Source organism: Campylobacter sp. RM12654 (genome assembly GCF_020137585.1).
In the GTDB taxonomy this organism is placed as follows: domain Bacteria; phylum Campylobacterota; class Campylobacteria; order Campylobacterales; family Campylobacteraceae; genus Campylobacter_E.
This window is the reverse complement of sequence record NZ_JACGAR010000003.1, coordinates 57,672-115,342: the sequence shown is the minus strand read 5'-3', so window position 1 is coordinate 115,342 and position 57,671 is coordinate 57,672. Positions and strand designations below refer to the sequence as shown.

Here is a 57,671-nt window from a genome sequence, read left to right as displayed (position 1 = left end):
AGTAAAGACAAAAATTGATGAAGTGGGTAAGGCTCAAACAAGACCATTAGAAACAAGTTTATTAAATCTAGTATATGAAGAATTACTAAAAGAATTTTCTCATAAAAATATAGTTATAAAAGATAGTTCTTTAGGAAGATACATTGCAATTTATGGAGAATTTAAAAAACAATGAATAGCACAATAGTAGCGCTTGCTAGTGCTAGTGGAAATGGTGCTATTAGTATTATTAGATTAAGCGGGGAAAAAGCTTTAGAAATAGCATCAAAATTATTAAGTCAAAAAAACGCAGAAAAATTAAAAAATAATCCCCGCTATGCTCACTTTTTTAAACTATTTTACGAAAATGAATTTGTTGATGAAGGCATTATAATTTATTTTAAAGCCCCTTTTTCTTTTACTGGTGAAGATTGCGTAGAGTTTCAAATTCACGGCGGTTTTACAAACGCACAAAATATACTTATGATTTTAAATAAATTAGGTGCTAGATTTGCAAGAGCAGGGGAATTTAGCAAAAGAGCTTGCTTAAACAATAAAATGAGTTTAGAAAAAGCACTTTTAATAAATGAATTAATTGCTGCAAAGAGTGAAAATGCAAGAAAAATAATATCTAAGAATATAGATGGAGCTTTTAAAGAATTAATCACTAACACTCAAGATGAGTTAATTAAAACTTTAGCTTATTTAGAAACCGCAATTGATTATGCTGATGATGATTTGCCTGAAGATATTTTAGAAAATGCTAAAGCAAAACTACTTAATAACGCTAAAGAATTAGAAACAATTGCAATTAGAAGTGAGAAAAAAAGAGGCTTAATAGAAGGATTTAACCTAGCAATTATTGGAAAACCAAATGTAGGTAAAAGCTCTTTATTAAATGCTTTATTATCATTTAATAGAGCAATAGTTAGTGATATTGCAGGAACTACAAGAGATAGTATTGAAGAGTATTTAAACTATCACGGACATTTAATAAAATTAGTTGATACTGCAGGAATTAGACAAAGTGATGATTTGATAGAAGAATTAGGCATTAAAAGAAGCTATGAGGCTATTAATAAGGCTGATATAGTATTGTTTTTAATTGATTCATCAAAAGAATGCTTAGAAGATGAATTAAAACTTTTAGAATACATTAAAAATAGTGGTAAAAAATATTTTATAGTTCAAAATAAAAGCGACTTAGCACAAGTAAATACTTTAGAAGGTATTAAAATATCAGCATTAAATAATGATATAAAAGCTTTAGAATTTGAATTAAAAAATTATTTAAATTCTCAATTAGACAATGAATTGGTTTTAACAAATACAGATTTAATAAGTGCGTTTTATAGTGCTAGTGAGAATATTTATTTAGCTATAGATAATTTTAATGAGCTTGAAATTTGTGCTTATTATTTAAATGAAAGTTTAAATAAACTATCTCTTTTTGGTAAAAAAACAGGAAGCGATGAATTGTTTGATGCAATGTTTTCTGAGTTTTGCTTGGGTAAGTAAAAATTCATTAAGCTTTTTATGTAAAATTACACTACCCTAGACAACGCGGGTTTAATATATTCGGTCTAACAGATTTTTTTATGTGATTAAGTTTAAGCAACCGTGTTCTGTGATGCAAGTAATTGTGAATTGCAGCCTTTAATGCTTTTCTTCCACTATTTTTTAGGTTACAAGACCTTGAAATTTAACGCTTGTTTGGGGATTTATGTTTAGGGTTTTAAATGGATGATAAAATATTAGAAAAGCTTGAAAAAGAAGATAAACAACTAGCCGATATTGTTGCTAGGTTTATTGCTTTTGTGGCTGATTTTATAATTTGCTATATTCTTATCTTTATTTTAATGATATATTTTATAAACGATGAAGAAATAATTAAAATAAGAACCTTAATAAATAACGAAGATTATATCAATTTAAATATATTGTTATTTAGCTATGTAAAAGCATATTTTATTATTAAATTCTTTTATGTTCTTATATTTTTTTATATGTATGGTGCAACTTTTGGCAATATGATTACAAAGACAAAAATTGTAAATTGCGAACATTTTGATACTCCTAATTTTACAGAATCTTTAAATAGAGCTTTAGTGTTTGTATTTTGTGAATTTTTTATAAATGGGGTATTGTTTGTATCTATATTCTTTAATAAGACAAGAAGAAACTTTGCTGATATTGCCAGCAAATCTATGGTGATTAAAGTTGATTAAAAAAATATCTTATTTGATATTGCTTATTGGCTTACTTTATTCAAATCAAATTGAAATTCAATCAGATGAGTTTATAAAAAAAGATAATTATATAATCTCAAATAAAGATATATTGTTGTTTAAAGAAAATTATTTTGCAAGAGCAAATAGTGGTAAATATAATCAAGATACAAAAGAATTAGAATTATTTGGAGATGTATTTTTAATAAACAATAATCAAACTACTATATCAAATTATGCAAAAATTAATTTAGGTAATTCTTGTGCAAATTTTGATAATTTTTTTATAAGCGATTCTTTTATTGAAGTATGGTTAAAAAGTAAGAATAGTTCTTATATAAATGGTGATTTTATTGTAAAAAATGCAAGTGTTAGTTCTTGTGATGTTGCAAATCCTGAATGGAGTATTGATTTTAAGGAAGGTATTTATAATACTAAAACTCAAGATTTAGTATTAAAAGGTATGGTTTTAAGATTTAAAAATATACCAATTTTTTATATGCCATATTTTGCTATTAATACAGATGATAGTAGAAAAACTGGTTTTTTGGTTCCTAAATTATCAATAAAAAGCAAAGAAGCTATTCATTATGAGCAACCATTTTTTTGGGCGATTAATCATAGAATGGATTTAGAATTAAGACCACAAATTAGAACAAATAGGGGTTATGGAATTTATTCTAATTTTCGTTTTGTTGATAGCCCTTATTCTAAAGGAAATATAGGAGTTGGGTATTTTAAAGAATTTAATAGTTATTTTAATAAAGAAGAATTGAAATTTGGCGAGCATTATGGATTTAATATGCACTATGAAAGAGATAAAATCTTTAATACAAATAACAAAAATCAAGAAGGATTATATTTAGACTTTTTAAGAATTAGTGATATTGATTATTTGAATTTATCTAGTTTTTTAGATAATAATGATGAAGCCATAATAACTTCAAAATTTAATTATTTTTATACAGATAATAAAGATTATTTCGGTTTATATGCTAAATATTATCAAGACACTTCAAGTATTAATCAAGATTATACTTTACAAGAAATTCCAAATCTACATTATCATAGATTTTATGATACTTTATTTGATAATCATATTAACTATAAAGCAGATTTTTCATATAGCAATTTTTATAGAAGAGAAGGTAGCACATTAAATAGATTTCATTTTTATGTTCCAATTGAGTTTAATAAAAGCTTATTTAATGATTATATTAACTTTGTTTTAAATGAAGAATTTGAATTAGGACTTAACTTTTATAATAATTATAGTAGAAGAGATGATTATAATTTTAATTCTACTCATAGTGCTTTTATATATACTAATTTATTTAGAAAGTATGATTATATATTGCATAATATTAATTTTGGTTTTGGTGCTAGTCTTAGGACTGGTTCAAAAGAAATAGAAAATGAATTTTTCATACCAAATACTTATGATGATTTAACCTTTAATATTGAGTTATCTCAAATAATTTTTAGCGATAATGATAAAAAACTTAAGCATTCTTTAACGCTTAGGACAGAAGATTCTAAGTTTAATATTTTAAGCAATCAGTTTAAGTATTATTTTAATAATAATTTTAATATTAATAATACTACGGAGTATTCGTTTAAAAATTCTAATATTGATAGATTTTTTATAGAAGGCGTATATACAACCCAGCCATTTAAAATAAGTTCTGGATTTTATTATAATAAAATTGATGAGCTTCTTATGAAAAATAAGCCTTATGATAGATTTTTAACTAGTAAATTTCAATATGAATTTATGCCTTATAACATAATATATTCTCAAGCTTGGTTTAATTTAAATAGCAAGAAATTTGAAAACTATAGTATAGGTTTTACTCATAAAAAAAGATGTATAAATTATTCTTTAGAATTTAAAGAAAGCACAACAGCTAAACTTACTCAAATGGGTGTAAAATCTGTAAGAGATAGGGGAGTTTATTTGAAATTCAATCTTTATCCAATAGGCGGTGTAAGATATAATTTTGCTTTACGAGGTGATGATACTTATGATTTTTGACAATCCTTTACAAGCTGCTAATAAATTTAGTGAAAAATTATTGCAATATAAAGAATTAGAAGGACATATAATTATAGGAAATAGTATTAAAAATATTCCTTTTATTGAGACTATTGCAAGTGAACTTAATTTATATTATGATATGCTTTTTAACAAAGGCATATATGCCCCAAATAATGAATGTCAGATAGCAAAAATTAGTGAAACAAGAGATATAGTATGTATTCAAGAATTAATTGAAGCTTTTTCCATAACTCAAGAATATATTTTATCAATGAGTACTGTGCTTTATGATGAATCAATTATGGGTAAAATTGCAAAATATAGAAAGTCTTTACCACTTAGCAATCTTAAAGGTAAGGATATTTTATTGTTAGACCAAGGTTCAAACAGCGGTTTAACTATTAATGTATGTCATAAAAGTTTATTGGGTTTAGGCGTTAGAAGTATAAAATATGCAAGTGCTTTAGTAGCTGCTGATGCTTATAATTATTATAATGATTTATTTGATAAAGTTTATTATTTAGAAAAAATAGAACATTTTATAGATAAAGATTATTACTACAAGCAACCACTTGAAATATCAAGTGAATATGCGTGTGAGATTTTAGAAACGAGCAATTATTATTTGCCATATCAAAAGGAGATAAATGAAAAAAATAATTAAGATTAACGATAAAGAATTAGTATTTGAACTTGATTTAGTTGCCAAACAAGCAAATGCAAGTGTTTTAATGACTTGTGGTAAAACGGTTATGTTAGCAAGTGTTGCTAGAGAAGATGAGTGTGTTAGTGAAGATTTTTTACCATTAACCGTTAGTTATGTAGAAAAAACTTATGCAGCAGGTAAAATTCCAGGCGGTTTTGTGAAAAGAGAAACAAAACCAAGTGATTATGAGACTTTAACTTCAAGAATAATTGATAGAACATTACGCCCATTATTTCCTAAGGGTTATTTACACCCAACTCATATTGTAGTTATGCTTCTTTCGGTTGAAGAAAATGTTGATATTCAGCCACTTGCACTTTATGCAGCAAGTGCGGCTTTATTTTTAAGTGATATTGAAATTGTATATCCAGCAGTTGGGGTTAGGGTTGCTAAGGATGAAAATGGTTTTGTTCTAAATCCTGATTTAAATTCTTTAGAACTTTCAAGTCTTGATTTGTTTGTAAGTGGCCTTAAAGATGAATTATTAATGATAGAAATGAAAGCAAATGAGACTAATAATTCAATGAATGAGATGAGTGAGAGTGAGTTATTACAAGCTTTAGAATTTGCAAAAGGTAGTATTTTAAATATAAGTAATGATTTTTATAATACTTTTAAAGAATATAAAAAATCTTATGAGTTTAACTATAAAGCTGATAGCGAAAATCTAGCAGTATATGAATATTTAGAAAAAAACTATTTAGAAGATATAAAATTTGCAATTAATAAAATGGCTAAAAGCGAAAGGGCAAGTGAGCTTAAAGCTATTGCAAAAAAAGTTGTTTTAGATGAAGAATTTATAAATAATAATTGGAGTGAAGCTGAACTTGATTATGAATTAAATCGTATTAAAAAACATATAGTAAGAAAGCAAATCTTAAAAGAAAAAACAAGAGCTGATGGGAGAGCTTTAGATGAGGTTCGTCCTATTAGTATATTGACTAATATTTTACCAAATGCGCACGGCTCTTGTTTATTTACAAGGGGTCAAACTCAAGCATTAGTGGTTTGTACTTTAGGTAGCGACAATGACGCTCAAGCAATTGAATTATTAAATAATAAATCAACTACCTATGAAAGATTTATGTTTAATTATAATTTTCCTGGTTTTTGTGTAGGCGAAGCAAGTCCTTTAAAAGCACCTTCAAGAAGAGAATTAGGACACGGAAATCTAGCAAAAAGAGCTTTAAGTTCTTCAGTTAGTAAAGATTATGCTCACACTATTAGAATAGTTTCAGAAATATTAGAAAGCAATGGAAGTAGCTCAATGGCTAGTGTTTGTGGTGGCTCATTAGCTCTTCGTGCTGCAGCAGTTCCTAGTAAAAAACTAGTAGCTGGAGTTGCTATGGGGCTTATAATTGAAGATAATGAATATGCTGTATTAACTGATATTATGGGCTTAGAAGATCACGATGGGGATATGGATTTTAAAGTAGCAGGTAGTGTTGATGGAATAACTGCTATGCAAATGGATATAAAATTAGGTGGGGTTAGCACTGAAATATTAACCCAAGCTTTAGAAGCTGCTAGAAAAGGAAGAATTCATATTCTTAATTTAATGGAAGAAGCAAATTCTAAGATTGTTATTAATGAAGAAATTTTACCTAAATTAGAAATATTTAGCGTAAGTGCTAATGATATTCCAGAAATTATTGGTCAAGGTGGTAAAACTATTAAAGAAATCATAGATAAATTTGGCGTTAGCATAGATTTAGATAGAGATAAAAATGAAGTAAAAATTAGTGGAAAATTAGTAAAAGAAGCTAAAGAATATATATTAAATGAAGTGTTAAAACCAAAATCTAAAGGCAAAAAACAAGCTCCTAAAGTAGAATTTGAAATAGGAACTAGATTTAGTGGTGTTGTTAAAAAAGTAGCTAATTTTGGAGTATTTGTAACCTTGCAAGACGGCATTGATGGATTATTACATTCTAATAAAATTAAGGGTAAAAGCTTTAATGAGGGCGAAACGCTAGAAGTAATAGTTAGTGAAATTAAAGATGGAAAAGTAGGACTTAGTTTAGCAGATGAATGATTTATTTGATGGGATATTATTAGGACTTGGAGTTTGCGTTCCTTTTGGTCCTGTTAATATTCTAATTTTAAGTTATGCACTAAAATCTTTTAAGAATGCTTTTTCTTTAGGTTTTGGTGCTTTTGTTGCTGATTTACTTTATTTATCATTATTAAGCTTTAGCGTTTTAGAATTTATTAAAAATGATTTATTTTTAAATATTTTAAGTATTTTTGGCTTTATATTTTTAAGTTATTTAGCATTTTTAATGCTAAAGCCAGTAAAAGATATAAATCTTCATAAGAATTTAGAAAATACAAATATATTTAGTAATTTTATTAAAGGATTTTTACTAAATCTAGCAAATCCTTATGTAATCACATTTTGGCTTAGCGTTGCAACTATGCTAAGCACTAAACAAAATCCTATATATTTATTTTTAGGACTTAGCGTTAGCATACTTATTTGGATATTTTCGCTTTCGTTTTTTGTATATAAATATACAAATTTATTTAGTATAAAAGTGCTAAAGATTATTAATATAATTTCTGCTTTTATTTTAGAATATTTTGCGATTATGCTTGTTTTAAGGAGATTTTATGACTTTTAAGGAATGTTTGGATAATAGATTTTCTTGTAGAGATTTTATTGACTATGAATTAAGTAAAGATGAATTAATTAATATAGTAGAACTTGCAAAATTAAGCCCTAGTGCAACAAATATGCAACCAGCAAAACTAAGCTTTTTTAGTGGTAAAAGCCTTGCTAAATTAAGCGATGATTTATTAAATGCTGTAAAAAATAATTTAAAAAGCCAAGATATAAAATTATATCCTGATATTTGGTTTGAACCTTATAAGAGCAGAAGATTTCAGACAGGAATTAAGCTTTATGAAGCACTTAATATAAAGCGAGATGAGAAAGAAAAAAGGTTAGAGCAATGGCATAAGAATTTTAAATTCTTTAATGCTAAAAATCTAGCAATTTTACATATTGATAATGGTTTAAACGAAGGCTCTTTGTTAGATTGTGGTATTTTTCTAGCTAATTTTTTGAATGCGGCTACATATTTAGGATTTAGCACTTGTGTTTTAGGTAGTATTGCTGAATATTGCGATACTATTAGAGAAAATGGGGTTGAAGGCAAAATTATATGTGGCATTGCAATAGGTAAAAAAAGTAGCGATAATGTAAATGATTTTAAAACTACTAGAGCAAGTAACGAAGAAATAATTAAATTTATTTAAAGGAGAAAAAATGAGTGTTACAATGGATTTTTGTATTTTTTCTATGAGCGATGATAGTAAAAGTGAAGAAATAGCACCAATTATTGAGTATTTAAGAAAGAAAAATATAAAACACAAATTAGGTGCAATGGGAACTAGCGTAGAAACTGATGATTTAAAAAGTGCTTTAAAAATTTTAAATAAAGCAAATAAATTAATTAATAAAGATAGAGTTTATTTAGTAGCCAAATTTGACATTCACAAAAGTAGAAATGATAATCTAAAATATAAGGTAAAATCGGTTAAAAAGCGTCTAAAAGATAAAGAATAAAATCTTTATGCTATGTTATAATTGCTCTAAGCCTACATTTAAGATTTTTTGTAAAACTTGTGAAAAAGAATTTAAATTACTTGAATGTAAAAGAAGAATTTTAGATGATGGTTTAGAAGTAATTAGCTTTTATAAATATTCTAAAATTAAAAAATTATTAAATCACAAGCATTTTATTAGTGGATATTTTATATTAAATAAACTCGCATCTTATTCTTATAAAAGATTTCATTTTGATAATGAATTAGCTTATGCTATAGGCTTAGATGATGATTGCTCTAGCGGGTATTCTCATACAGCAATACTTATTAAAAATATGAAATCAAAAAATATTATTCCATTATATAACGCAATTAAAGCAAAAAATAAGATTATTTATAAAGGTAAAAGTCTTTCGTTTAGAAAGAAAAATAAAAGAAAATATGAATTGCAAAAGACCTTGGATTTACCTGTAATTTTAGTAGATGATATTATCACTTCAGGCGAGTCTTTAAAACAAGCGAATTCAGTGCTTAAAAAAGCTAAAATTAAGGTTCTTTTTGCAGTCGTATTAGCCGATGCGAAAGTTTAGTTTGCTAGTATAAAAAAATCTTTACTTAAAGGAAAACAATGAATTTATTTGATAATAGTGAAATTACTATTGTAGATATTGAAGATAGTATAAAAACAAGCTATCTTGATTATTCTATGTCAGTAATTATAGGCCGTGCCTTACCTGATGCAAGAGATGGATTAAAGCCGGTTCATAGAAGAATTCTTTATGCAATGAATGATTTAGGAGTAGGTTCAAAAAGTGCTTATAAAAAATCAGCTCGTATAGTGGGTGATGTAATCGGTAAATACCATCCGCACGGAGATACTGCTGTTTATGATGCTTTAGTAAGAATGGCACAAAGCTTTTCAATGAGATACCCAAGTATTGATGGTCAAGGAAACTTTGGTTCAGTTGATGGAGATGGTGCTGCAGCTATGCGTTATACTGAAGCTAGAATGACAATTTTGGCTGAAGAATTGTTAAAAGATTTAGATAAAGACACCGTTGATTTTGTTCCAAACTATGATGATAGTATGAGTGAGCCTGATGTTTTACCTTCAAGAGTGCCTAATTTATTATTAAACGGCTCAAGTGGTATTGCTGTTGGTATGGCAACTAATATTCCGCCACATAGTTTAGATGAATTAGTAGATGGACTTTTATATTTACTTGAGAATAAAAACGCTAGTTTAGAAGAAATAATGCAGTTTATAAAAGGTCCTGATTTTCCAACTGGTGGGATAATTTTTGGTAAAAAAGGCATTATAGAAGCTTATAAAACAGGTCGTGGTAGAATTAAAGTAAGAGCAAAAACTCATATAGAACAAAAAGGAAATAAAGAGCTAATAGTAATTGATGAGTTACCTTATCAAGTAAATAAAGCAAGACTTCACGAGCAAATTGCAGAGCTTGTAAAAGAAAAGCAAATAGAAGGTATAAGCGAGACAAGAGATGAGAGTGATAGAGATGGAATTCGCCTTGTAATTGAGCTTAAGCGTGATGCTATGAGTGAAATTGTGCTAAATAATTTATTTAAAAGCACCACAATGGAGACAACATTTGGTGTGATAATGTTAGCAATTCACAATAAAGAACCTAAGGTATTTTCTTTAATTGAGCTATTAGATTTATTCTTAAATCATAGAAAAACCGTAATTATTAGAAGAACTATTTTTGAACTTGAAAAAGCAAAAGCAAGAGCACATATCTTAGAAGGTCTTAAAATTGCACTAGATAATATAGATGAAGTAATTGCATTAATTAAATCAAGTGCAGATACTGCAAGTGCAAGAGATGCTTTAGTAGAAAAATTTAGCTTAACTGAATTACAAGCTAATGCTATTTTAGAAATGAGACTTAGCCGTCTTACAGGACTTGAAAGAGATAAATTAGAAGATGAGTTAAGAGAGCTTTTAGCAAAAATTGAAGAATTAAATGCAATCTTAAAAAGCGAAGAAAAAATAGAAGAAATAATTCACGATGAATTATTAGAAATTAAAAATAAATTTAAAGTTCCAAGAATTACTGAAATAGTAGATGATTATGATGAAATTGATGTAGAAGATTTAATACCAAATGAGCCAATGGTAATTACAATTACTCATCGTGGGTATATCAAAAGAGTTCCTACAAAATCATATGAAAAACAAAAGCGTGGTGGTAAAGGTAAAGTTGCAGTTACTACTTATGATGATGATTTTATAGAGAGTTTCTTTACTGCAAATTCTCACGATACGCTAATGTTTGTTACTAATAAAGGACAACTATATTGGTTGAAAGTTTATAAAATTCCTGAAGGTAGCAGAACTGCTAAAGGAAAAGCTGTTGTAAATCTAATCAATCTTTTACCAGATGAAAAAATTATGGCAATAATTCCAACAACTGATTTTGCTAAGACAAAATCACTTGCATTCTTTACTAAAAATGGTCTTATTAAACGCACGAATTTAAGTGAATATAGTAATATCCGTTCAGTTGGTGTAAGAGCTATTAATCTTGATGAAAACGATGAATTAGTAAGTGTTTTAATAGCACAAAATGATGATAGTGAAAATATTGATTTGGTTGATGAAAATAGTGAAAATATTGAAGATGATAATATTCAAATTGTTGAAGAAGAAAATTCTTTAGATGAAAACCAAGAAGAGCAAATTAGTGGAACTATGATTTTTGTAGCTACTAAAAAGGGTATGTGTATTAAATTCCCACTTACAAAAGTTCGTCAAATTGGTCGTGTAGCTCGTGGAGTAACTGCTATTCGCTTTAAAGAAGAGCAAGATTATGTAATAGGTGCAGTGGTTATTGAAAGTAATGAGCAAGAAATTTTAAGTGTTAGCCAAAAAGGTATCGCAAAAAGAACTGATGCAGGAGAATATCGCTTACAAAGTCGCGGTGGTAAGGGCGTAATTTGTATGAAACTTACTCAAAAGACAAAAGATTTAGTAGGCATTGTAATTGTTGATGATACTATGGATTTAATGGCGCTTACAAGTAGTGGCAAGATGATTAGAACTGATATGCAAAGCATTAGAAAAGCTGGTAGAAATACAAGTGGAGTAATTGTTGTAAATGTTGGTAGCGATGAGGTTGTAAGCATTGCAAAATGCCCTAAGGAAGAAGACGAAGAAGAAAATTTAGAAGAAGAGAATGGCTTATTTGATGATAATTGATATTGTTATTTTAGCTTTCTCTTTAGCAATTGACGCATTTTTTGTAGCATTAAGTATTTGCTTAGTGCTACAAAAACAATCTTTAAAAAAATTATTAGTTTTTAGTATATTATCTGCTTGTTTTCAGGTTTTAATGCCTATTTTAGGATATTATGTAACTTATTTACTAAATGTAAGATATATGAAGTTAATTCAAGCAATTGATCACTATTTGATTTTTGTAGTTTTTGCATTTTTAGCTTATAAATTATTTAAAGAATTTTTAGATAATGAAAATGAGAATATTGATATTAGTTATGGATCGTTGTTTTTGCTTAGTATAGTAACTAGTATTGATGCTTTAGGTGCAGGACTTATGATATTTTCTTTGGAATATAATTTATTTATTTCTTCTGTATTAATAGCTTTAGTTACATTTTTTATGTGTTTTTCTAGTTTGTTTATAAGCAAAATGAAAGTTAATAAAAAAATTTTACAACCAATAGGAAGCTTGCTACTTTTATTTTTGGCGTTTAAAATTGTAATAGTTCATATGTTAGAAAACATATAACTTGTAAATTCGTAACACTTTTTATAATTTTTTCAAAAAAATCTTTTGAAGTTTTTATTTTTTTTATATCATACTCCTTTATCACAAAAGGAGTATAAATGATTATAGGTTGTTTAAAAGAAATTAAAGACCAAGAATATAGAGTTGGCTTAACGCCTTTAGATGTTATTGAATATATAAATCATGGACATGAAGTTTTAGTAGAAAGTAAAGCCGGTGCTGGTATTGATATAAGTGATGAAGAATATATAAAAGCCGGAGCAAAGATTTTAACTAAAGAAGAAATTTTTGAAAAAGCTGGAATGATTATTAAAGTAAAAGAACCAATTGAAAGTGAGTATAAGTATTTTAAAAAAGGACAGATTTTATATACATATTTACATTTAGCAGCAGATGAAAAACTTACAAAAATGTTAATAGATAAAGAAATATCAGCATTTGCTTATGAGACGATTCAAGAAGGTAAAAATCTTCCTTGCTTAGCTCCTATGAGTGCTATTGCTGGTCGTTTAGCGGTAATTCAAGGTTGTAAGTATTTGGAAAAAACTTATGGTGGTAATGGAATGCTGCTTAGTGGTCTAACTGGTGTTAAAAAAGGAAAAGTTGTAATTTTAGGTAGTGGTATGGTAGGGCTTAATGCTGCTCAACTTGCTTTTGGTATGGGAGCTGAAGTTGTGATTTTAGGTCGTGATGCTAATAGACTAGATTATATTGACCATGTATTTAATGGTAAGATTACTACTTTATATAGTAATATTTCAAATATATTAGATAGTATAAAAGATGCTGATGTAGTAATTGGAGCTGCGTTAGTTCCAGGAGCAAAAACTCCTAAATTATTATCTAGAAAACATTTAAAGCATATGAAAAAAGGTGCTGTTATAGTTGATGTTGCGATTGATCAAGGCGGTTGTTTTGAGACAAGCCGTGCAACAACTCATACAAACCCTATTTATGAAGTTGATGGGATAATTCATTATGCAGTTGGTAATATGCCAGGAGCAGTTGCAAAAACAGCTACTTTAGCATTATTAAACGCTACAACTCCTTATGGAATTAAAATAGCAAACCTTGGAGTAATTGGTGCTATAACTTGTTTTGAAAGTTTAAGATATGGTTTAAATACACATAAAGGACACTGCACTCACGAAGGTGTGGCAAATGCCTTTAATCTTGAGTATTTTAATCCTAAGAATTTCATTGCTATGTAATATGATTAGGCATTTATATTTTTTATAAATGCCTATAGGTTTTTATGGGTTATTTTGTAATATTCAATAAAAGCCTATAAAAAAGATAAAAATTTTATTATTTAAGTATTTTTTAAGTTTTTAAATATATAATAACAGCTTTTAATCACGGAGGATTTATAGCTCAGTTGGTTAGAGCAACCGGCTCATAACCGGTTGGTCCCAGGTTCGAGTCCTGGTAAATCCACCACCTCCTTTAAATTTAATAGAATTAAATCTTTCTTAGGCTTCAAGATTTTCTTTAGGAGAAAACGATGTCAAAAAATAAGTTAAAACCACTATTACCAATATGTTACATAGAAGCCCTAGAAAGATTTGCCTTTTTAGGCTTTTTAGGTATTTTTGTATTTTATTTAATGGATACATTTTCTTTTTCTAAAGGTGAAGCTAGTGCAATAAGTGCAAGTTTGGGTGCTGCTATTTATGCTTTTGGTATATTTGGAGCATATTTAAGTGATTTTTGCTTAGGTGCAAAAAGATGTGTAATTTTAGGAATTATTTTTCTTACTTTAGGGTATTTGTGTTTAACTTTTGATTTATTAACAATATCTCTTTTTTGCATTATTTTTGGTAGCGTATTAATCAAGTCAAATATTACAAGTTTGTTATCTAAAAGTTATCCTAATGATAGCGAGTATGTATTTAGTATGTTTTATATTTTTGTAAATATAGGATGTTTTTTGGGGCAAATTAGTGCTGGTCTTTTAATACTACATTCTTATAATTTAGCATTTTTCATATCATTTTTTAGTGTATTTTGTGCTATTTTAGTATTTTTTTATAATTCAAAATATATATCTAGCGAACCTATAAAATATGATTTTTTTAAAAATAATATAACTATGCTTATTTTGATATTTTTATTTATTGCATTCTTAGCTACTCAAGAACTTTTGATTGTTAGTAAAATTATAAGTATTTTTTCAATTTTAATTTTAATAATTTTTTATATTTTTATTTATAGAAAAATACCAACAAAAAATAATTTTAAAAAATTAGCTTTTTATTTAATAGCTGCTGTGTTTTTTTATATGTTGATTTTTCAAAGCTTTAATACTTTAAATATTTTAATTAAAAGTAAGGTTTCTTTTAGTATTTTAAATTATCAAATTCCAGCTAGTTGGTATTTAGCTTTTATGTTTTTAGTCAGTATTTTTACAAGTATGCTTTTAAGTTTTATAAGTAAAAAAAGCTCAATTAATGAAGCATTAATTATACCAGCTGCTATGATTATTGCTGCTAGTTCATTTATTGTTTTAGGAATGCTTAGCAAAGATGATTTTATTAATCCAATATATATATTAATTACTTATTTTATGTTGGGTATTTCTCAAACAAGTATAGGGGTTTTAGGACTTAGCATAGTATCAAAATTAACTCCAAGTGGATTTAATTCAAGCACTATGGGAATTTGGTTTTTATGTTCTGGTGCTGCACAAGGAATTGAAGGAATTATTGCAAAATATATTGATAATATTAGTTATGAATTGTATTTTAGTATGCAAGGATTTTTTGTATTATTTTTAGCATTACTAATGTTATTTGCATATAAATACTTAAAAGTATAACTATAATTTAATTATTGATTAGTTCTAATGGATTTATGTGGTAGTTTTTTTGTGTAACTTCAAAAGTTAAATCCCTTTCAACTTTTCCAACAATGTTTCCTTTTTTTAATACTTCTCCAACCTTTGCAAGTTTGCTAAATTTTGATAAGTGAGCGTATATTGTGTGAATTCCGTTTGCGTGTTCAACAATTACAACCTTATCAAGGACTGCAGTATCATTTGCAAAAACTACTTTTCCATCAAATACTACTCTTACATTGGCATCAGGCGTATTTGAGCGTAGCACTACATTTTCATTAAATATTTTTAATTTATATATAGGGTCTATGTAATCTCCAAATTTTTGTTTTACACTAAAATCAACCAAAGGTGCTATAGTTTTTGCTCCTGTATATTTTGCTACTTTTCCATCATAACTTAAGGTATCAGAATGTTTTACTTGTGTAGTTTGACTTGATTTTTTATTTGATTTTTCATTTTCTATGATTTTTAACTTAGCCAAAGTTGCTCTAATTTCATCTTGTTGTTTTTGTAAATTTGTTAGGCGTTGTTTATATATTTTTTCATCTTGTTTTTGTTTAGAAATTAAATTCTCTTGGCGTTTTTTAAGTTCGCTTAATTCTTTTGCTTGTTTTTTATAATTATCAATATTTACATTCATTTCACTAATTTTTTTTTGCTTATAATCAATTTGCTGTTGCGTTCTTGCATAATCTTTTGAAATTTTATAAAGCTCATTATTCAAAACTTCAGAAAGTGTGTTTAATACTTCAATAGAGACTATACTCATTGAGCTATCAATTAAATCTTTTGGTGCTATTAAATCATACGAAAAATCCTTAGCAATTATTTCAACTAATTTAGCACCTAATTTCTCTTTATCTTTCATTAGTTCTTTATTTTGTGTGATAAATGTATTTAATTCTCCATTTTGAGCATTTACAAGTTCTTGTAATTCTGCTGTTATATTTGAAGTTTTTTTAACTTTTTCATTTATTTCTTTTAATTTTTGTTCCCCTTCAATTATTTCACTTGCCAAATCTTCTAATTTTTTTGATATTTGTTCTTTTTCATTTTGAGTTTGCTCTAGTTTTTTTGTGTTGTTTTCTATTTGATTTGCAAACAAACTTAAGCTAAACAAAACTATTAGAAGTTTTTTCATTGTCTTTTTACCTTAAACATTACAATCATTATACATAGTAATGAAGCTAGTAAAGAATAAGAGCTTACTTCAATTAAGCTAGGTAAAAAATCAATTTGCGGTAAATCTATATCAAGTTTTGCTAAAAATTCTTTTATATAAGAGATATTATTAAAATTAATAAAAAACGCAAATAATAAAGCAAAACAAATTATATTATCTACAAATACAATCTTAAGCATTGGTGCAGCTCTTTGGAAGAAATTTGCCCCAAATAAATTAAGAATATAAATTCTATTTTCGTGCTCGTATTTAAAAATTTTTATTTGTTTTATAAATAAAGCAATAGATAATATGCTTATGCAAATTAAACATATATAAGAGATTAGTTTTATAATATTTAATAGTTTATATATTTTAATGTGTGTTTTTGAGAATGTTTCTACTTTTAAAACATTCGGTATTTTTAATAGTTGTTTTTTGATTTGATTTATTTCGTTTTCATTAATAAATTTAGTAAAGCTAATATTATAAAATTTTGGGAGTTTTGATTTTAAGGTATTTAAATTAGCATTTGTTATATCTTTTTTTAATTTATTAAGAATTTCACTAGGGTCTAATTCGTTAATACTTGAAAAATACTCAATATTAGCTAAATCAACTGCTTGAATTTCTAGCTCGCTTACTAATACTACGCTGTAATCTTTATTTAATTTGGTTTCATAATCTTTTATCAATTCATCAATAAAAAAGGCAAATTGAAAACAAAAACATATAATAAAAAGTGGAAAAATAAAACTAATATGTGTTTTAAATAAATTCATTCAAAACCCCATTTTCTATATTTAAATGCCTATAATTAAAATCAATTCTAGGTGGAATTTGATGAGTTACTGCGATAATGCAAGCATTGAATGTGTTTCTAGCAGCATTTAGTAATTGCCAAATAATATCGGCTGAATGAATATCAAGATTTCCTGTTGGCTCATCACAAATTATTATTTTAGGATTGTGTATGATTGCTCTTGCAAGGGCTATTCTTTGTTGCTCTCCGCCACTTAATTCTAAAGGCATTTTTTTAGCTTTATGCTGAAGTTTTGTATATTTTAATAACACATCTACATGCTTGCTGATTTGTTCATTTTTAACGCCAGCTATTTTTAAAGGTAATGCTATATTATCGCTTACATTTAGCTCGTTAATTAGCTTATAATCTTGAAAAATTATTCCTAATTTTCTTCTAAGTTTTAATAATTCAGCATTGCTAATATTTCCCATATTTTTAAACAAAACATGCAAATCCCCACTAAATTCGCTAAATTCTCCAAAAAAACTTTTAAGCAATGTTGTTTTCCCGCTACCACTTTTACCGGTGATAAATATAAAATCACCTTCATTAGCACTAAAATTTATATTATGCAATACTATTTCATTATTGTAGGCTAGAGTTAAATTATTGGCATTTATTAAAGTAGCATTGCTTTTCATTGTAAAAACTCTTTTAATTTAATAAATGCTTTTAAATTTAAAGTATTTGGGCAAAAGTCGTGAAACAAAAACTCAAATTCTTCATTTTCTTTACATAATAAATAAGAGCTACTTGGTGTGTCAAATCCACCATAAGCTATTTGAATGATTTTTGCATTATCACATTCATAAATTCTTGATATTTTTAAGAAAAAATCTTCATCAATATGTTTTATAAAATTAAGTTTATTAAAATCAATTTTGAAATTAATTTTTTGATTTATGATTTCTTGATTTAAATTCTTTTTATTTCTCACATAGCAAACAAAATCATATATATCTTTATTCATCTTAAGCCAACGGCTTTCGTATTTGCTTATTATCCTTGCGTCTTTATTTTTAAAATAATCATAGTCTAAATCAGAAAAAATATTTTTTGTATATTCTGCATACATTAAACTATCGCTTCTTAATTCAAAAAATCCATTTTCTTTTAATACTCTTTCGCACTCGTTTTTAAATTCATTTGATACAACTCTTCTATAAGGAGCGTCGTCCCAAGGCACAGGAAAATGCAAATATATTCCATTTAAACAACTATTATTTAATTCTTTTATAGCTATTCTTGCATCAAAATCTAATAAATATATATTCTTTAAATCTTTAGCTAATTTACTTACTTGAATAAGACTAGGTTTATGAATTTCTATTCCAATATAAGTATTTTGAGGATTATTTTTTGCTTGATATAGCAAATGTCTTCCTGAACCAAAACCTATCTCTAAATAAGCATTATCTAATGAATTAATTAATTCTTTAAAGTCCTTAGGAGATGATATGACATTACTTGCTAATTCTTTAAATTTATTATAATGATATGCTTTTGATATGATTTCATCACAAAATGTTTTTTCAAATGCTTCTAAGGCTTTTTGCATCAAGGCTAAGTCGGTAATTTTTGTTAATTTATCAATTTTTACTACAAATTCATTATTTTTTTCGTTAAGTTCTATAAAAAAACTAGAATTATTAATACTAGTATAAACTAAAGTTTTGCCTAATTGTGTTTTTGTTTTAAATTTAAATTCAACCTCCCCAACACTAATTGGCAAGGTTAAATTCTTTATATATTTTGCTTTAAAATTTGGCATTATTTAACACTCAATTTTGAACTAGGTTTTGATTCTATTCCAAATTCATCAACGCCAATTATTTGATAAACATCTCCAGGCACATATGTAGTATCTACATAATAATCATTTTGTATTCCGTTTGCAACTTCTGTTGAATTTTTAATAAGTTTATAGGTTCTTATGCGATTATCCGTGCTAATCCATTTTATTTTTAGTGTATTTTCATTTTGTAATTCAAATCCTGTAAGAGCAGGAGTTTTAGGTTTATCAAGGCTCATTCCAACTACATTTACGCCAGTTTTTGCACTCTCAAGTCCGTCTTTATCTATCATAGTTACATAATAATATCTGCTTACTCCATCATCTCCTATATTATCCTCATAGCTATTTTCTGTAGTTGTAGCTAGCTCAAAAAATGGTAATAAAGATGCTTTTGAATAATATATTTTATAATGAGAAAAGTCTTCATATTTAGGAGCGTCCCAAGTAAGAATTATTTTTTTAGGTAGGTTTGTAGTTACATTGATATTTACAATTTGTGGTGGTAAAACTTTACTAATTGCTTCAACTTCAGCACTAGCATCACTTTCAACTCCGTTATAAGTTAGTGCAGTTACTTTGTATTTAGCATATAGATTTGCTTTAACTTCGTCTAAATATTCAGCACTTAAGCGATTATTAATAGTTGCTACTTTATACCACTTATCAGAATTAGCGTCTTGTTTATAAATATTATATTTTACAACTCTTGAATCAGTATGCGGTCTCCAAATTATTTTGATTTTATTAGGAAGTCCTGCTATTGCTTGAATGAATGTAACTGGTTCAATTTTTCCTATAGTTTTTACATTTATAGTAGATAGTTTTGAATTACCTTCTTTATTAAAAGTTACGAAAGTATAAGCGTAGCTAGTATCAGGATTTAAATTATTATCAGAATAATGAGTTGCATATCTATCATTTATAGTAGCGATTAGTTTGTCTTTTGCATTTTCATCATTTAGCTCTTTTCTATAAATCTTATAACCATCTATATTTTGATCATATATAGGGTCCCACTCAAATCCTATTTCTCTCATACCTTGAAGAGTTCTTATATTATTTACCATAGTAAGATTATCAATCGGAGCAATTTCACTAAGACTTGTTGTGCTAGAGCACGCATTAAAACCTATAATAAAAGCTGTAAATAAACTTATTTTAATAATTTTCTTCATATTTTGCCTTTCGTGTAAAGATTTAATTATACTAAGTATGAATAATGATTTATAAGCATATCCTATTCCAAATTATTACTAAATTGATTTAATAAATTATGAGCTAGATTTAAGTCAAGTTTTATATCTTTAAAATCTTTAATAGCTTCATTAAAACTCAAACAATTACTTGAATAAAATTCCATAAAATTATTTGTTATTGGATGGGTGTAATTTATATAAAATGAATGTAGCATTAATCTATTTGCTTTATTTTTACTGTTCTCATCAGCATAAATACTATCTCCTAAAATATATCTATTTACACTTGCTAGATGGGTTCTTATTTGATGAGTTCTACCACTTTCTAATTTTGCTGAAATTAAAGCTTTATCATTTGTATTTGCAAGATTTATAAAATGAGTTCTAGCCCATTTGCCCCATCTATCTTCATTTAAGCCGTATTTTTTAATACATTCATCTTTGCTTAAAGATTGCATTTTTAATCTATTATTCTCATTTCTTTTTATATATTTTTCTATATGATTTTGATTTATTGCGTGGTTTGTAACTGCTAGATAAATTCTATTTACTTCTCTATTTTTAATCTGATTTGCTAAGCTAAAATATGCTTCATTGCTTTTAGCTACTAGCATAACTCCGCTAGTATCTTTATCAAGTCTATGCACTATTCCTGCTCTTATTTTGCCGTTGATATCAGCTAGTTTATAATTTCTCTCAAGTAGCCATTCTACTAATGATGCTTCTTTTAAAGAAGAGCAGCCGTGAGTTGCTACATTATTTGGCTTATTTACTACTAGCATATACTCATCTTCATACAGAATTTCTACATCAAAATTAGCTTCATATTTAATATTTATATCTTTTATATCAGGGTAATTAATCTCTATTTCATCATTTATATTTAGTTTATATGAGCTTTTAATTACTTTATTATTTACTAATACATTTTGATTTTTTATTAGATTAGAAATTTGTGAGCGACTTTGTCCTAAAACTTTAGCTAAATATATATCAATTCTTTCAATTTCACTTGCTACAATCTTACTCAATATTAACCTTTTTAAATCATATTCATAAACAAATTTAGCAAAAGGTTGTAAATTGATAAAACTAGATGGTAAAATTTTAACCCACTTTGATTTTATATTGCCATTGCTCGTATTTCCAATAATAATTTTTTCATTTTTATTAATGAATGAGGCGAATGAAGTTTTAGCGCATAAACAAATTATATATGTGATTGTAGGGTTTTTTGCTTTTTTTATATTTTTTTTATTACCAATTAAAAAAATTGAATGGCTTATTCCTTTTTTTTACTGGTTTTGTATAGGTTTATTATTATTAGTTGATGTTTTAGGGGCTACTAAATTAGGAGCTACTAGATGGCTTGAAATTCCTTTTACAAGATTTACGATTCAGCCTAGTGAGATTTTTAAACCTGCATTTTTATTAATGCTTGCTTATTTAATTAGACACAATCCTCCACCTGATGATGGATATAGATTTAAAGATTTTTGCAAAATTAGTTTTTATATAATTTTACCTTTTGTTCTTATTAAAAGTGAGCCTGATTTAGGTTCTGCTTTAATTATTTTAATAGTTGGCTATGTTACATTGTTTTTAGTGGGCATTCATCATAAAATTATTCTAACAGGGGCATTATTGCTTGGAATTTGTATGCCAATAGCTCCTATTGTCTATGATAATTTAAATGATTACCAAAAAAAAAGAATTACTGATTTTTTAAGTGAAAAACCAAGTTATCAAGTAAGACAAAGTATGATAGCAATAGGAAGTGGTGGAATAAATGGTAAAAGCAAAGATGATGCTACTCAAACTCATTTTAAATTCTTACCAATTAGCACGAGTGATTTTATTTTTGCATATACTATTGAAAGATACGGATTTTTAGGTGCTTGCTTGCTTTTAGGATTATATTTATTACTGATTTTACATTTGCTAAGCTTTAATAAAAAGCTTAAAAAAGATTATTTTGCTAAAACTTTTACATCAGCTCTATCCATATTAATATTTATTTATGTTGGGGTTAATGTATCTATGACTATAGGGTTTGCTCCTGTTGTTGGAGTGCCACTGCCGTTTTTTAGCTATGGTGGAAGCTCTTTTGTAACCTTTATGATACTTTTTGGAATATATGAAAATTTATTATCATTTAGGTTTGACCCTGATTATAAATTAGTAAGAATTGATTTGTAATTAAAGAATTTAAAATTAAATTCTTTAATTATTTATAGGCTTTAATAAGTGAATTAATCTCATTAATATGTGGAAATCTTTTGCTATCACAACCTATTAATTCATTTTTTGAATATATTTTCTCATTATCATAAATAACTATAAAATCGCCTTTACTTCCTATTTCAAATTCTACTTCTATTCCTTGAAATTCACCAATTAATTCATCTGCAACCCTTGCAGCTTGTGGTTCATATTTTCAAGCATTACAATAAATGATTTTCGCTTTCATTTTTTCTCCTTACAAAAATATTACAAATTTAAAATAACTTAATTAATGACTAGAAATATTAAGTTATTTATAGTATTCTTTCGCATTTAATAAAAAATATTATTTGGTAAAGGTAAATATGAAGTTTTTAGAGATTTTAAAGGATAGAAAGCTAAAAGCAACTCCACAAAGAATAAGCATTTTAAAAGTTTTATCAAAACACGAACACCCTAGTATTGATGAATTATACGAGCAAATAAAGGTTGAATATCCTGCAATTTCACTTGCTACTGTTTATAAAAATCTTAGCACTATGATTGATGAGGGTTTAGTAGTTGAGATTTCAATCCCTAATGATAAATCAAAATACGATATATATGAATACGAACATATTCATTTGGTTTGTAATAATTGTAAAAGTGTTTTTGATTTAGATAAAGTTAAGGCTGGACTTGATAAATATCAACAAACTTTACAAACTAAGTTAGATAATCCTATAGAAAGTATTAAAATTACAGCGTTTTTGGCTACTTGTTCAAATTGCAAATAATATAAGTTAAAATAAGATAAAAAAGGAGTTTAGGTGAGTATTTTAAAACACTTTCTCTTTTTTACCTTAGAGAGTAATTTAGAGTTTAAAAAGCTTAAAGATAGTTTTTGTTTATTTGAAAATAGTCTTTATAAACTTGATATAATTGATAGCAATTTACATTTTTTAAAAGCTAATTTATCAAGAGCTGACATAGAATATCATACGAGTGAGCTTAGCTTAAATGAAGTAAAAAGCAAAAGTTTAAAATACAAAAGAGCCATCACTCAAGGCAAGATGATAGAGCAATTTAATAATTTTTATATCTGCACTTTATTTGATGAAAATTCTCAAGATGGACTTAGTTTTAGTGAATATGAAAGATTAAAAATATTTTTAACTTATGGGCTTAAATCAAGGGATTTAAGCATTAGCATAGGACTTGCTTTAAGGATATATTTGTTTTATTTGAGTATTAATTCTAAGCAAGAGATAATAAAAGAAATTCTTAATTTATTCTCTTTTATTTACGAAGAAAATATAATAAAAACTATCAATAAAAATGATAATTTTTATGATAATTTATCTTGTATTATTTTAGATGAAAATAATTTTTATACCACAAATTGTGCTAAGGTCAATTTTGTAAAAATCTTTTCAAAAGTTTTAAGAAAAGAAGCTATAAAAGTATTAAGATTTAATGAAAGTTGCGAAAAATTAATAATATTGCTTGAATTTTTAAGCTTTTTTAAAACTCATAAAAAATTAGATTTTCAAGAAAAATTAGCAAAAAATAAAAGCGTTAAAAAAATAGCTAGAAAAATTAGTAAAATAGCTAGAACTTATTATTTAGGATAAATATGCAAAAACAAGAAAAAATAGTAGAAATGTTTAATGAAATAGCTCCAAGCTATGATAAAGCTAATAAGGTTTTAAGTTTTGGTATCGATGCAAAATGGAGATTTGATGCGATTAGTAAGGTTAAAGATTTTCTTAATTTAAATTCTAATTTAAATATAGCTGATATTGCTTGTGGGACAGGCGATATGTGTGTTTTGCTAAGTAAAATTCCAAATGCAAAGGTTGTAGGGATTGACCCAAGCAGTGGAATGCTAGAAGTGGCTAAAAAGCGTCATTTAGAAATTGACTTTAAATTAGGCTATGCAAATAATTTACCATTAGATAATGAAAGCGTAGATTTAATTACTATTAGTTATGGTTTTAGAAATGTGGTTGAAAAAGATGAAGCATTGGAAGAATTTAAAAGAGTGCTAAAGCCTAATGGAACGCTTTTAGTATTGGAGTTTTTCAAAAGAGAAAAGGGCGGTATAATAGGATTTTTCCGTGATTTTTATCTAAAAAAAATATTACCTATAATAGGTGGAATTTTAAGCAAAAACAAAGCAGCTTATGAATATTTACCTAATTCTATTGATGATTTTTACTCAAATGATGAATTTAAAGATAAATTAAAAGAACATAATTTTGATTTAAAACTTTTCAAAACTTATAGTTTTGGAGTTAGTTCATTGTTTATAGCGAGTAAAAATGTTAGCAAATAAACTAGAAAAAACATATTTTAGTGTAAGCGAAATTAATAATCTTGCTAAAAATAATTTAGAAAATACTTTTTTAAATATCGCAATTCAAGGAGAAGTTAGCAAGATTACAAATCATACTTCAGGGCATTGGTATTTTACTATTAAAGATGAGTTATCAAGCCTTGATTGCACTATGTTTTCAAGCTATAACAAAGGTAAGGCTAATTTAATAGTAGGCAATAAAATAATAGCCATTGGAAAACTTACCATATATCCTGCTAGTGGAAAGTATCAACTAAACTGCACTGATTATGAATTAGCCGATGGATTGGGTAAATTACAAGCAGCTTTTAATGAGCTTTATAAGAAATTAAAAGATGAAGGCTTGTTTTTAGATATTTATAAAAAACAAATTCCAAAAAATATTAAAAAAATTGCAGTAATTACAGCTATTAATTCAGCTGCTGCTAAAGATATTTTAAGAGTTTATGAAAACAACGAAGCTTATTTAATAAAATTAGTGTTTTTTGATAGTTTAATGCAAGGAGAAAATGCTAGTAAAAGAGTAATTGAGTGTATTAAAAAGGCTAATGAATTTGATTTTGATATTATATTAATAGCTCGTGGCGGTGGTAGTAAAGAAGATTTATTTTGCTTTAACGATGAAGCTTTAGTAAGACAAATCGTAGCATCTAAAATCCCAATAATTACAGGTTTAGGACACGAAATAGATACTCATTTAAGCGATTTAGCAGCTAGTAAGTATTATGCGACCCCAACTGCGGCTATGCAAAGCTTGGTTTATAATAAGTTTGATAGAATGCTAGATTTAGATAATTTACAAAATTATTTTAATTTAACTATTAAAAAACATTTGGATAAAAAAGAGCAAAATTATTTATATTTAGCAAGTAAATTTTCTAAAAAAGAAGTGAATTTTAAATTTAATTCATATAAAAATAATCTTTTAAATAAAAAGACTTTATTTCAAAATAAGCTAAAAAATATTTTAAAACAAAATGAGCTAATTTTAAATAATCAAAAAACTATTTTAAATAATAATTTTCATAAAGCCTTAGAAAATAAAGAAAGGCTTTATAATATTTATGAAAATAAGATAAATATCACAAAGCTTAAAAGCAATATTTCAAGTATGCAATTTAGTCTAAATCAATATGAAAAACTAGCAAAGCAATCATTTAATAAGGCTATTTTAAATAAAAATCAATCTTTAAATGATTTTATAAAGAGTAAAAATATCATTGATTTTAAAATAAAACTAGCAAAAGACAAACTAGAAAATCAAAAAATATTATTAAATAACAGCTTTAAACCTAAATTTAAAGAAAAATATGTAAAAATAAACAATTATCAAAAGATTTTAAGCACTCATCAAGCATTCTTAGAAAGCATTAAAGAGTATGCTAGAGTTATGAAAGATAATAAAGGCATAAAACTTAGTGCTTTAAAAGAAGGTGATGAAATCACGCTAAAATCAATTGATTGTGTAAAAATAGCAAAGATTATAAAGGAGTAAAAATGAGACAATACAATTTTAGTGCAGGACCATCTGAATTACCATTAGAGGTTTTAAAAGAAATTCAAGAAGAATTATTAAGTTATAAAAATAACGGCTTTTCTATTATGGAAATTAGTCATCGCTCAAGTTATTATGAGCAAATGCACAATGACGCTATTAAAGATGCAAAAGAGCTTTATGGAATAAATGATGATTATGAAGTAATTTTCGTTCAAGGTGGTGCTACTATGCAATTTAGCTTATTGGCTATGAATTTTAGCCTAGATAATAAGCCTTGTGAATACATTGATACTGATGTATGGACGCAAAAAGCTTGCGAAGAAGCTATCTTAGCTGGAGTAAATGCAAAAATCGTAGCTAGTTCAAAAGATAGTAAATATAATTATATTCCAAAAATTGCTTTAAATAATGATAGTTCTTATACTTATATTTGTTCAAATAACACGGTGCATGGAACTCAATATAAGCAACTTCCTATTTCAAATTCTCCTTTGATTGTTGATGCTAGTTCGGACTTTTTTTCTAAGAAATTAGACTTTTCAAATATAGGTGTTTTATATGGTGGAGTTCAAAAAAATGCTGGTATAGCAGGATTTGCATGTTTAATTATTAGAAAAGACTTATTAGAACGCAGTAAAAATAAAACTATGCCTAAAATGTTTAATTACAACACTTATGCAGATAATAATTCTTTATTTAATACTCCGCCTACATTTGCTATTTATGTATATGCAAAAATTATGAAATGGATTAAAGCTAAAGGCGGACTTGATGCAATTAATCAAGAAAATGAAATAAAAGCTAAATATCTTTATGATATTATTGATAATAGTAATTTTTACAAAGCTTATGTAAATAATGATGATAGATCAGTTATGAATGTTTGCTTTACTACAGGAAATGATGAATTAGACTTAGAATTTTGGAGTAAAGCTGCTAAAGAACACAATATGCTAGGTTTAAAAGGTCATAAAAAACTTGGCGGATTAAGAGCTAGTATTTACAATAGCGCTAATTTAGAAAAAGTTAAAATTTTAGGCGAATATATGAAAGAATACGAAAGGGTTCGTGGATGAAAAAAGGCTTTTCATTAATTGAGCTTATATTTTCTATGGTTGTAATTGGAATTAGCTTAGCAGCTATTCCAAAAATAGTTAATGCTAGTTTAGAAGGCGATGAGGTAGGTTATAAACAAGAATATTTTTATGTGGTAAAAGAGCTTTATGGACTTATTAGAAATCTACCTTATGATAATTCTAATATAGCTTATGATGAATACAAAACTAATAGCTTATTATCTCAATATATATTAACTCCTGCTTTACAAGGTAAGATAACTTATAAAGTTGATGAGCTAAATCAAATTAATATTAATTCAAGATATTATGCTACTCCATATGCTAATCCATTAGTAAAAGCAGTTGCAAATATCAATAATATTTCTATAAATAATCAAAAAAATCTAAGCTTTTCTAATGTTTTAGGTCAAAATATAAATTATGTATATGGTCAGTATTTAATAGACGTTCATACAAAAAAAGGCGAACATTTAAGAGTAGATTCATCTTATAAATTTGGTTTTAAAACCCCTATTGATTGTGCTATATCAACAAATAGTATATGTGGAGATATAGGCGGGACTAGCACAATGTATGTAGGTAAAATGCAGATTTTAGATGGGACTGACAATCCTGTTGTATCATTTGATGTATTTTTTAATAAATTTGGAAGATTAGATAGTATTTATAGCCAATATGCAATGAAGACTAGTGATACCACTTGGGATAGCACTAATGAAGCAAAATTAAAAAATTATTTAAGTTTATAAGGAAGTAGATGAAAAAGGCTTTTACGATAATAGAATTAATTGTTGTTATTGTTATTTTAGGAATAATTGCAGGGCTTGGAATAGAGATTATTAAATTTTCTTACGATAACGAACAAAGAGTTAGAGCATTAAATGAACTTGAGCTTAAATCTCAAGCTACTATGGACTTTTTAACAACACACCTAAATAATGCCATTAAAAATAGCTTTAGACTTAAAAAAGCTGAAAATTCTGAATGTGTAAATTCTGTAACTGATTGTAAGTTTGTTTTTAATATTGAAGATGATTCTTTAAAGAAAGATTTTAAGATTTTTGAATGGGCTAGAATTGCTATTATTGATAAAAAGCATAATAAATGGGACGGGCTTAACGAAACTAAAAGCGTTATTGAAGCAGCTGTAAATGATAAAGCAAGTTGCTATGATGGAACAAATTATTTTAATTGTTTTTCTCATAAGCAAAAAGGTATTAATACTAAAATTATTAATTCGTATTCTTTAGGAGATAAGTTAGGCGTATATTTTTTAGGGGATAATATAGCAACTTCAACTTCTTTTATGGAAAAAGATTTGTATGATTTAGAAATAGCTGAAAGAAATGTTGGTAGTGGTAAGAAAGAAGATTATGCAAAAATTGAACTAAAACTAAGTGATAAGATTTTTACAATTAGTAATGTATATGTATTAGTTGATAAGATTGAAGGTATTAAGTTTGAAGATGGTGAATTAAAATATTATAGTTATGATTTTAAAGATAAAAAACCAAATTTCGCAACAAATACCATTGATAAAGTAACACTTGTAAATAATGTTAGTGATTTTATTATTAGCAATAATAACGGCGTTACTAAAATTAAATTATGCTTAGAAGTAAATGATTTGCCAGGTAGTTTTATTAATAAAAAAACTAGCCTTAAAGTTTGCAAAAGTGGGGTAATAATATGAAAAAATCAGGTTTTAGTATGATAACTGCTATTATATTTATTATTTTAGTAAGCGTTGTTGGAGTTTTAACCTTGCAATCATCAAAAAGCACCGTGTCATTTGCAGCTAGAGCTTATCTTAAAGAGCAGGTTGAACTTATAATGGACGGGGCTAGAGCAAAGGCATTAAGTAGATGGTTTGAATCAGGTGATCCTAGAGTTAATTCAGGTATTATGTCAAACGCAAAAGTAACTGAGAGTTACTATTATAATGATAAAAAATATTTAATCACAATAGAATATACAAAAGTTGATAGTTCTAAGGCGTTAAAATTTGATAAAAACACCGTTTTAGCAAGAATTAGTGTTGAGACAGGAGAAGCTTTATCAAAAGTAGCAAAAATTAGATTAGTAAGAGATTACACAATAGGAAATTAAAGGAAATATTATGCAAAAGCAAGTTTTATTAAGCTATGGTGGTGGCGGAGATGAGATGAATGAGTTTTTAAATAATTTTATTTTAAAACATATTCATGCTGATAATTCTCAAGGACTTAGCGAAGATGCTGCTGTGTGTGATGGTTTTTCTAAAATTGCTTTTTCAACTGATTCTTTTGTGCTTGACCCAATTTTTATTAATGGTGCAAATATAGGTAAAATCGCAGCTTGTGGTTCTATAAATGATGTTTTGATGATGGGAGCAAAGCCTAAATATCTTACTTTAGGTCTTATTTTAGAAGAAGGTTTTTTACTTGATGATTTAGCAAAAATATTAAATGATTTATCAAATACTGCAAAAGAATTTGAAGTAGGAATTAAGTGTGGGGATTTAAAGGTAGTTCCTAAAGGTAAGGCTGATAAGATATATATAAATACAACTTGTATAGGCGATGCAAATGGATTTATTAATAATAATAAAATTAGCACAAAAAATATAAAAGAAGGCGACGCTATTATAGTAAGTGGTGATTTAGGAAGGCATGGAGCTTGTGTAATGGCTGCTAGATTTGGTTTTAACTACGATATTATGAGTGATGCAAAATGTTTATATAGTGAAGTAAGAGATATTTTAAAATACGATATAAAATGCCTAAGAGACGCTACTCGTGGTGGTTTATCTAGCGTGTTAAATGAATTAGCAAAATCAAGTGGCTTGGAATTTATAATCAATGAAAGTGATATTAGTATAAGTGATGGGGTTTTAGGGCTTTGTGAATTATTAGGATTTGATGCTTTAGAATTAGCTAATGAAGGAACATTTGTTTGTATTTGTTCTAAAGAAGATGCACAAAATGTATTAAAAGAATTAAAAAAATACAATGATTTTGCAAATATAATAGGTGTAGTGCATAAGTCAAAAAGCCCATCAGTAAAGCTTAATAATAGCTATGGTGGAAGTAGGATTTTACAAATGCCAAAAGGCGAATTATTGCCAAGGATTTGCTAATGCATGAAATGGCAATTGTTAATAATCTTTTAGATGAGTGTGAAAGAATTAGAATAAATAATAAAGCTACAAAAATTACTAGAGTAAGAGTTAGTATAGGTAGGCTTAGTGGGGTTGAAGAGCATTATTTTAAAGAAGCTTTCAATGCTTTTACTAGCGATAATAATTCAAGTTATTACAATGCTAAATTAGAAGTAGTTTTAAAAGAACTTGAACTTTTTTGTAAAGATTGCAATTGTAGTTTTATTCAAAATAAAAATGAGTTTTGTTGTAAAAATTGCTCTAGTAATAATGTTGAGATTAAAAGTGGCGATGAATTATTATTAGAGCAAGTTGAATTAGAGTAATTTTAGTTATCAATTAGGTATTTATATACTATATCTTGGCGTTTTGAGATTTGGTTTATAAAATACTTAATTCTCTCATCGTTTGTTAGAATTTTATCATCTATTTCATCATAAAAATAATAAGGCAAGTCATTGCTTATATTTTCCATCATTTTAAATCTAGTGATTAAAATTCCAATATCTGATTGTTCTTTTAATTGAATTTTATTATATTTTGAATATAAATACTCATTTAATGATATGCATAAGTTATTCATTTCCAAAACTGCTTCTAGTAGTCTAATTTGTTCAATTTTATTATGTTTGTTTCTGCTTTCGTATAAAAGGTTTTTAAGGCTTTTAATATTTAATAAAATTTTATTTTCATAATTTAAATAATCTTCTTTTTTAATAACAGCACTTAAGAAGTTTTTAAGATTATTTATTGCGTCTTTTAAAGTAGGTTTTATATCATCTTCACTTTTGCTAGGCCAAAGATACGAAAAGGTATAAACTATAAAAAATGCTACAATAAAATCAATCAATCTATATACAAGTAATCTTTCATAATCAAGTCCTAAACTCGCAAATAAAATAGCAAGATTTAGCATAATAAAAATAGTTGCTATAAAATATGGAAAATGCTTAAAATATATACAAGCAAAATATGATAAAAATAGCACTACAAAAATTAATTTTGAATGTATTGAAAAAATAATTAAAAGTCCTAATGCAAAGCCTATGAGTGCTGCATAAATGGTTTCTTTATTATTAATTGTAGTTGAATTGATAGTTTCTTTAAACATTGTAAAAACACCCATCGCTATCCAAATTCCGTGGTCAATTTTGAAAAATAATGCTAAAAATAATGAAAACGAAGTTGCTAATGCAACTTTTATTGAGAATTTAAAATACTTATTATCAAAATGAAACTTTTCTAAAATAGTTTTAATTGTGATTTTTTTATCTTTTGGTTTTAATGTTAATTGTTTTGCTCCACCTTGCTTAAATAATTCAAGCTTGTAATAAAGAACTTCTACTAAGGTACATAATATTGGTAATGTATTTAATTGTTTTAATCTATCAAGACAAAATGATTTGAGATTGACTTTTTCATCTTTAAATATCTTTTTTAATTCTTCAAGATTAAAAATAATTTCATTTTGAATATTTTTTATGTGAGCGTTTTTTGAATTTTGTTTAAAAAATGTCCTTAACGAAAATAAAGCAAGTGCTATTTCTTCACACTTTAGTAAATAAAACATAGCCATTTCTTGATGTCTTATAAGGCTTGAGTCTTTTATATTTACTGATTTACTTTCAAAAAGTCTTTTAAATTCATTAATCCTTGTTACGAATAAATTTTGCCACATTTCATATTTGCTATTTGTCATATTTTCACTCATATAAATCAAATCATTTAAAAGCATTATAAAACTTCTTCTAGTAAATCCACCATAAGTATAAAATGCAAAAGTTCTAAAAATAGTTGCTACGCAAGAGCCAATTAATGTCGCATAAAATACTTCTAAAGAATCAAAATTATTTAGACTAGCACTAATTAACATAGCCATAACAAGTAAGGTTGCATATATGCCAACTTTTAGTGCGTCTTGTGAAATTGCACCTGCAAAAATAACAGCGAAAATCCAAATAAAACTAGGAATTGCCATAAAAAAATCAAGTTTGATTAAATAAGGAACTACTAGAGCAAAAAAACAACCAAAAAAAGTAAAAGCTAGCAAATATAATATTTTCTTAGTTCCTACCGAATTAAGATTGTTCATATAAAATATAAAAACACAAGATAAAACACTAAAAATAGTATAGTTTTCGTGAATTGTAAAATAGCTTATGATTAAGCAAATAGCAAGTCCAACGCAAGCTTTCATAGCGTATAGTAATGAAAAATTACTAGGGTCGTATTTATGAAAATACACTTTTAATTTTTGATACGAATTAATAAAATATTGTTTATTTAGTTCCATATTGCACTTCAAAATAATTTGTAATTTTATTTTTAAATTGTAAAGCTTCTATTTTTCTTTTAAGCTCTTTATTTTCTTCGCTTAATACTTCTCTTTTATCTTTTAATTGAGCATAAACTTTACTTGATTCATAGAGTTGAAGTCTAACCCAAACTAAGCTAATTGATATAATCATTATTATAAAAAATAATAATATTAGCCTTTTGTTAAAACCTAAAATAGAATAATCTTGGTATTTATTTATTAGTAATTCTTCTTTTTCTTCTGTACTTGTTCTTATGTTTTTCATTATTTTAAATAAAACGCTCTAAGTTTTGCACAACTTGACCTAGAATTATATTTTATTTCTTCTTTGCTAGGTTCAATTGGTTTTTTAGTAATAATTTTTCCTAAGGAATGGTTATTACCACATTCACATCTAATTGCAAATTCATCACAAATGCAATTATTTGCCCATTTTTTAAAAGTGTCTTTTACTATTTTATCTTCTAAAGAATGAAAAGTAATTATACAAATTAGACAATTTTTAAATTCTTTCAGTTGCTCTAAAAATCTTTTAAGCACTCCTAATTCATCATTTACTTCAATTCTAATTGCTTGAAATATTAAAGTTTTTAGGCTTACACTACGATTGTTTAACTTTGCATTTCCTATTATTTTACTAAGTTCTTTGCAAGAGTTAATAGGTCTATTTTTGATAATATTTGAAGCTATATCAGAAGCTAGTTTTTCTGGTAATTCTGCGTAATTTTTAAAAATTTCACTTAGTTGCTTGCTAGTATAGGTATTAATTAGAGTTTTTGCATCAAAATCTTTATTTTTATCCATTCTCATATCTAATTCATTAGAATCAAAAGAAAAACCCCTATCATCTTTATCTAATTGCAAACTAGATACTCCAATATCTGCTAATACACCTTTAATTTCATTTTTGTTATTAATGAAAGAAAATATATTTTCATAATTTGTTTTATAAATTTGAATATCTACATTAAATTCTTTTAATTTTTCTTTAGAATAATTGATGGCTTCTATATCTTGGTCGCACGCTATTAGATTTAGTTTATTATTATTTTTTAATATAGCACTAGCGTGTCCTGCATAGCCCAAAGTTGCGTCAAGATAATAACCATTATCTAAATCTTTAAATAATTTAACTACTTCATCTTTTAAAACGGGAATATGAATTTGCAAATGCTTACCTTGTAATTTAATATTGTATATATAATAAATAAAACTTTTTAACAAGGATATAATAATGTTTGCTGAAATCAAAAAATACGCAAAAATAATGTATGAAAAAGACTTTATATATGGACTTAATGGTTCTATATCTTCAAGATTTGAAGATAATGCGTTTTTAATAAACAAAAATACAATATTTAATGATGATAATTCATTCTTTATTAAATTATTATTAAATGAAAATTATAAGCAATATGATGCTTGTAAATATGTAAAATTACATTCAAAAATATATAATTCTTTTTCACAAGCTAAAGTGATAGCCGTAGTTTGCACTAAAGATATAATGAAAATATGCAATGGTTCAAGTTTGAAATATCAAAATCAAAATATTTTTATAGAAAATGAATTAATTTTGCAAGATATGAATGTTTTAATAGATAAATTAAGAAAAAATAAATCTAATTTTTTAATGATAAAGAATTTTGGATTATTGATTTTTGATAGAGATTTTAATGGTTTATTTTCTAAAATTTTTGATATAGATTTGCAGGCTAAAATTTCTTTATAAATTAAATCTTTGTTAATGCTTATAAGATAGGATTTTTCTTTAAAAACACTTGAAATTAGGATAAATAATGATTACTTGGATGCAGCGTCATAAAAAATATTTAGTTGTTACAATTTGGATTAGCGTTATAGCATTTGTTGGTGCAGGAACTGTTGGTTGGGGTAGTGTAGATTTAAATAGTTCAAGAAGCAAATATGTAGCAAAAGTAGGAAATTTAGGCGTAACACATAAAGAATTTAATGATAAATATAGCGAATTATTTTATATTCAAAATCAATTATCTAATGGTGAATTAACAGAAGAACAAGCGTTAAAATTAGGACTGGATAAACAAGCATTAGTGGAATTAATAAGAGAAAAATTATTATTAAATTATGCTTATGATTTGGGATTTTATGCTAGTGAAGAAGAAGTTGTAAAAACAATAGCTAGCTATGAGTTATTTAATAAAAGTGAAGAAGATAAAACATTTGATAAAAGTAAATATTTAACATATTTGAAAAATTTAAGAATGAGTGAAGCAGATTTTGCTAATCAAATTAAAAATAAATTAGAAATTTCTAAATTATTAAAATTACTAGCAGTTCCAGCAAATAAAGAAGAATTAGAAATCGCAAATGCTAGTTTAAATATGCAAGATGAGATAAATTTAAAAACTATAGATTTGTCTAAAGAAGAAGATAAAATCAAATTAAGCGAAGATGAATTAAAGTCTTATTGGCAAGAACATAAAGATGAATATAAAACTGAACTATCATATGATTATTCTGTATATACATTAAATCCTAATTTAGACAATTTAATTGAAAGTGATATGAAAGCTTATTGGGAAAATAATAAATTTAATTATAAAGATGAAGAAGGCAAAATTAAAGAATATGAACTAGCAATAAATGATGTTAAGATAGATTTTGCTTTAAGTTTGTTAGAAAAAGAAGCTAAACTTGATTACATTAAGTTAAAAAATAATGAAATTAAATTCCAATCAACTACAAATCAAAATGCTTATTCTGAATTAGTTTTACAAAATAAAGATTTAAAAGTAGGTGAAATGAGTAAGCCTTTTATTATGGATAATAAATATTACATAGTAAGACTTGATAAAATAAATCAGCCAACTGCTTTAGAATTTGAAAAAGCTAAAATGATGGTAGAAGAAGATTTAAGAGAATTAAAATTTAAAGAATTATTGTCAAATACAGGTGAAGAAGAATTAAAAAAAGATAAAATTAATGGCAAAAATATAGGTTTTATATCTAAAGTTTCTAAAAATAATACCGATTTAACGGATACAGAATTTTTTACATTTGTGAGCGAGTTATTTTTAAAAAATACTAAAAAATCTTATGTGCTTTTAAATGATAAAGTATTAGTATATGAAATACTTTCTCAAAAATTAGTTGATAATACAAGTGAAAAGAATAATACTGATTTAAGTAATGAGTTGAAAAATATTAATTTTACTCTTATGCTTGATGATTTAATAAAAGAATTAGATAAGCGTTATGAAATTAAAAATTATTATAAAGGTAGTGAATTTTGAATATTTTAGCTATTGATCTTGGTTCTAGTTTAATAAAAGTAGCTATTGTTAGTTTTGATGGGGAAGGTATCAAAGTAGTTAGTGTTGCTAATACACAAACTTACGGAATTAAATCTGGAAAAATTACAAGCATTAATGACGCAAGTAATTCCATTAAAAAAGCAGTAAATAAGGTTAAGGAAAATTTAAGTATTAATATAGATAAAATTGCTGTTTCTGTTAGTGGAGCTTATACAAATTCTGTAACTGGATATGCTGACATAAGGCTAGATGCTAATGGCTCGGCAATTACGATTAAGGATATAGAAAAAGCAATTAATGCTGCTAGAACATCTGCAGATATTCATAGCGATCAAATTCCAATTCATATACTGCCTTATAGATTTAGAGCGAATAATACTGATAATATTGAAGATCCACTTGGTATGATGGCTTCAAGCTTTAGGTTGGAAGCTAATATTATTACTATGAATAAAAATGATTATGAAAATATAAAGCAAATATTATCAAATGCTGATATAAAAAACTATGTTTTAGTATCTTCTATATATGCTAATTCAATTTATTGTTTAAATAACGATGAAAGAGAAAATGGTGTTGCTATCATTGATTGTGGTTCGCAAGTATGTGATATTGCAATATATGCTTATAATTCAATTATATGGATGTATTATTTTCCTTTTGGTTCTTGGCATATTACAAGCGATATTGCTAAATATCTTACCGCTAGCAATGAGGTTGCAGATAAGATTAAATTACAATTTTCTTTATTTAAAGATGAAGAAAATAGCACTCATGTAGAATATTACAAAACCGGTTCTCAAACTCTTGATAGAGTATCTGTTGAATCAGTTTCAAAGTGTGTAAATATGAGACTTACAGAAATGCTTGAATGTATATATGCTAGCATAGATGATAGTCCTTATGAGAAATTTTTCTCAAGAGTAGTTTTAACTGGAGGTTGTTTCAAAATAGACAATATGGCTGAAAGAGCAACTCCTAAATTTAACAATAAAGCCGTAAGAACCGTTATAGAAAAAAATAGCGTATTTTATGGAGATAATGAGATTTTTACTATGCCTGAATATACATGTTTATTAGGCCTATGTATGTATTCTTGTGGTTTTCATACTAAATATGAGCTTAATTCTAGTGGTGTTTTATTAACTAGACAAAAAACCACAGAATTAGAAAAAATCATAGATTTTTCGGTAGATAAAGAAATAGAAACTAAAAACAATACTTCTTATTACACAAATATAGATGTTAAGGAACAAAAATTGCTTAAGGTTGAAAAAAATGACAAAGATGAAGTATTAGAGTCATTAAAGATTAGTTCTAACGAAGAAAAATCTGAAGGCGTTTTTGCTAAATCTTGGAAGAAAGTTTGTGCTTATATAGAAAGGATATTTTAAGAAATGGATTTTGATATTTTAGGTGATAATATAGATTTTAAAGTAATGGAGAGTGAAATGGATTGCGGCGTTAAGATAAAAGTAATTGGTGTTGGTGGAGCAGGTGGAAATATGATAAATCATATTGTAGAAACTTGTGCTAGTTCTTTAAAAGTTGATATTTCTAATGTAGATATTATGATTGCAAATACTGATATTCAAGATATAAATAGGTCAAAAGCAAACATTAAAATACAATTAGGACCAAAGAAGACAAATGGTCGTGGAGCTGGTGCAAATCCTGAAATAGGTAGAATTTCAGCTGAAGAAGTTGAAGATGAAATTAAAGAACGCTTAGCAGGAACAGAATTATTATTTATCGCTGAAGGTCTAGGTGGTGGAACTGGCACTGGTGCAGGTCCAGTTATTGCTAAAATTGCAAAATCTTTAGGCATACTTGTTGTTTCTGTTGCTACATTCCCATTTAGTTATGAAAAAGCTAGAATTAAAGCTGCTGAAAAAGGATTAGAAGAGCTAAAAAAAGAAAGCGATTGCGTTATATTAATCCAAAATGATAAGTTAAAATTAGTAGTTCCAAAAACTTTAAATACTAGAGAAGCTAACAAATTTGCTAATGATGTTTTAGTAAATGCTGTAACCGGCATAATTAAAATGTTATTAATTGAAGCTGATACTAATATAGATTTTGCAGATGTTACTTCTGTTATGAGCCATCGTGGAACAGCACTTATGGGAATGGGAAGAGCTGAAGGTGAAAATGCTATTAAAGAAGCGTATGCAAATGCAATTGATTCTCCATTATTAGAAAATTATACAACTAATCTACAAGATGCTAAAGCTATGATAGTATTTTTTAGCTATGGTGAAAATATTCCTTTCTTCCAACTTGTTGAGACAATGGAAGAGATTTCAAATTCTAGTAACGAAGATTTAAATGTATTCTGCGGACATGTATTAGATACTAGCTTGCCAGCTGATGCTGTTGAAGTTACTATTATAGCTACAGGTTTTGATGAAACAAGAGCACAAAAAGCTAAAATTGAGCAAGAGCACAAAAAGCGTGAAGAAGAGTTAAGTTATAAAATAGTTCAACCTGAAATGCAAAAAGTAAGTGGCGGAACAATAAAAGTAGATTATAAAACTAGAGATTTTAACGAACCTGCATTCGTTAGAAATGGTCAAGATTAATATAAAAAATGTAGCTCAAAATATTGCTACAATTTTATTTATGGGGGACAAAATGTCTCCCAAATGTCCCCACAATATTTTTTGCATATATTTATTTAAAAAGATTTTAAAAGTATTTCAAAGCCGATTTAATGGGCTTTTATAAAGATTTTGTAAAGTATGTTGTAAAGGTTTTTTGAAAGTATTTTATAAAATGTAAAGCAAAAACTCTTATTTTATACACTTTGTAAAGCACTTACATTTTACAAAAATCAAGCTTAAATAACGAGCACATAAAGCTTTCAACTTATTTTATATCACTTACATTCTTTACATAAGTTTATATAATAAAAAATCTAGCAATGATTAAAAACCCATTGCTAGATTTTTTTTCTAAAAGCAAAATAAATTAAGATTAATTGTAAAAATGCTAAAAATAGTATTAATTTTATAGAATTTAAAAAGCCAATTTCGTAATTATTATTAAAAATTATAGATATTATCATCACAGCATAGCTTCCAAAACTTTGTTGAAAAGTATTTATATAATTATTTGCATTTGTTTTATCTTTAGAAATTTTTATAGAGTAAGAAATTAAAGCACTCATAGATAAGCCTTGTGCGAAAGCATAAATTAAATAACATATTGAAAGATTTAATAAGGTTTTTTCTTCAATATTTAATAATAAAATATTTGCAATTATTATGATAAAAATACCTAGCAAACTTAATTTAAAAGAGCCAAATTTATCGCTTAAATATCCGCTTATTGGAGATAAAATAGCAGCAATTAATGAGCCTAAAAGCATTACTTTACTAGCTTCAAAATTATCATAATTTTTATTCATAATTAAATAATTCGGTAGTATTAATGAGTAGCTTAAAGCAAAAAATTGCATTAAAAATACAATTAAAGTAGATGAGAAAAATTGCAAATTCTTAGCACTTGCAATAATTTTGCTTTTATTTAGCATAAAAATAATTAAAATACTAAAAAATAAAATATAAATATATTTAATACTTATAGCAACACTAATTACTAGCAATACAATTAATATATATTCTTTTAAGTCTAATTTATATTTTGTTCCAAGATTTGGAATATTTTTAATTCCTAAAACAAAGGCAAAAACCAAAAAAGGTATTAAAAATATAAAAATATCTTTAAACTTAAAATATTTCATAATAAATCCACCATAAATTGGCCCAAAACCAGGTGCAGTCGCTACTAAAAATATACAAAATCCCATCAAAAATCCGAAGTATTTTTCACTAGCTTTATAAATTATCATATTAAACATAAGTGGTAGAGCAATACCTGCAGCAATTCCTTGTAAAAATCTAGCAAAAACTAAAATATAAAACTCACCTGCACTTGAGCAAATTATTAGGCTTATTAAAAATAATAAATTAGTAAAAATAAAAAGTTTTTTAGTATTTATTTGATTTACTAAATATGAGCTTAGTGGCATTGTAAGTGTGATTGCTAGTAAAAACATAGAAGTAAGTAAAGAAGCTTTATTAATATCAATATTAAAAGTTTGTATTAAATAAGCAAAAGTAACATTTAAAGAAGTTTCAATTAATACGCTTAAAAATGATATTAAGCCTAAAGATATTAGGCTTAAAATTAGATTTTTATTCATTAAAATCAATTACATATCTAAAAGAATTTGAATTATTCAATAAATCATCATAAGCTTTATTAATTTCATCAGGTTTTATGATTTTAACCTCTGGATAAATTGAGTGTTTTAATGAAAATTCAAGCATTTCTTTAGTTTCTTTAATGCCACCTATTAATGAGCCATAAATTTTCTTATGACTTACTCTAATTAAGGCATTTAGATTAATTGATACTTGCTCGTTTATTGGTGGTAAGCCAACGATTGCCATTTCTCCGCCGTATTTTAAAGTTCTTGCATACGCTAAGACATCGTATTTACTTGGAATTGTGCTAATTATTACATCAAATTTTTTATCAACCTTATTAATATCATTATAATAATTACTTGCTCCAAGTTTAATGGCTGCTTCTTTTTTAGTATCGTTTCTAGCTATTACACTAACATTTGCACCCATTGCTTTTGCGTATTTAAAAGCCATTACACCCAAGCCTCCAAATCCTGCGATTGCTACATCCATACCTTTACTAACTTTAGAGAATTTAAGTGGAGAATAAGTAGTAATTCCAGCACAAAAAAGTGGAGCAATTAGTTTTAGTGGAGCATTATTAGGAACTTTAATTGCATAGTTTTTATGAACTTTTATATAATTTGAATATCCGCCTTTAGTAATTTCTGAATTATTAAAATAATCAACGCTATTATAAGTCCAAACAGCACCTTTTTGACAAAATTGCTCATTTGAGTTTAAACAAGCATCACATTCACCACAAGAATTAATCAAACAACCAATTCCTGCGTAATTTCCTATTTCAAATTCTTTTACATTTTTACCGATTTCAACTACTAAGCCAACTATTTCATGACCTGGAACTATAGGATATTTTGTAGCTTTCCATTCATTTTTAGCAGCGTGAATATCACTATGGCAAATCCCACAATACATAGTTTTAATCAATATCTCATCATCTCTTAAAGCACTTCTTTTAAAAGTAATTGGCTTAAAATTAGCACTTTCATCATAAGCTGCAAAGCCTTTAGTTATAATTTCACTCATATTTTTTCCTTATTTGCAAGTTAATTCTAAAGTAGCGTTTAATTTAAAATCACTATCTTTTTCTATTGGTGTATCATCGTATTTATAATCAGCACCTAATATTTGATTTTGTGCTAATTCATAATGTTTTATTGATTTTATTTCACAAATTTTATTTGTAAGATTAGAATATTTATCTTTTATACTTATAGCTTTTTTAAATATTTCATCATACAATTCTTGTTTTATTATGCTTATTTCTTCTTTACTAACTGATAGATTTAAGGCAGGAGAATTAATTGTAATATACTCATTATTAGCTAGTATGTTATCTATATCTTTTAATAAATTCTTATAGTTTTGATATTCCTCTTTTTTAAACTCGCATCTTAAAGCAGAATCAAATTTATAACCATTTGGAATATTCATTCCATCTTGATAGGCTATATTAGGTTGTAATATATAGCTTCCACCTTCACATAAATTACTTTCTTTTACTCTTTCTAATACCTTAGAGAATAACTCTTCTATTTCATTCTTTTCATTTTCATTTAGATTTTCTTTTATACTAAGTTGTTTTGTCATAGTAAATTTTGGATTTGAAATATAAGAATCATAATTTAATCTTTTTTCTACTTCTATTGTTTGCTCAATAACAATTTCATCTTTATTTATTAAATACTCATAAATTTTAGTAGATATTAATCCTAATATAAAGAATATAAATAAACTAAAGCATAAGCTAAAACCTTTTAAAAAATTTTTCATTCTATCTCCTTAAAAAATAAATTCCATAAGCATAGATTATGCCAAAAATAGCACCAAAAATATGAGCCTGCCAAGCAATATTTTGAAAAATCACAGCAGAAATTATACTAGTTACTACAATAGCTATTAAAAATCCATTTTGTCTTAAAATAATTGCAGCATAACCCATCAAAGCACTAATAGCTCCACTAGCTCCAAGTAAAATGAAATTATAATATCCCATATTTATCATTAAATAATAATACCCCAAAGATGAAATAATTGCACCTACAAAATACACAATTAGTAAGTGTTTGATATTTAAAAATCTAAGAATTTGAGATAGCATAAAAAGCATTACCATATTCATAAAAATATGCTCAAAATCTCCGTGCAAAAACGAGTAGGTAAAAAATGTATAAAAATCACTTCCATAATAAAGTGCAAAGTTATTTATAAATACAGATTTACCAAATAAAAATTCAAGTAAATAAATCAACACATTTAAAAAAATAATCGCATAAAAAACCATTTTAACCCTTTAATATTTTTAAAGTTATATAATAAATTATCATTTTATTAAAAAGGGTTAAAAATGCAAAAAAAAGTATATTTTTATGCGACCTGTCTAGCAAGTGCTGCTATGCAGAATACTATTTTAAACTCTATTAAGCTTTTAAGAAGTGCTGGAGTTGAAGTGATTTTTAAAAAAGATCAAACCTGTTGCGGTCAGCCAAGTTATAACACAGGATATTTTAAAGATACTAAAAAAGTAGCTTTATATAATGCCGAATTATTTAGTGAAGATTTGCCTGTAGTAATTCCTAGTGGAAGTTGCGGTGGTATGATGAGCCATGATTATGTTGAGCTTTTTAAAGATGACGCAAATTATGAAAAAATTAAAAAATTTAGCTCAAAAGTAATAGAGCTTAGTCAATATTTAGAACAAATCGGATTTAAGATAGAAGATAAAGGAGAGCCTATTAAGGTTACTTGGCATAGCAATTGCCACGCTTTAAGAGTGCAAAAAAGCATTGAAGCTTCTAAAAATTTATTAAGAAGTCTTAAAAATGTTGAATTAGTTGAGCTTAAATATGAAGAAGAATGTTGCGGATTTGGTGGGACTTTTAGTGTAAAAGAGCCTGAAATCTCAAACGCTATGGCAACTGCAAAAGTAAATGATATAGTTGAAAGTGGAGCAAAGGTTATAATTTCAGCTGATGGTGGGTGTTTATTAAACATTCGTGGAACTATTGCAAAAATGGGTCTTGATATCAAAACTTATCATTTATATGACTTTTTAGCTGCTAGAATGCAAGGAGAAAAGATATGAAAAATCATAGTGAATTAATTAAAACTAAATTAGCTGATAAACAAATGAGAGAAAATGTAAGCTCTGCAATGCACGCCTTACAAGATAGAAGAAAAAATCTAATAAATGCAAAATTTCAAGATTGGCAAGGGCTTAGAACAAAAGCACAAAAAGCTAAAAATAATGCTTTATATACCTTAAAAGATAGGGTATTAGAATTTGAAAAAAATGCTACAAAAAATGGAATGAAAGTGCATTTTGCAAATACTAAAGAAGATGCTTGTGAGATAATTTATGAGCTAATGATGGAAAAGAAAATCAGTAAAGTCTTAAAAGGCAAATCAATGGCTAGTGAAGAAATAGGCTTAAATCACTATTTAGAACACAAAGGCTTAAATGCAATTGAAACTGATTTAGGAGAGCTAATTTTACAATTAGGTAATGAAACTCCTGTTCATATAGTTGTTCCTGCAATTCATAAAAATCGTTATGAAATAGGAGAGTTATTTAGCGAAAAATTAGGCGTAGCTAAAGAAAGTGAGCCTGAAAAATTAAATGCAATTGCTAGAACTCATCTAAGAAATGAATTTGAAGGTTTAGAGATGGGAATTAGCGGGGTAAATTTTGCAATTTCAAGCGAAGGTGCTATTTGGCTGATTGAAAATGAAGGCAATGGTAGAATGTGCACAACTGCTCCAACTATTCATGTAGCAATTTGTGGAATTGAAAAAATAGTAGAGAGTTTTACTGATGCAGCTACAACTGATACATTATTAACTCCATCTGCTACAGGACAATTTATCCCTGCGTATAACAATATTATTACAGGCCCTAGAAAAGCTGATGAGCTAGATGGTCCTAAAGAAGTGCATATAATATTATTTAACAACCATAGAACAAATATTTTAAGTAACGAAGATTATTATGAAGCATTACGCTGCATTAGATGTGGTGCTTGTATGAACTTTTGTCCTGTGTATGATAAAATCGGCGGTCATAGTTATGATGCTGTTTATCCTGGTCCAATTGGAGAAGTTATATCTCCGCAATTATTCGGTATGAAAGAGCATGGAGATATTTTAAGCTTATGCTCTTTATGTGGTCGTTGCTCTGAAGTTTGCCCTGTAAAAATCCCACTTGATAGTATGATTAGAAAATTACGCCGTGATAAGATAGGTGAAGCTGGGGACAATGCTCCACTAGGTGCAAATGAATTAGAGCATAGTGCAATGGAAAGCTATGGATTTGCTAAGTTTGCTGATATTGCTACAAGTCCAAAAATGTGGAGAGTTGCTATTGGTAACGCAAGTAAGTTTAACTGGCTATTACAAAGTCTAGGAACAAGCCTACCTGTGCTTAAAAATTGGGCTACTTATAAAGACTTACCTGAACTTAAAGGAAATATTTATAAAGAATTAGAAAACTTAGAAGGAGTTTCTTATGAATAAGAGAATTGAAGAGATAAGCAATCGCTCAAGAAATCAGATTTTAAACGCAATTGAATGTGGTGTAAGACACGAGTTAAATGATAAAAGTATAGACCCAAGTGTGCATATAAAACAAAGCGATAATCCTTTAGAAGAAACTAAAACTAAAATGAGTGAAAACAAATTTGAAGTTCATGAAGTTAGTGGCTTAGACAATGTTTATGATGAAATAAACAAAATCACAAGCTCTTATGGATATTCATCTTTAATTTATCCAAAAAGCCTAAGTGCTGATGTAGAAAAAATAAATGCAAGTAAAAAAGTTTGTTTTGATAAAAGCGTAGAAGAATTAAGAAGTGAAGTTTTTCATAGTGATTTTTCAGTAATTGATGTAGAATTTGCTATTAGCTCACATGGGGTTGCTTGTGTAAAATCAAGTGCAAATCAACCAAGAATGCTAAGCCTTGCTCCAATGCTTTGCATTATGCTACTTGATAAAACAAAAATTGAGCCTTCACTTGCTAGTGGTCTTGCTAGAATAAAAGCTGAAAATGAGATTTTACCTACTAATATTTTATATATTGCAGGTCCTAGTAGAACATCTGATATTGAGCTTGTAACCGTTTTTGGAGTTCATGGAAGTCAAAAAGTTCATATAATATTTTACTAAAATTTACCCCTAATATTAGGGGTAAAATATTATTATTTTATATTCTAATCATTTTAAATTCTCATTTGTAATTTTTATATTTAAGCATTAATTTAAAGTATTTAATATTCTTCTAAATAAGGGGAAAATATGAATGAGAATTTAAAAATTAATTTAAAAGATAGTAAAAGAATTGTAATCAAAGTTGGCACATCAACTCTAACTTATGAGAATGGTAATTTAAACTTAGGATTAATTAATAAGTTAGCTTGGGTTTTAGCTGATTTGAAAAATCAAGGAAAAGAAGTTGTATTGGTTACTTCAGGTGCGATTGGGGTTGGTTCAAAAAAACTTGGCTTTAAGCAAAGACCTACAATTACTATGGAAAAACAAGCAGCAGCAGCAATAGGTCAAGCAGAGCTTATGCATATTTATCAAAACGCATTTGCTAATTTTAGTTCATTTGTAGCACAAGTTTTACTAACTAAAGATGATTTTGAAATAGAGCAAAGAAAACAAAATACTGAAAACACTTTAAATACTTTATTAAAATACGAAATTATCCCGATAATTAATGCTAATGATACTATTTCAACTTATGAGATTGAATTTAGTGATAATGATAGCCTTTCAGCTAGTGTTGCTTGTCTAATCAAGGCTGATTTGTTAATAATCTTAAGTGATATAGATGCATTTTATACAGCAAATCCTAAGAACAATCCTAATGCAAAAAGAATTTCTTATGTAGAAAAAATCACAGATGAGATTATGCAAATGGGCGGAGATAAAGGTAGTGAGTTTAGTATAGGTGGTATGAAGACAAAATTACAAGCTGCAAGTAATTGTGCTAAAAATGGTGTAAGAATGGCTATTTTAAATGGCTCTAATCCTATGAATATTAGCGAGTTAATTAGTGGTGCTGATATAGGAACTATTTTTGATAAGGAGTAAAAATGATTGATATTTTATGTAAGAATGCAAAAAATGCAAAGACTAAATTAGCTAAGCTTAATTCAGGTATTAAAAAAGAAGTTTTAAATTCTTGTGCTGATGAAATACTTGCAAATATTGATGGTTTATTAAAAGCAAACCTTAAAGATATTAATGATAATTCAAATCTAAAAAGTGCTTTTGTAGATAGATTAAGACTTAATGAAAATAGAATAAATAATATGATAAGCACTTTAAGAAATGTCGCTTTACTTGATGATGTAGTGGGTAGGGTAGTATTTGGAAAGACTTTAGAAAATGGTCTAAAAATGCAGCAAATTAAGGTGCCTTTAGGAGTGGTTGCTATTATTTTTGAATCTCGTCCTAATGTTTGCGTAGATGCTTTTGCACTATGTTTTAAGAGCTCTAATGTAGTGATTTTAAGGGGTGGAAAGGAAGCTTTAAATACTAATTTATTTTTAGTTTCAATTTTTCAAAAGGTATTAAAAAGATTTGATTTAGATGAGAATTTCGTTCAGATTGTAAGTGATACTAACAGGGATTTAGTAAAAGAGCTTTTAAGGGCGAATGATTATATAGATGTTGTAATTCCAAGGGGTAGTGCTAGTTTGATTAATGAAGTTAAAAATAATAGCCTAATTCCTTGCATACAAACAGGAGTAGGGAATTGTCATATTTATGTTGATTATAATGCGAAAATAGATGATGCTATAAATATTATAAATAATGCTAAAACGCAAAGACCAGGGGTATGTAATAGTGTAGAGACTTTACTCATTAATAAAAATATAGCTAGTGAAATTTTGCCTTTATTAGAAAGCAAAATGCCTAATGTAGAGCTTAGGGTTTGTGCTAAGTGTGAGAAATTTTTAAAAAATTATAAAAAGGCAAATGATAGTGATTGGGAAGAAGAATTTGAAGATTTAATACTAGCTATTAAAATAGTAGATGATATTAATGAAGCTATACTTCACATTCAAAAATACAGCACAAATCATTCAGAAGCGATAATTTCTCAAGATTATACTAATATTAATAAGTTCTTAGATGAGATTGATTCAGCAGTTTTATATGTAAATGCTAGCACTAGATTTAGCGATGGTGCGGAATTTGGCTATGCGGCTGAAATAGGAATAAGCACTCAAAAACTTCACGCAAGAGGTCCTATGGGATTAAATGAATTAACAACTACAAAATATCAAATCATAGGAAATGCTCATATTAGAAAATAAACTTAAAGCCTAATTTTTAGGCTTTAATATAAGCGTCATTTTAATACCATCTTCATTGCTATAATAATTTTTTAAGATTTTTTCTTCTTTAAATTGAAGTTTTTTATATAAATTAATAGCATTTATATTGCTTACTCTTACTTCTAAAAATATCTTTTCTTTATTTAATACTTTAGCATTATTAATTAGTTCTTCGCATAATTTTGTTCCTATTTTTAAACCCTTAAATTCATCTTTTATCGCTAAAGAATATATTCTAATACTATTTTTATAAGTAAGCTTCATAATATATCCAGCTACTTTTTTATCACATAAAAAAATAAATATATTTTCTTTTTTTATGTGATATAAGAAATTATTTTTACTTAACTTAAAACAATCATTTTTAAAACATTCTTCTTCAATTAGCAAAAGGTCTTTTAAATGAGTTTTAGTAGCTTTTATAATCATAGTTTTTGATATATTGTGTATTTTGGTATGATTTTTTCTGGACGATACGACATTTTAACTTTTTTTAGGTTTTCAAAGCCCATATCATCTCCCACATTTATGTATTTACAATCATATTTTTCTTTTAAAACTTTTGAAAATTCTCTAAAGATAAATTGAGCACAACCTAAAGTTTCAAAATCAGTTTTTTCAATCAATACACTTGCTGTATCGCTACATATTTTTTCACCTATTGTAAAGCCTTTTAATTCATCATCAATATAAATTACTAAGCCATCTAGTCCTAATGTCTCGTAATCTTGTAAGCATTTTTTAATCGCTAATCTTTCTTGATAAATTCCATCTAAAAACGCATCTACTTCTGCTTTTGGAACATATTTAATCCTATCGCTTACCCATTTATCAAAAAGCATTTTTATATCATCGCTATGTTTTTTACAATCTAATGTCTGTAAAAAATAATTTGGATATACTCTTTTAAATTTATTAATTTCGGTTCTTTTAGTGTGATAAGCATTACCCCTAAGCTCTATTAAATCATCGCTTACATATATATAATCTGCTAATTTTTTTTCTATTATATAATTATCTAGTGAGCTAAACATAACTTCACCTTCATTTGTATGGGTAATAAATCCTTCTAAGAAGTTATCACAAACATATTCAATTTTAGAGTAATATGTAGAAGTATTGTTTTCATTCATAATCTTAAAGCATTCTGGTATGCTATCATAACAATCTTGAGGTTTTCCTAGTGGTGGTAATAACATAGATAATTCTCCACCATTCATAACAAATAAGCAAAATGTATTATTGATTATTGAATAAAATCCACTAGCTTTAGAAAGCCAAATATAGTTCGCACAAAATGAATAATCACTGACATTAACATCAAAATCCTTTAAGTATTCTTGCATAATTGGTTTTGTTTTTAAGTCAAATGATTTTAGTGTATGTCCTTGTAGTTTTATCTCTGCCACTTTAATCCTTTTTTAAAAAAATGTCGCGATTATAGGTTATTAAAGTAACTTATTAGATATAATCAATTAGCTAAATTAATTATTTTCTAAGTGTTTTATAAATAGTTCAAATTAGAGAATTTGTTAATTTTTTACTTTTATATTTTTAGAAATATATGTAGATTTTGAATATGTTAAGTTTTTTATAAATTCTCTTGTTGTGATTTAATCATATAAGTATATTTTTAAATTCATAAAATTAACTTTTTAAACATTTATAAATATTTAATGAGTGTTTTGTTAATGGAGTTAGTTGATAAATAATTTTATATTTGTAATTTAATTTATCTTATTTTGAAAAATTTTGTTTTTAAATAAATATTTTAAAATAGGCTTTAAGTATGATTTATTTTAAGTCTATACCACGATTATTATAAATTGTAATTTATTTATGAGCTTGGCAAAATTGCAATAACTAAAATATTAGGCTATTTAAATACATATTTGTATTATTAATTATTTAAAAATAATGATTTTATTAATTATTTGAAAGTGTTTAATTATGAAATTTATTTTGAGTCTTTAATATATCATTGTCTAAAAGATATTCTAAAGCGTCTTTTGAATAATTTAAGAAGTTTTCTAATTCTTTTTTTTCATTTTCATTAAAATTATCAAGAACATAATTAATAACTTCATATTTTAAATCAGGTTTTCCAATTCCTAATCTAATTCTTTCATAATCATTACCTATAAAGTTATCTATGGATTTTAACCCATTATGACCACCAGAACTTCCACCTTTTTTAATTTTTAGCTTAGAAAAATTTATATCCATTTCATCGTGGCATACAATTATTCTTTCTGGTTTATAAAAATCTACGACTTTCTTTACACTTTCTCCTGAATTATTCATATAGGTTAGTGGTTTGAGTAGTAATATATTTTGTTTTTTATAAAGTTCTCCATTGCAGTTTAAACTTTGTTTAGTGTAAGAAGAATTAAGTAATTTATCAATTAACATAAAGCCTAGGTTGTGGCGAGTATTTGCATATTTCTCGCCAGGATTTCCTAAGCCTACTACTAAAATCATCTAGCTTTTTCAACTCCAACAACAGCTACACGACCAGCGTCAATAATTTTTACATTATCAGCAACTTTAATATCTCTTACTAATAAAGCATCACCAACATCTAAATCAGTTACATCTAATTCAAAGAAATTAGGTAAATTTTCTGCTTTACATTTTACTTTTAAGCGGCGTTTTGATTGAATTAATACACCTTTATTTTTAAGACCTTTTGCAGTTCCTACAACTTTTACTGGAACCATATAAAAGCTCTCAACACCTTTTAGTGCTATTTTTAAATCAACGTGCTTAATTTCGCTAGTTACTGGATGGTGTTGATAATCAACAATTACAACTTCATAAGTTTTACCATCAACACTAACAGGGAAAATTAATCCGTCTTTTTTACGAACTTCTTTAATAAATTCGTTTGTTTTAAATACCGCATGGATATTTTCAACGCCTTTGCCATAGATATTAGCAATTAGCATACCATCTTGTCTAGCAGCTTTAGCTGACTTTCTACCAATACTCTGTCTAATTTGTCCTTCTAACATAAAATGTCCTTTCAAAAAAAATAAGTGTGAATAATACTATAAAAAGTTTAATAAAAATATCATTCTTCTTGAGAAGCAAGTTTAAATTGAAAACCAGTGCTTACATTAGATGATGATTTTTTAGCTTCTCCAAATTTATAACCATCAATTAATACTTTCAAGTCATTTGCATTACTTGCTTTATCATACGCTTCTTCTTCTGTAATTCTTCCTGATTTATATAGCATTAGCAAATGTTGGTCAAAACTTTGCATTTTCATTGTGCCTTCTTTTAATACATCGCCTATTGAGTTTTCTCTACCTTCTAAAATAAGTCTTTTTATACGCTCATTTCCTCTTAAAACTTCAATAGCAGCTGTTCTTTTTCCATCTGTGGTTTTACATAATCTTTGAGAAATAACAGCCTTTAATACTCCAGAAAATGAACTTCTAATTCTGTTTTGCTCTTCTTTAGGGAACATTCCTAAAACCCTATTTAATGTTTCTTGTGCATTAATTGTGTGAAGTGTGCTTAAAACTAAGTGTCCTGTTTCTGCTGCGTGCATTGCTACTTCAATGGTTTCTAAATCTCTCATCTCACCTACTAGAATAATATCAGGGTCTTCCCTTAAAGCTGCTCTTAGTGCATCTTGAAAGCTTAAAGCATCTTGTCCTATAGCTCTTTGATTTACTATTGATTTTGCAGGTTTATATTTAAATTCAATTGGGTCTTCAATAGTGATAATATGTCTATGGTAGTTTTGATTAATATATTCAATGATTGAAGCAAGTGTAGTCGTTTTACCACTACCAGTTGGTCCTGTAACTAATATTAATCCTCTTGTTTCTGTTGTTGTTATATCTTTAATAACTTCTGGCAGTTTTAATGCTTCAAAACTTGGCATAGTATCAGGGATTGTTCTAAAAACAGCACTAGGTCCATTCATTGTAAAAAATAAATTCACACGAAAAGAGCCTTTGTATTTAAATTTATCTTTATTTTTAGGCTCATAAGAGAAGTCTATATTTTTATTATCTACAAATCTTGTAAAATCTCCCCTTGTTAGGGCTTTACATAAATCTAACATATCTTCTCTTGATATAATATCAGGTGCTATTTCGCTAATTTCTCCATTTACTCTACCTTTTGGATTTAGGTTTGAGCTAAGGTGTAAATCACTTCCACCAACTTCAATTAAGGTATTTAACCAACCATCTAAATTATCTCTTAATTCCCAACGAATATTTTCTAAATCTATTTCCATTAATAACCTTTAAAGACTTTCTAAAATATCTATATATGCTTTTTCAAATTGGATTAATCCATCTTCTAAAAGTTTTTTGCAAGCGGCATTATACTCAATTTCGTTTATAGTTGAGAATATAAAATCTTTTGAATTTGAAATTATTTCTTGATTTAAATTCTTTATAGTTTTACTAGGTTTATAGGCATTTATAGCATTAATTGGAGCTGTATTTATAGTGTTATTAAATTCTAGTTCTTTTAAATAATAATCTTTACTTAAATCATTACTTTTTGTTCCTGTACTTGCAAATAAAGCTCTTATATTTTCACTATCTACTTTAGATGCTGAATAAATTGCGTTTTGAATTCCTATTTGGTTTTTAACGCTAAATCTATTATTTAATAAGCTATCAACTCTGCTTACAAAAATACTAACTACACCTTTATTAATTATTCCATTAGGATTTTTTGCTTTATATTTTTTCATACCTTGTGCTATTGCATCATTACATTTTTTTGCTTGTTCGTAAGAAAAAATCAGTGTAGCATTTATGCTAATTCCATAACTTGCCAATGTATTCATAACTTCATATCCTGCATTAGTTGCCGGCACTTTTATCATTAAATTTGGCATATTTATTAAATTAGCAATCTTTAAACCTTCTGCAATACTAAGACCTGCATTATTGCTATTTAGTGGATTTATTTCAAAACTAATAAAACCATTATTGTTATCTTTTGCATATAAATGGCTCATTTTAATAGCTGCTTTTTTAATGTCTTCTAAGGCTAGAGTTAAAAATAATTCTTCTTTATTTTTTATATTTAATTGCTTAATTCTTTCTTTATAATATGCTGAAGTAGTAATTGCATTTTTAAATATACTAGGATTACTAGTAGCACCATTTATAGTGCCACTAGCTAGCATTTGTAAAAATTCATTATCTAAAAAACTATTTTCAATAAAATCACACCAAATGCTATATCCACTCATTAAAAATCCCTTTTCATTAAAGCTTCAACTTTTAATATAGTTAAAATACTATTTTCTTGCTTGCCAATTCCATCAATCATACCTTTTTCTTTAAGTAAAGTTTCAGGTGGTTGGTCAATATTGCTTTCTTTAATTTTGATAGCTTCTGTTAATTTATCAATAACAAAACCGATATTTCCTTCTTCACCTTTTAAAACTATATATCTTGTATGTTGAGTATGTTTTGAACTACCCAAGCCAAAACGCTTTGCAAGGTCAATTAATGGAATTACATTACCACGCATATTGAATACTCCTAATACATAATCAGGAACGCTAGGAACTCTAGTGTATTCAATAGGTTTTATGATTTCTTGTATGCTTAGAATTGGAATTGCATACTCTTCTTCATCAATCATAAATCCTACTAATTGTCTAATTTGTTCTTCTTTTACATCTCTACCAGAAGCACCTTTAACTTGTTCTTGTTGTCTATTTAAAACTTGATTTAATCTTTCCATTACATTATCCTAATTTTAAATTCTTTCTTACTACATTTTCTAAATATTCATAAGAATAAGGCTTTGTAATATACTCAGTCATTCCTACTTCTACGCCTCTTAGTCTATCACTCTTGCTAGTTCTACTTGTAACAGCAATTAGTGGTAGATTTCTATATTTTGCATATTTTCTAATTTCTGCTGCTAGTGTGTAACCATCCATTCTTGGCATTTCAATATCAATTAGCATTCCATCTATTGAATGCTCGCCGCTTTTTACTATATTTAAAGCTTCTACACCATTGCTTGCTTCAATTACTTTAATTCCAAGTGGTTCTAATGCTTTTTTCATAATTCCTCTATCAATTTGAGAATCATCAACAGCTAAAACTACATAATCACTTGGTTTTTCTTTTGAAACTTTAGCACCACTTTCGCTACTTGCTTTAATATCTACTTTAACATCTTTTGCCATATCCATCATTGCACCAACATCAACTATTAATGTAACATTACCATCTCCACGAATGGTTGAGCCTGCAATTCCTGTGATATTTTGTAAATAATATCCCATAGATTTAATTACAACTTCTTCTTGACCTATTAAAGTATCTACTATAATTCCAAGTTTAGAAGCTGCTGCACCGACAACAACTACATAAGCTTGTTCGCTATTTTCAAGTACTTGTTTTACTCCAAATAAATCACTAAGTCTTACAAGTGATAAAACTTCATCTCTAAGTCTTAAAACATTTTTACCTTCAATTGTATAAATATCATCAATAGCAACTCTTACCGTTTCAAGAACACTAGCAAGTGGAATTGCATAGAATTCTTCTTGAGTTTTTACAAGTAGTGATTGAATGATAGCTAGTGTTAATGGGATTTTTAGTTTTATAACCGTTCCTTTTCCTAATTCGCTATCTACTTCAATAATACCATTTAGCTTATCAATGTTTGTTTTAACAACATCCATTCCAACACCACGACCACTTACATTTGTTACTTGTTTAGCAGTTGAAAATCCTGGTTTAAATATAAGACCATAAGCTTCTTTATCGCTCATATTATCAGCTTCTCTTTCGCTAATAATTCCTTTTTCAATACCTTTAGTTTTTAATACTTCAGCATTAAGTCCTTTACCATCATCAGCTATTTCAATTACTATGTGATTTCCTTCATTGTATGCTTTTAGCTGAACCGTTCCTCTTTCTGGTTTGCCTGCTGCAATTCTATCTTCTGCTGATTCAACTCCGTGATCACAAGAATTTCTAATCATATGCATAATAGGATCGCCTATTTCTTCTACGATTGATTTATCAAGTTCTGTTTCTTCACCTTCAAGTTCAAGCTCAATTTGTTTTCCTAAATCACGGCTTAAATCTCTAACAACCCTTGGGAATTTGTTAAATACTTTTGCAATTGGTTGCATTCTTGTTTTCATTACAGCTAGTTGAATATCAGTTGTTACTACGCTTAATTGATTTACAACTTGATTTAATTCTTCTATGAATTTTTCGCCTTCATATCTTTCTTCAACATCATCATAGATTTTTAAAAGTCTATTTTTACCCAATACAAGTTCGCCTATTAAGTTCATTAGGTTATCAAGTCTTTTTACTTCAACCCTAATAGTTTGCTCCATATTTGATGAATTGCCTTTATCAGCAGCTACAGGTGCTTGTTTTGCATTTCTAGCTTCTTTTGTATCTTGTTTTTCACTAGCTCTTTCAGAGATTTTTTCTACTGGTTTTTCAACAGGTGTTTCAACTACTTTTTCAACTTTTTTAGTTTCTACCACTGCTTCTTGTTGTTTTTTCTCTTCTCTTCTTGCTTTATCTTCAGCTTTTCTTTGTTTTAATAATCTTTCAATTTCAGCTTCTACTTCATCAGCACTTAAAGAATTTACATCTACTTCTTCTTCATTACTATTTGAATCTTTTTCAATTAATTCTTCAATTTTCTCATCTAAACTTTTTGGCTCAGCTTTAACTTCGCTTAAAATTTTACCTTCGCTAATTGCAGTTAGACGGCTACAAATTGAGCTAATATCCATATTTATTGCTGTATCATTGCCATTATCTTTAATACAATGTAATAAGTCTTTCATCATATCAATTGATTCAAGCACAACATCCATAATATCAGGAGTTATTAGCAATTCTCCGTGACGAGCTTTGTTTAAAACATCTTCCATATGATGAGTTAGTTTTGTTAAAACATCAAAGTTTAAAAAGCTTGAACTTCCTTTAACAGTGTGAGCAACACGGAAAATGCGGTTTAGCAATTCTAAATCTTCAGGATTACTCTCAAGCTCAACTAAATCGTGATCTATTTGTTCAATTAATTCAAAAGCTTCTACTAAGAAGTCTTCTAATATCTCTTGCATATCTTCCATATCTACGCTCCTTACTTTTTAATATATGATTCAATTACTCTTGATACTTCTTTGTAAAATACATTAGCATCAAATTTGGTTAAAAAGGCATCTCCACCTACATCTTTACTCTTAAGAGTTGAAAATTCATTACTTAAAGATGAGTTGAAGATAATTGGAATACCTTTAAATCTAATATCTTCTCTAACTCTTGAAGCGAAGTGGAATCCGTCCATTTGTGGCATTTCAACATCACTAATAATAACTTTTACTTGATTAGCAATATCGCCTTTGTATGCTTCATAAAGTTCATTCATTTTATTAAGTCCATCTACACCATCTTTTGCTTCAATTACTTTAAAGCCCATTTTATCAAGTGCATCGCGAACTAATTTTCTAGCAGTTGAGCTATCATCTAATACAACAGCTGTTCCTGTCATTTTTTTGATTTCTTTTTCTTCTATATCAATTTTTGGAGAGTAAATTCCAAGCTCTTCAACAATTCTTTCAAGGTCTAAGATTAATAAAACTTCATCATTTTCAATCTTAGCAATTCCTGTTATTTGACTTTTATCAAATCCGCCTGTATTTGTTGAAAAATCAGAACCTCTAATATCACTTGCATTAATTCTTCTAATTCTTTTTGCTTCATGAACTATAAAACCTATCATAATATTTGAAAATTCAGCAATAATAATTCTAGGTTTTAATACCATATCTTTTGGCTCAATTATATTCATCCATTTAGCTAAATTTATTACAGGAATTACAACTCCTCTTAAATCAAATACTCCCTCAATATATTCAGGAACACCTGGTAATTCTGTAAGTGCAGGTATTTTTATGATTTCTTTAACTTTAGCAACATTAACTCCATAAATTCCTTCATAGACTTTATGTTGTCCTTGTTTATAGATACGAAAATCTACAAGTTCCATTTCATTAGAATCAGCCTTTAAGACTTTATCTTCTGCCATATTTACTCCTTTCTGGGTAAGTTATATTTTTTTATAAAGCCATATTCTAGTATAAAAAAACTTCGGTCATTTGCAAAAGCTTCTAAATTCTTATATTTTATATTTTCTAAGCAATACTCATCTCCTTGATGAAAGTGCCCTTCTATTATATAATCAATATTTACGCCTTTTTTTATAAAAAAACTTTTATATTTTTTAATTCTAAATTCCATTAATTTTTTAAAAAAATCTAATTTTTTATATAGCTTTTTTACCTTTTGTTGATTGCAAATCTTTTGATAAATTTTATCAAAACTTAAAATATTTAATAAATTTAATATAAAAATTACAAAGCTAAATCTTAAAAATCTTAAAGCTATTTGGGTGATGATTGGCAAGAATATATCTCCGTGAGATATAGCAAAAATCTTATCGTTATAAGTTGCTAAAATTGGTTGATTTTTAATGATTTTTACATTGTTAAAAAGCTTAGTTAAATTAAAATCATGATTTCCTTCAAAATAAATAATTTCTATTTTTAAAGCTAAATCATCTAATGCTTTTATAATATCTAAATTATCGTTTTTACAACTTGAAATTCCACCTATTAAAAGATTAAAAATATCTCCTAGAAGTATTACTTGTGGTGGATTAGTCTTTTTTAAAAAATCTATAAAATCTACAAAATCAAGCCTAGTGCTATCATAATGCACATCGGCTATAAAAATTGCTCCTTCTTTTAATACAAGCATTAAATATCAAGCTCTTTATAATAAATTTCAAGTATTTCATAACTAGCTTTACCTTTAGGTAATACTACATTAAACTCATCGCCTTCAACTTTACCTATCATAGCTTTTGCTATAGGTGAGTTTATACTGATATAGCCTTTATCTAAATCGCTTTCACTATTTCCTACTATGCTAAATGTTTTTTCTTCTTCTGTATTTAAATCCATTATCAAAACCGTGCTACCAAATCTTACTTTATCGTGATTAAATTCTGCTGGATTTACTATCTTAGCATTTGCTAAAATTTCGCTAAGTTCTGCGATTTTGCCTTCTAAAAAGCTTTGTTTTTCTCTTGCTGCGTGATATTCAGC

At 27.0% G+C, this 57,671-nt stretch carries 58 protein-coding genes, 1 tRNA gene and 1 pseudogene (2 of these 60 cut by a window edge); 35 read left to right on the top strand and 25 right to left on the bottom strand.

Annotation, left to right across the window (positions count from 1 at the left end; all coding sequences use genetic code 11):
* The 15 genes from AVBRAN12654_RS01930 to AVBRAN12654_RS01860 form a co-directional block, all read left to right on the top strand.
* On the top strand, nucleotides 1-175 hold the 3' end of the coding sequence (locus tag AVBRAN12654_RS01930; RefSeq protein WP_214116505.1) for a Jag N-terminal domain-containing protein. 455 nt of this gene lie to the left of the window's left edge; only the last 175 of its 630 coding nucleotides appear in the window; its start codon lies off the left edge, out of view; the stop codon is at nucleotides 173-175.
* Complete coding sequence (gene mnmE, locus AVBRAN12654_RS01925; RefSeq protein ID WP_214120381.1) at nucleotides 172-1,497, top strand: tRNA uridine-5-carboxymethylaminomethyl(34) synthesis GTPase MnmE; 1,326 nt, start codon at nucleotides 172-174, stop codon at nucleotides 1,495-1,497. Before AVBRAN12654_RS01930 ends, mnmE begins: the two co-directional genes overlap by 4 nt.
* Before the next feature lie 221 nt (nucleotides 1,498-1,718).
* A complete protein-coding gene (locus tag AVBRAN12654_RS01920) occupies nucleotides 1,719-2,207 on the top strand; it encodes an RDD family protein (protein WP_336613829.1) in 489 nt (162 codons plus the stop codon).
* Nucleotides 2,200-4,242: an LPS-assembly protein LptD gene (locus AVBRAN12654_RS01915; RefSeq protein ID WP_336612243.1), complete on the top strand. Its 2,043-nt coding sequence runs from the start codon at nucleotides 2,200-2,202 to the stop codon at nucleotides 4,240-4,242. Before AVBRAN12654_RS01920 ends, AVBRAN12654_RS01915 begins: the two co-directional genes overlap by 8 nt.
* Complete coding sequence (locus AVBRAN12654_RS01910) at nucleotides 4,232-4,909, top strand: sodium:proton antiporter (protein WP_214116520.1); 678 nt, start codon at nucleotides 4,232-4,234, stop codon at nucleotides 4,907-4,909. Before AVBRAN12654_RS01915 ends, AVBRAN12654_RS01910 begins: the two co-directional genes overlap by 11 nt.
* On the top strand, nucleotides 4,893-6,986 hold the full coding sequence (locus tag AVBRAN12654_RS01905) for a polyribonucleotide nucleotidyltransferase (protein ID WP_336612244.1): 2,094 nt from the start codon (nucleotides 4,893-4,895) through the stop codon (nucleotides 6,984-6,986). Before AVBRAN12654_RS01910 ends, AVBRAN12654_RS01905 begins: the two co-directional genes overlap by 17 nt.
* Complete coding sequence (locus AVBRAN12654_RS01900) at nucleotides 6,979-7,575, top strand: LysE family transporter (protein WP_336608497.1); 597 nt, start codon at nucleotides 6,979-6,981, stop codon at nucleotides 7,573-7,575. The genes AVBRAN12654_RS01905 and AVBRAN12654_RS01900 overlap by 8 nt, the downstream gene beginning before the upstream one ends.
* Nucleotides 7,565-8,212 carry a nitroreductase family protein gene (locus AVBRAN12654_RS01895; RefSeq protein WP_336613828.1) on the top strand — a complete coding sequence of 216 codons (648 nt, stop codon included), beginning with the start codon at nucleotides 7,565-7,567 and terminating at the stop codon, nucleotides 8,210-8,212. Before AVBRAN12654_RS01900 ends, AVBRAN12654_RS01895 begins: the two co-directional genes overlap by 11 nt.
* 10 nt (nucleotides 8,213-8,222) lie before the next feature.
* Nucleotides 8,223-8,522, top strand: a complete 300-nt coding sequence (locus AVBRAN12654_RS01890; RefSeq protein WP_214116528.1) for a thiamine-binding protein — start codon at nucleotides 8,223-8,225, stop codon at nucleotides 8,520-8,522.
* 7 nt (nucleotides 8,523-8,529) lie between these two features.
* A complete protein-coding gene (locus AVBRAN12654_RS01885) occupies nucleotides 8,530-9,093 on the top strand; it encodes a ComF family protein (protein ID WP_214150330.1) in 564 nt (187 codons plus the stop codon).
* A gap of 38 nt (nucleotides 9,094-9,131) precedes the next feature.
* A complete protein-coding gene (gene gyrA / locus AVBRAN12654_RS01880) occupies nucleotides 9,132-11,726 on the top strand; it encodes a DNA gyrase subunit A (RefSeq protein ID WP_336613827.1) in 2,595 nt (864 codons plus the stop codon).
* Nucleotides 11,704-12,276 (top strand): manganese efflux pump MntP, encoded by a 573-nt coding sequence (locus AVBRAN12654_RS01875; RefSeq protein WP_336613826.1) that lies wholly within the window; start codon nucleotides 11,704-11,706, stop codon nucleotides 12,274-12,276. Before gyrA ends, AVBRAN12654_RS01875 begins: the two co-directional genes overlap by 23 nt.
* A gap of 98 nt (nucleotides 12,277-12,374) precedes the next feature.
* Complete coding sequence (gene ald, locus AVBRAN12654_RS01870) at nucleotides 12,375-13,487, top strand: alanine dehydrogenase (protein ID WP_214116534.1); 1,113 nt, start codon at nucleotides 12,375-12,377, stop codon at nucleotides 13,485-13,487.
* 152 nt (nucleotides 13,488-13,639) lie between these two features.
* Nucleotides 13,640-13,716 (top strand) — tRNA-Ile (locus tag AVBRAN12654_RS01865).
* Between the two features lie 64 nt (nucleotides 13,717-13,780).
* Complete coding sequence (locus AVBRAN12654_RS01860; RefSeq protein WP_336613825.1) at nucleotides 13,781-15,094, top strand: oligopeptide:H+ symporter; 1,314 nt, start codon at nucleotides 13,781-13,783, stop codon at nucleotides 15,092-15,094.
* A 7-nt stretch (nucleotides 15,095-15,101) separates the two neighbouring features.
* Here the strand turns inward: AVBRAN12654_RS01860 and AVBRAN12654_RS01855 are convergent, their stop codons facing one another.
* The 6 genes from AVBRAN12654_RS01855 to AVBRAN12654_RS01830 form a co-directional block, all read right to left on the bottom strand.
* Complete coding sequence (locus AVBRAN12654_RS01855; RefSeq protein ID WP_214116538.1) at nucleotides 15,102-16,256, bottom strand: murein hydrolase activator EnvC family protein; 1,155 nt, start codon at nucleotides 16,254-16,256, stop codon at nucleotides 15,102-15,104.
* The gene (locus tag AVBRAN12654_RS01850) at nucleotides 16,253-17,059 is read right to left on the bottom strand and encodes an ABC transporter permease (protein WP_214116540.1); all 807 of its coding nucleotides are present in this window, start codon (nucleotides 17,057-17,059) and stop codon (nucleotides 16,253-16,255) included. The genes AVBRAN12654_RS01855 and AVBRAN12654_RS01850 overlap by 4 nt, the downstream gene beginning before the upstream one ends.
* Nucleotides 17,046-17,723, bottom strand: coding sequence for a cell division ATP-binding protein FtsE (locus AVBRAN12654_RS01845; RefSeq protein ID WP_214120129.1), 678 nt, complete (start codon nucleotides 17,721-17,723; stop codon nucleotides 17,046-17,048). The genes AVBRAN12654_RS01850 and AVBRAN12654_RS01845 overlap by 14 nt, the downstream gene beginning before the upstream one ends.
* Nucleotides 17,720-18,853 carry a tRNA (guanosine(46)-N7)-methyltransferase TrmB gene (trmB, locus tag AVBRAN12654_RS01840; protein ID WP_214120130.1) on the bottom strand — a complete coding sequence of 378 codons (1,134 nt, stop codon included), beginning with the start codon at nucleotides 18,851-18,853 and terminating at the stop codon, nucleotides 17,720-17,722. The genes AVBRAN12654_RS01845 and trmB overlap by 4 nt, the downstream gene beginning before the upstream one ends.
* Nucleotides 18,853-20,052, bottom strand: a complete 1,200-nt coding sequence (locus tag AVBRAN12654_RS01835; protein ID WP_214120131.1) for a fibronectin type III domain-containing protein — start codon at nucleotides 20,050-20,052, stop codon at nucleotides 18,853-18,855. Before AVBRAN12654_RS01835 ends, trmB begins: the two co-directional genes overlap by 1 nt.
* Before the next feature lie 62 nt (nucleotides 20,053-20,114).
* The gene (locus tag AVBRAN12654_RS01830) at nucleotides 20,115-21,104 is read right to left on the bottom strand and encodes an RluA family pseudouridine synthase (protein ID WP_336613824.1); all 990 of its coding nucleotides are present in this window, start codon (nucleotides 21,102-21,104) and stop codon (nucleotides 20,115-20,117) included.
* A gap of 52 nt (nucleotides 21,105-21,156) precedes the next feature.
* On the opposite strand from AVBRAN12654_RS01830, the gene AVBRAN12654_RS01825 reads away from it, so the two are divergent.
* Complete coding sequence (locus AVBRAN12654_RS01825) at nucleotides 21,157-22,272, top strand: FtsW/RodA/SpoVE family cell cycle protein (RefSeq protein ID WP_214116552.1); 1,116 nt, start codon at nucleotides 21,157-21,159, stop codon at nucleotides 22,270-22,272.
* 28 nt (nucleotides 22,273-22,300) lie between these two features.
* Here the strand turns inward: AVBRAN12654_RS01825 and AVBRAN12654_RS01820 are convergent.
* Nucleotides 22,301-22,498: pseudogene (locus tag AVBRAN12654_RS01820) on the bottom strand (Rdx family protein); the annotation flags it as partial.
* Between the two features lie 163 nt (nucleotides 22,499-22,661).
* Between AVBRAN12654_RS01820 and AVBRAN12654_RS01815 the strand changes: the two are divergent.
* From AVBRAN12654_RS01815 to AVBRAN12654_RS01770, 10 genes are read left to right on the top strand one after another with little or no spacing between them, the layout of a single operon-like run.
* Nucleotides 22,662-23,072 carry a Fur family transcriptional regulator gene (locus AVBRAN12654_RS01815; protein ID WP_214116554.1) on the top strand — a complete coding sequence of 137 codons (411 nt, stop codon included), beginning with the start codon at nucleotides 22,662-22,664 and terminating at the stop codon, nucleotides 23,070-23,072.
* 33 nt (nucleotides 23,073-23,105) lie between these two features.
* Nucleotides 23,106-23,909 (top strand): hypothetical protein, encoded by an 804-nt coding sequence (locus AVBRAN12654_RS01810; RefSeq protein WP_214116557.1) that lies wholly within the window; start codon nucleotides 23,106-23,108, stop codon nucleotides 23,907-23,909.
* Between the two features lie 2 nt (nucleotides 23,910-23,911).
* Entirely contained in the window at nucleotides 23,912-24,613 is a 702-nt protein-coding gene (gene ubiE, locus AVBRAN12654_RS01805) for a bifunctional demethylmenaquinone methyltransferase/2-methoxy-6-polyprenyl-1,4-benzoquinol methylase UbiE (RefSeq protein WP_214116559.1), read from the top strand.
* A complete protein-coding gene (gene xseA / locus AVBRAN12654_RS01800; protein ID WP_336613823.1) occupies nucleotides 24,600-26,129 on the top strand; it encodes an exodeoxyribonuclease VII large subunit in 1,530 nt (509 codons plus the stop codon). Before ubiE ends, xseA begins: the two co-directional genes overlap by 14 nt.
* A 2-nt stretch (nucleotides 26,130-26,131) precedes the next feature.
* Nucleotides 26,132-27,208, top strand: a complete 1,077-nt coding sequence (gene serC / locus AVBRAN12654_RS01795; protein WP_214120134.1) for a 3-phosphoserine/phosphohydroxythreonine transaminase — start codon at nucleotides 26,132-26,134, stop codon at nucleotides 27,206-27,208.
* Nucleotides 27,205-27,960, top strand: a complete 756-nt coding sequence (locus AVBRAN12654_RS01790; RefSeq protein WP_336613822.1) for a type II secretion system protein — start codon at nucleotides 27,205-27,207, stop codon at nucleotides 27,958-27,960. Before serC ends, AVBRAN12654_RS01790 begins: the two co-directional genes overlap by 4 nt.
* Nucleotides 27,961-27,968: 8 nt before the next feature.
* Nucleotides 27,969-28,904: a prepilin-type N-terminal cleavage/methylation domain-containing protein gene (locus AVBRAN12654_RS01785; protein ID WP_214120136.1), complete on the top strand. Its 936-nt coding sequence runs from the start codon at nucleotides 27,969-27,971 to the stop codon at nucleotides 28,902-28,904.
* Nucleotides 28,901-29,320 (top strand): hypothetical protein, encoded by a 420-nt coding sequence (locus AVBRAN12654_RS01780; RefSeq protein ID WP_214120137.1) that lies wholly within the window; start codon nucleotides 28,901-28,903, stop codon nucleotides 29,318-29,320. Before AVBRAN12654_RS01785 ends, AVBRAN12654_RS01780 begins: the two co-directional genes overlap by 4 nt.
* Before the next feature lie 10 nt (nucleotides 29,321-29,330).
* A complete protein-coding gene (gene hypE, locus AVBRAN12654_RS01775) occupies nucleotides 29,331-30,329 on the top strand; it encodes a hydrogenase expression/formation protein HypE (RefSeq protein WP_336612255.1) in 999 nt (332 codons plus the stop codon).
* On the top strand, nucleotides 30,329-30,676 hold the full coding sequence (locus tag AVBRAN12654_RS01770) for a hydrogenase maturation nickel metallochaperone HypA/HybF (protein ID WP_336613821.1): 348 nt from the start codon (nucleotides 30,329-30,331) through the stop codon (nucleotides 30,674-30,676). The genes hypE and AVBRAN12654_RS01770 overlap by 1 nt, the downstream gene beginning before the upstream one ends.
* A 2-nt stretch (nucleotides 30,677-30,678) precedes the next feature.
* Here AVBRAN12654_RS01770 and AVBRAN12654_RS01765 read toward each other — a convergent pair whose 3' ends face one another.
* Genes AVBRAN12654_RS01765 through rsmH form a run of 3 tightly spaced genes read right to left on the bottom strand, consistent with a single transcriptional unit; the run spans nucleotide 30,679 to nucleotide 33,837 of the window.
* Complete coding sequence (locus AVBRAN12654_RS01765; protein ID WP_214116576.1) at nucleotides 30,679-32,643, bottom strand: FUSC family protein; 1,965 nt, start codon at nucleotides 32,641-32,643, stop codon at nucleotides 30,679-30,681.
* On the bottom strand, nucleotides 32,630-32,932 hold the full coding sequence (locus AVBRAN12654_RS01760; RefSeq protein ID WP_214116578.1) for a hypothetical protein: 303 nt from the start codon (nucleotides 32,930-32,932) through the stop codon (nucleotides 32,630-32,632). Before AVBRAN12654_RS01760 ends, AVBRAN12654_RS01765 begins: the two co-directional genes overlap by 14 nt.
* Nucleotides 32,932-33,837: a 16S rRNA (cytosine(1402)-N(4))-methyltransferase RsmH gene (gene rsmH, locus AVBRAN12654_RS01755; protein WP_336613820.1), complete on the bottom strand. Its 906-nt coding sequence runs from the start codon at nucleotides 33,835-33,837 to the stop codon at nucleotides 32,932-32,934. The genes AVBRAN12654_RS01760 and rsmH overlap by 1 nt, the downstream gene beginning before the upstream one ends.
* A 64-nt stretch (nucleotides 33,838-33,901) precedes the next feature.
* Here rsmH and AVBRAN12654_RS01750 point away from each other — a divergent pair, with 64 nt between their 5' ends.
* From AVBRAN12654_RS01750 to ftsZ, 4 genes are all read left to right on the top strand, one after another.
* Nucleotides 33,902-34,399 carry a hypothetical protein gene (locus tag AVBRAN12654_RS01750; protein WP_214116582.1) on the top strand — a complete coding sequence of 166 codons (498 nt, stop codon included), beginning with the start codon at nucleotides 33,902-33,904 and terminating at the stop codon, nucleotides 34,397-34,399.
* 67 nt (nucleotides 34,400-34,466) lie between these two features.
* Entirely contained in the window at nucleotides 34,467-35,942 is a 1,476-nt protein-coding gene (locus tag AVBRAN12654_RS01745; RefSeq protein WP_336613819.1) for a peptidylprolyl isomerase, read from the top strand.
* Nucleotides 35,939-37,357, top strand: a complete 1,419-nt coding sequence (ftsA, locus tag AVBRAN12654_RS01740; RefSeq protein WP_336612258.1) for a cell division protein FtsA — start codon at nucleotides 35,939-35,941, stop codon at nucleotides 37,355-37,357. Before AVBRAN12654_RS01745 ends, ftsA begins: the two co-directional genes overlap by 4 nt.
* Before the next feature lie 3 nt (nucleotides 37,358-37,360).
* Nucleotides 37,361-38,545 carry a cell division protein FtsZ gene (gene ftsZ, locus AVBRAN12654_RS01735; protein WP_336613818.1) on the top strand — a complete coding sequence of 395 codons (1,185 nt, stop codon included), beginning with the start codon at nucleotides 37,361-37,363 and terminating at the stop codon, nucleotides 38,543-38,545.
* Between the two features lie 359 nt (nucleotides 38,546-38,904).
* Here ftsZ and AVBRAN12654_RS01730 read toward each other — a convergent pair whose 3' ends face one another.
* From AVBRAN12654_RS01730 to AVBRAN12654_RS01715, 4 genes are read right to left on the bottom strand one after another with little or no spacing between them, the layout of a single operon-like run.
* A complete protein-coding gene (locus AVBRAN12654_RS01730; RefSeq protein WP_336613817.1) occupies nucleotides 38,905-40,170 on the bottom strand; it encodes an MFS transporter in 1,266 nt (421 codons plus the stop codon).
* On the bottom strand, nucleotides 40,163-41,206 hold the full coding sequence (locus AVBRAN12654_RS01725) for an NAD(P)-dependent alcohol dehydrogenase (RefSeq protein ID WP_336613816.1): 1,044 nt from the start codon (nucleotides 41,204-41,206) through the stop codon (nucleotides 40,163-40,165). The genes AVBRAN12654_RS01730 and AVBRAN12654_RS01725 overlap by 8 nt, the downstream gene beginning before the upstream one ends.
* A gap of 9 nt (nucleotides 41,207-41,215) precedes the next feature.
* A complete protein-coding gene (locus AVBRAN12654_RS01720) occupies nucleotides 41,216-41,953 on the bottom strand; it encodes a hypothetical protein (RefSeq protein WP_214116595.1) in 738 nt (245 codons plus the stop codon).
* A 1-nt stretch (nucleotide 41,954) separates the two neighbouring features.
* A complete protein-coding gene (locus AVBRAN12654_RS01715; protein WP_214116597.1) occupies nucleotides 41,955-42,464 on the bottom strand; it encodes a rhomboid family intramembrane serine protease in 510 nt (169 codons plus the stop codon).
* A gap of 63 nt (nucleotides 42,465-42,527) precedes the next feature.
* Between AVBRAN12654_RS01715 and AVBRAN12654_RS01710 the strand changes: the two genes are divergently transcribed.
* The 5 genes from AVBRAN12654_RS01710 to AVBRAN12654_RS01690 all read left to right on the top strand — a co-directional run bounded on the left by AVBRAN12654_RS01710 (nucleotide 42,528) and on the right by AVBRAN12654_RS01690 (nucleotide 47,503).
* Entirely contained in the window at nucleotides 42,528-43,265 is a 738-nt protein-coding gene (locus AVBRAN12654_RS01710; protein WP_214116599.1) for a (Fe-S)-binding protein, read from the top strand.
* Nucleotides 43,262-44,692: a LutB/LldF family L-lactate oxidation iron-sulfur protein gene (locus tag AVBRAN12654_RS01705; RefSeq protein WP_239802751.1), complete on the top strand. Its 1,431-nt coding sequence runs from the start codon at nucleotides 43,262-43,264 to the stop codon at nucleotides 44,690-44,692. The genes AVBRAN12654_RS01710 and AVBRAN12654_RS01705 overlap by 4 nt, the downstream gene beginning before the upstream one ends.
* The gene (locus tag AVBRAN12654_RS01700) at nucleotides 44,685-45,341 is read left to right on the top strand and encodes a LutC/YkgG family protein (protein WP_214150424.1); all 657 of its coding nucleotides are present in this window, start codon (nucleotides 44,685-44,687) and stop codon (nucleotides 45,339-45,341) included. The genes AVBRAN12654_RS01705 and AVBRAN12654_RS01700 overlap by 8 nt, the downstream gene beginning before the upstream one ends.
* 129 nt (nucleotides 45,342-45,470) lie before the next feature.
* Complete coding sequence (proB, locus tag AVBRAN12654_RS01695; protein ID WP_214116606.1) at nucleotides 45,471-46,271, top strand: glutamate 5-kinase; 801 nt, start codon at nucleotides 45,471-45,473, stop codon at nucleotides 46,269-46,271.
* 2 nt (nucleotides 46,272-46,273) lie between these two features.
* Nucleotides 46,274-47,503, top strand: coding sequence for a glutamate-5-semialdehyde dehydrogenase (locus AVBRAN12654_RS01690; RefSeq protein ID WP_336613815.1), 1,230 nt, complete (start codon nucleotides 46,274-46,276; stop codon nucleotides 47,501-47,503).
* Nucleotides 47,504-47,512: 9 nt separating this feature from the next.
* On the opposite strand, the gene rimI is transcribed toward AVBRAN12654_RS01690, so the two are convergent.
* The 11 genes from rimI to greA form a co-directional block, all read right to left on the bottom strand.
* Nucleotides 47,513-47,953, bottom strand: coding sequence for a ribosomal protein S18-alanine N-acetyltransferase (gene rimI, locus AVBRAN12654_RS01685; RefSeq protein WP_214116611.1), 441 nt, complete (start codon nucleotides 47,951-47,953; stop codon nucleotides 47,513-47,515).
* The gene (locus AVBRAN12654_RS01680) at nucleotides 47,950-48,933 is read right to left on the bottom strand and encodes a DUF2156 domain-containing protein (protein ID WP_336606890.1); all 984 of its coding nucleotides are present in this window, start codon (nucleotides 48,931-48,933) and stop codon (nucleotides 47,950-47,952) included. Before AVBRAN12654_RS01680 ends, rimI begins: the two co-directional genes overlap by 4 nt.
* 535 nt (nucleotides 48,934-49,468) lie before the next feature.
* The gene (gene pth, locus AVBRAN12654_RS01675) at nucleotides 49,469-50,005 is read right to left on the bottom strand and encodes an aminoacyl-tRNA hydrolase (RefSeq protein WP_214116613.1); all 537 of its coding nucleotides are present in this window, start codon (nucleotides 50,003-50,005) and stop codon (nucleotides 49,469-49,471) included.
* The gene (locus AVBRAN12654_RS01670; RefSeq protein WP_214116615.1) at nucleotides 50,002-50,538 is read right to left on the bottom strand and encodes a 50S ribosomal protein L25/general stress protein Ctc; all 537 of its coding nucleotides are present in this window, start codon (nucleotides 50,536-50,538) and stop codon (nucleotides 50,002-50,004) included. Before AVBRAN12654_RS01670 ends, pth begins: the two co-directional genes overlap by 4 nt.
* A 59-nt stretch (nucleotides 50,539-50,597) precedes the next feature.
* Nucleotides 50,598-51,782: a type IV pilus twitching motility protein PilT gene (locus AVBRAN12654_RS01665; RefSeq protein ID WP_214116621.1), complete on the bottom strand. Its 1,185-nt coding sequence runs from the start codon at nucleotides 51,780-51,782 to the stop codon at nucleotides 50,598-50,600.
* 9 nt (nucleotides 51,783-51,791) lie between these two features.
* The gene (locus AVBRAN12654_RS01660) at nucleotides 51,792-52,757 is read right to left on the bottom strand and encodes a transaldolase (RefSeq protein ID WP_336613814.1); all 966 of its coding nucleotides are present in this window, start codon (nucleotides 52,755-52,757) and stop codon (nucleotides 51,792-51,794) included.
* Nucleotides 52,757-53,257, bottom strand: coding sequence for a chemotaxis protein CheW (locus AVBRAN12654_RS01655; protein ID WP_214116625.1), 501 nt, complete (start codon nucleotides 53,255-53,257; stop codon nucleotides 52,757-52,759). The genes AVBRAN12654_RS01660 and AVBRAN12654_RS01655 overlap by 1 nt, the downstream gene beginning before the upstream one ends.
* A 4-nt stretch (nucleotides 53,258-53,261) precedes the next feature.
* Entirely contained in the window at nucleotides 53,262-55,634 is a 2,373-nt protein-coding gene (locus AVBRAN12654_RS01650; RefSeq protein WP_336609232.1) for a hybrid sensor histidine kinase/response regulator, read from the bottom strand.
* An 11-nt stretch (nucleotides 55,635-55,645) separates the two neighbouring features.
* Nucleotides 55,646-56,590 (bottom strand): chemotaxis protein, encoded by a 945-nt coding sequence (locus tag AVBRAN12654_RS01645; RefSeq protein WP_214120312.1) that lies wholly within the window; start codon nucleotides 56,588-56,590, stop codon nucleotides 55,646-55,648.
* A gap of 2 nt (nucleotides 56,591-56,592) precedes the next feature.
* Nucleotides 56,593-57,321 (bottom strand): UDP-2,3-diacylglucosamine diphosphatase, encoded by a 729-nt coding sequence (locus AVBRAN12654_RS01640; RefSeq protein WP_336612266.1) that lies wholly within the window; start codon nucleotides 57,319-57,321, stop codon nucleotides 56,593-56,595.
* Nucleotides 57,321-57,671, bottom strand: the 3' portion of a protein-coding gene (greA, locus tag AVBRAN12654_RS01635) for a transcription elongation factor GreA (protein ID WP_239802743.1). Its footprint extends 129 nt past the window's final position; only the last 351 of its 480 coding nucleotides appear in the window; the start codon falls outside the window, past its right edge; the stop codon is at nucleotides 57,321-57,323. Before greA ends, AVBRAN12654_RS01640 begins: the two co-directional genes overlap by 1 nt.

Coding starts and splice junctions, on each gene's coding strand:
- AVBRAN12654_RS01855 (WP_214116538.1), bottom strand. CDS start 16,256: ATGAAAAAACTTCTAATAGTTTTGTTTAGCTTAAGTTTGTTTGCAAAT.
- AVBRAN12654_RS01660 (WP_336613814.1), bottom strand. CDS start 52,757: ATGAGTGGATATAGCATTTGGTGTGATTTTATTGAAAATAGTTTTTTA.
- AVBRAN12654_RS01860 (WP_336613825.1), top strand. CDS start 13,781: ATGTCAAAAAATAAGTTAAAACCACTATTACCAATATGTTACATAGAA.
- serC (WP_214120134.1), top strand. CDS start 26,132: ATGAGACAATACAATTTTAGTGCAGGACCATCTGAATTACCATTAGAG.
- AVBRAN12654_RS01850 (WP_214116540.1), bottom strand. CDS start 17,059: ATGAATTTATTTAAAACACATATTAGTTTTATTTTTCCACTTTTTATT.
- AVBRAN12654_RS01670 (WP_214116615.1), bottom strand. CDS start 50,538: ATGTTAGAAGGACAAATTAGACAGAGTATTGGTAGAAAGTCAGCTAAA.
- AVBRAN12654_RS01690 (WP_336613815.1), top strand. CDS start 46,274: ATGATTGATATTTTATGTAAGAATGCAAAAAATGCAAAGACTAAATTA.
- AVBRAN12654_RS01645 (WP_214120312.1), bottom strand. CDS start 56,590: ATGGCAGAAGATAAAGTCTTAAAGGCTGATTCTAATGAAATGGAACTT.
- AVBRAN12654_RS01710 (WP_214116599.1), top strand. CDS start 42,528: ATGCAAAAAAAAGTATATTTTTATGCGACCTGTCTAGCAAGTGCTGCT.
- AVBRAN12654_RS01770 (WP_336613821.1), top strand. CDS start 30,329: ATGCATGAAATGGCAATTGTTAATAATCTTTTAGATGAGTGTGAAAGA.
- AVBRAN12654_RS01845 (WP_214120129.1), bottom strand. CDS start 17,723: ATGAAAAGCAATGCTACTTTAATAAATGCCAATAATTTAACTCTAGCC.
- rimI (WP_214116611.1), bottom strand. CDS start 47,953: ATGATTATAAAAGCTACTAAAACTCATTTAAAAGACCTTTTGCTAATT.
- AVBRAN12654_RS01920 (WP_336613829.1), top strand. CDS start 1,719: ATGGATGATAAAATATTAGAAAAGCTTGAAAAAGAAGATAAACAACTA.
- AVBRAN12654_RS01910 (WP_214116520.1), top strand. CDS start 4,232: ATGATTTTTGACAATCCTTTACAAGCTGCTAATAAATTTAGTGAAAAA.
- pth (WP_214116613.1), bottom strand. CDS start 50,005: ATGATTTTAGTAGTAGGCTTAGGAAATCCTGGCGAGAAATATGCAAAT.
- AVBRAN12654_RS01655 (WP_214116625.1), bottom strand. CDS start 53,257: ATGGAAAGATTAAATCAAGTTTTAAATAGACAACAAGAACAAGTTAAA.
- ftsZ (WP_336613818.1), top strand. CDS start 37,361: ATGGATTTTGATATTTTAGGTGATAATATAGATTTTAAAGTAATGGAG.
- AVBRAN12654_RS01890 (WP_214116528.1), top strand. CDS start 8,223: ATGAGTGTTACAATGGATTTTTGTATTTTTTCTATGAGCGATGATAGT.
- AVBRAN12654_RS01815 (WP_214116554.1), top strand. CDS start 22,662: ATGAAGTTTTTAGAGATTTTAAAGGATAGAAAGCTAAAAGCAACTCCA.
- AVBRAN12654_RS01785 (WP_214120136.1), top strand. CDS start 27,969: ATGAAAAAGGCTTTTACGATAATAGAATTAATTGTTGTTATTGTTATT.
- ubiE (WP_214116559.1), top strand. CDS start 23,912: ATGCAAAAACAAGAAAAAATAGTAGAAATGTTTAATGAAATAGCTCCA.
- mnmE (WP_214120381.1), top strand. CDS start 172: ATGAATAGCACAATAGTAGCGCTTGCTAGTGCTAGTGGAAATGGTGCT.
- AVBRAN12654_RS01720 (WP_214116595.1), bottom strand. CDS start 41,953: ATGAAAAATTTTTTAAAAGGTTTTAGCTTATGCTTTAGTTTATTTATA.
- hypE (WP_336612255.1), top strand. CDS start 29,331: ATGCAAAAGCAAGTTTTATTAAGCTATGGTGGTGGCGGAGATGAGATG.
- trmB (WP_214120130.1), bottom strand. CDS start 18,853: ATGCCAAATTTTAAAGCAAAATATATAAAGAATTTAACCTTGCCAATT.
- AVBRAN12654_RS01700 (WP_214150424.1), top strand. CDS start 44,685: ATGAATAAGAGAATTGAAGAGATAAGCAATCGCTCAAGAAATCAGATT.
- AVBRAN12654_RS01885 (WP_214150330.1), top strand. CDS start 8,530: ATGCTATGTTATAATTGCTCTAAGCCTACATTTAAGATTTTTTGTAAA.
- AVBRAN12654_RS01665 (WP_214116621.1), bottom strand. CDS start 51,782: ATGGAAATAGATTTAGAAAATATTCGTTGGGAATTAAGAGATAATTTA.
- xseA (WP_336613823.1), top strand. CDS start 24,600: ATGTTAGCAAATAAACTAGAAAAAACATATTTTAGTGTAAGCGAAATT.
- proB (WP_214116606.1), top strand. CDS start 45,471: ATGAATGAGAATTTAAAAATTAATTTAAAAGATAGTAAAAGAATTGTA.
- AVBRAN12654_RS01745 (WP_336613819.1), top strand. CDS start 34,467: ATGATTACTTGGATGCAGCGTCATAAAAAATATTTAGTTGTTACAATT.
- AVBRAN12654_RS01730 (WP_336613817.1), bottom strand. CDS start 40,170: ATGAATAAAAATCTAATTTTAAGCCTAATATCTTTAGGCTTAATATCA.
- AVBRAN12654_RS01725 (WP_336613816.1), bottom strand. CDS start 41,206: ATGAGTGAAATTATAACTAAAGGCTTTGCAGCTTATGATGAAAGTGCT.
- AVBRAN12654_RS01905 (WP_336612244.1), top strand. CDS start 4,893: ATGAAAAAAATAATTAAGATTAACGATAAAGAATTAGTATTTGAACTT.
- AVBRAN12654_RS01640 (WP_336612266.1), bottom strand. CDS start 57,321: ATGCTTGTATTAAAAGAAGGAGCAATTTTTATAGCCGATGTGCATTAT.
- AVBRAN12654_RS01750 (WP_214116582.1), top strand. CDS start 33,902: ATGTTTGCTGAAATCAAAAAATACGCAAAAATAATGTATGAAAAAGAC.
- AVBRAN12654_RS01760 (WP_214116578.1), bottom strand. CDS start 32,932: ATGAAAAACATAAGAACAAGTACAGAAGAAAAAGAAGAATTACTAATA.
- AVBRAN12654_RS01780 (WP_214120137.1), top strand. CDS start 28,901: ATGAAAAAATCAGGTTTTAGTATGATAACTGCTATTATATTTATTATT.
- AVBRAN12654_RS01705 (WP_239802751.1), top strand. CDS start 43,262: ATGAAAAATCATAGTGAATTAATTAAAACTAAATTAGCTGATAAACAA.
- AVBRAN12654_RS01875 (WP_336613826.1), top strand. CDS start 11,704: ATGGCTTATTTGATGATAATTGATATTGTTATTTTAGCTTTCTCTTTA.
- AVBRAN12654_RS01835 (WP_214120131.1), bottom strand. CDS start 20,052: ATGAAGAAAATTATTAAAATAAGTTTATTTACAGCTTTTATTATAGGT.
- AVBRAN12654_RS01900 (WP_336608497.1), top strand. CDS start 6,979: ATGAATGATTTATTTGATGGGATATTATTAGGACTTGGAGTTTGCGTT.
- ald (WP_214116534.1), top strand. CDS start 12,375: ATGATTATAGGTTGTTTAAAAGAAATTAAAGACCAAGAATATAGAGTT.
- AVBRAN12654_RS01765 (WP_214116576.1), bottom strand. CDS start 32,643: ATGGAACTAAATAAACAATATTTTATTAATTCGTATCAAAAATTAAAA.
- gyrA (WP_336613827.1), top strand. CDS start 9,132: ATGAATTTATTTGATAATAGTGAAATTACTATTGTAGATATTGAAGAT.
- AVBRAN12654_RS01715 (WP_214116597.1), bottom strand. CDS start 42,464: ATGGTTTTTTATGCGATTATTTTTTTAAATGTGTTGATTTATTTACTT.
- AVBRAN12654_RS01790 (WP_336613822.1), top strand. CDS start 27,205: ATGAAAAAAGGCTTTTCATTAATTGAGCTTATATTTTCTATGGTTGTA.
- AVBRAN12654_RS01895 (WP_336613828.1), top strand. CDS start 7,565: ATGACTTTTAAGGAATGTTTGGATAATAGATTTTCTTGTAGAGATTTT.
- AVBRAN12654_RS01650 (WP_336609232.1), bottom strand. CDS start 55,634: ATGGAAGATATGCAAGAGATATTAGAAGACTTCTTAGTAGAAGCTTTT.